Origin of the sequence: Shewanella sp. ECSMB14101 (assembly GCF_000773485.1) — a bacterium.
In the GTDB taxonomy this organism is placed as follows: domain Bacteria; phylum Pseudomonadota; class Gammaproteobacteria; order Enterobacterales; family Shewanellaceae; genus Shewanella; species Shewanella marisflavi.
The window spans coordinates 1-43,702 of the sequence record NZ_JSFF01000030.1; the positions used below are offsets into that span (position 1 = coordinate 1).

The window sequence follows — 43,702 nt, forward strand, 5'->3', positions numbered from 1 at the left end:
TCTTGGTTAATCGGTATTAGGACGCTATAGCCCTGTAGCAACCGCGCTAAGCAGCCCCTGCTGGGCTAGATAATCCACTACCTGCTCGGCGCACTGCTGCACCGATTGCTCAGCAGTGTTGACATGCACCTCTGGCGAACCGGGCGCCTCGTAGGCTGAGTCTATGCCGGTAAAGTGCTTTATCTCCCCTGCTCGGGCCTTTTTGTAGAGCCCTTTAGGATCGCGCTGCTCACAGACATCAAGCGGCGTATCGATGAAGATCTCGATAAACTGCCCCGCGCCCAGCAGGTCACGCACCATCTTGCGATCGGCGCTAAAAGGCGAGATAAAGGCGGTTGAGACCAACAAGCCAGCATCGACAAATAACTTAGCCACTTCACCGATACGGCGAATATTCTCAACCCTGTCCTCGTCAGAAAAACCCAAGTCGCCATTAAGGCCGTGACGCACATTGTCACCGTCGAGCACATAGGTCTTACAGCCTTTGTCATGCAGCAGACGATCAACCGCATTGGCGATAGTCGACTTTCCCGACCCACTCAGACCAGTAAACCAAAGCACGGCACCTTTATGACCATTGGCCTGCGTACGCTCATCATGAGACACGCTGGCCTGGTGCCACTGGACATCGCTGGATTTCACATTTACATCGACTGTCTTATAGGGGGACATCGGCTTTCCTTAAAAATCAATTTTTACTGCTAGGCAGTGAGTTAAGACTGAGCAAACCCAGGACTAAAATGGGAAAAACACAGGCACGGCTAACAAAACAATCGCGCCATAGGCCAAACTCACAGGGACACCTACTTTCACAAAGTCAATCAGGCGATAACGCCCGGCGTTATAGACCATGAGATTAGTCTGATAACCGTAAGGGCTGATGAAGCTACCGCTCGCCGCAAAGGCCACCGTCATCACGAAGGGCAGAAAATCGACTCCAAAGCCTAAGGCGATACTGTAGGCGATGGGAAACATCAAGGCCGCCGCCGCGTTATTGGTAACAAGCTCAGTCATCAGCCAGGTGGCCAGATAGACCAACAATAGCGCCAGCATCAAATGATCGCTATCTGCGCGACTCTCTACCCAGTTTGCAACTAACTCTGCCACACCGCTATTAACCAGCGCGTGAGAGAGCAAGATGGCCGAAGCCACCACCAGCCAGATATCCACAGGGAAGCGGCGCACCACCTCATTGACATTGAGGCACTGACTGAAGATCAACACGCCCAGCAGTAATAACATGCCTTGTAGCATCTCGACCACGCCAGTGGCGGCAAGGGTCAAGGTCAACACAAAGCCGCCGATGGAGATCCAGGCTTTCTTGCCATTAATGCGGGTCTCAGGCTCAACGCCGCTAATCACGATAAAGTTCTTGCTGATGTTGTGGCGGGTAAGGAAGTCCTTACCGACCGCCAGCACTAAAAAGTCACCGGCTTTAATCTGCACCTCGCCGAGCTTACCGGAGATCTCTTCGCCATCACGTCGAATGGCCACCGCAGCGGCGTCAAACAGGGCACGAAAGCCTGCCTTCTTCATGGTCTTGCCCACCAGCACACTTTCCTGTTTCACCACCACTTCGGTGAGGTTAGTGTCGAGCAGACCATTCTTCTCGGCAAACATCTCAAGGCCTGAGAACTGACTGAGCTGCATCACCTTAGTGATATCGCCGCTGAAGATTAGTCTGTCGTCGAGTTGCAGTACCTCGGTGGGCGTGACCGGACTGATAAGGCGCCCATTTCGCACCACCTCAACTAAGAACAGCGATTCGAGATGTCTCAGACCATTATCTTCTACCGAGCGGCCGATGAGCTCTGAGCCCTCGACCACCTTGGCGTCGATGAAATAGCCTTTAGAGCAGGTCTCCTGATGGGCGATATCCGGCAGCCAGCGTGACACCAAACGCAGTACCAGGCCGCAGCCCACAACCAGCAAGGCACCTATCGCAGTAAAGGAGAAGAAAGAGAGCGACTGACCTGATGCATCAATCACCATACTGTTGACGATTAAGTTGGTCGAGGTACCGACCAGGGTCAGTGTGCCCCCCAGAATTGCCGCATAAGAAAGCGGTAGTAATAACTTACTTGCCACATGATGGGGGTTATTGCGGATCGGCGACAACAAGGTGGCCACCACAGCTGTATTGTTAAGCAAGGCAGAGCTCAGCGCCGTCATGCCAAACAGACGCAGCCAGGTGGTGCGATAACCGCTCACAATCACCTTAGAGGCGATGACCCGCAATAGCCGGGTCTTCTCCAGCGCAAAAGAGCAGAGGATCAAGAGCACCAAGGTCACCAAACCAGGGTTCGACATACTGGAGAGTAGCTGCTCTTTAGTCACCAGGTTAAACGCCACCAACACCAGCAGGGTCACGCCAAATACCAGCGCCGGCCGGTTTTGAAAGCGCACCAAGCCCGCGATAGTCGCGACAAAGATGGCGATGGTGAGATAAGCGTTAAATGTCATAGTGTCCTAATGTCATAGTGTCCTATCTTAATCCGGCAACATGCTGCTGCACTAATGCGAGCAGCATCGGTTTAGATCCGCTTATGCCTTGGAGATATCCTTAACACCCCAGTGCGGGAAATGCTTACGCACTAAGGCGTTCATCTCAAGCTCGAAGGCGGAGATCTCACGTTGCTTGCCCTTACCTGCATCGATCGCCTTGCGGATCATCCCCGCGCCCACAGTCACATTGGTGAGCCTGTCGATGATGATAAAGGCGCCCGTTGCACGATTGTCGTCGTAGGCATCAAACTGCACCGGCTCGGTGACCGAGAAGTGACAGTTGCCCATCTCGTTCAGCGCCAGTTGCTGGGTGCTATGCTGGGTCAGGTGATTGATATCCACCTTGTAATTAATGGCATCGGCATAGCCGTATACCGCCTTACTACCTAGCTTAAGCGCATACTCTCGGTCGACACACAGGGGTTCTTCGGTCATCCACACCACATCGGCCTCAAAATGAGTGGTCGAATTGGGTTTATCGTGAGGACGCACCAACATGTCACCGCGGCTGATATCTATCTCGTCGGTAAGCGTAAGGGTTACCGCCTGCCCCGCCACCGCTTTTTCCAGCTCGCCATCGAAGGTCACGATAGATTTGATGCGGCTCTCTTTGCCTGATGGCAAGGCGGCAATTGTATCGCCGACACGGATCTCGCCCGACGCCACCGTGCCGCAGAAGCCTCTAAAGTCGAGGTTTGGACGATTGACATATTGCACCTGGAAACGGAATGAGTCGCTTTTGTCCTGCTCCACAGAAACTGTATTGAGCAGTTTAATCAGCGTTGAGCCCGGGTACCAGGTCATGTTCTCGCTTTCGTTCACCACATTGTCGCCCTTAAGCGCCGAGATCGGCACGAAGCGCACGTCGGTAAAGGCGAGATCTTTGGCAAACTCTCGGTAAGCCTTCTTAATCCCCTGATAGATACCTTGGTCATAGCCGACGGCGTCCATCTTATTGATGGCAATGATCACATGCTTAATGCCCAGCTGTGAACAGATATAGCTGTGACGACGGGTCTGTACCTGCACCCCGTGACGGGCGTCGATTAAAATAATCGCCAGATCAGAGGTTGAGGCACCTGTTGCCATGTTGCGGGTATACTGCTCGTGGCCTGGGGTGTCGGCAATGATGAATTTACGCTGCTCGGTGGCAAAATAGCGGTAGGCCACATCGATAGTGATCCCCTGCTCTCGCTCTGACTGCAAACCATCAACCAGCAAGGCCAAATCGAAGGCCTCATCTGTGGTGTTAAAACGCTTGGAATCTTTCTCGATGGCCGCCATCTGATCTTCGAAGATCATCTTGCTATCGAACAACAAGCGTCCGATCAGGGTCGACTTACCATCGTCCACGCTGCCACAGGTCAAGATACGCAACATATCTTTGTTTTCGTGAAGCTTTAGGTAACCTTCGATGTCAGTCTGCAATAATGTGTTTTCAGTAGTCATGGTGTTTCTCGTATTCGTTATCTGCTGCGTACCTGGCCTATGGGCCGTCGATGCTTAAAACCTCAAAGCCTTGAGTTAGAAGTAACCTTCCATCTTCTTCTTTTCCATCGAGCCGGCGGAGTCATTATCGATCACCCGTCCTTGACGCTCTGAGGTAGTACACAACAACATCTCCTGAATAATTTCCGGCAACGTGGTTGCCTGAGACTCGACGGCGCCCGTCAGCGGATAACAGCCCAAGGTTCTAAAACGCACCATCTTATGTTCTGCGGTTTCACCGGATTCAAGCTCCATGCGATCATCGTCGACCATGATTAACGTCCCATCGCGCTTCACCACAGGACGCGGCTCGGCAAGATAAAGCGATGGGATCTCAATATTTTCCAAATAGATGTATTGCCAGATGTCCAGCTCGGTCCAGTTAGACAGCGGGAATACACGGATACTCTCGCCCTTATCGACCTTACCGTTGTAGATATTCCACAACTCTGGGCGCTGGTTTTTAGGATCCCAGCGGTGCTTGCTGTCACGAAACGAGTAGACGCGCTCCTTAGCACGAGATTTCTCTTCATCGCGGCGCGCGCCACCAAAAGCGGCATCGAAACCGTGCATATCTAGTGCCTGCTTAAGCGCTTGTGTCTTCATGATATCCGTGTGTTTGGCGCTACCATGGGTAAAGGGCGAGATATTCATCTCCAGGCCACGAGGATTCTTATGCACGATAAGGTCGAAACCATGCTGCTTAGCCATGCGATCGCGAAACTCAATCATCTCCCTGAACTTCCAGTTGGTATCGACATGTAATAAAGGAAACGGAATTTTGCCAGGATAAAATGCCTTACGCGCCAGATGCAGCAACACCGAGGAGTCTTTGCCTACGGAATATAGCATCACGGGATTCTCAAACTCTGCGGCAACTTCACGCATGATCTGAATCGATTCTGCCTCGAGTTGTTTAAGGTGGGTTTGCTGTGTCGACATATGGCTTTCCGTTTTATTCCAATGTTATCAATTTGCTATTAACCGATACGCCAACCTACTCTACATTTCATTCAACATAAAATCTAAGCATGGTTAACCAAAATTCGGCATATAACAGGATAATACCAGCACGGAGCTCTTTTAGAAGTTATAAATATTAATTTATTTATACCAAAAAGAAATAACAAGTAATCGAAGGGAAGATGGAGTGTAGTGGAGGTGGTTGCTACCTGGATGTCGAAAAAGTGAGAGCTTGAGTAGTTGAGCGTGGCGCTTGGAACGTGGAGTTTCGGTCGGCAGCCTCACTTAACCTTAAGTGATAGCGCAGTTGTTCTTTTACTCATGACGAGACTATTCCTCATTAATTGAAGCATCCTCCCTTAAACAATCCCCGCGTATTCATCCAGCCCTTTATGACCTCTTGCCGTTAAGAAGTCTAGCAGCGCTTTGGGACTACGATTCAAGATCCGCTCAATCGGAAAATCAACGGCTTGAATCAACTCGATAGCTTTCTCGAAATCACCCAAACTGAAGGCCACGTGGGAGTCTGAGCCAAGAACCAAATTGCCTCCAGCCTCTTTTACTGCCTGGGCAATCGCGGTGCAGTTTTTCAAGCTACCTTTTCGTGACGTCAAAAATGAGGAGTTGTTGATCTCAAGGGCAACATTGTGGGTTGCCGCCGCTTTGGCAACAGCTTGGATATCGATGGGATAAGCAGGATTACCCGGATGGCTAATGATGTCTACATTGCCACTTTCAATGCAATTGACTAATGCTTGAGTGTGGGCAGCTTGAGTGGATGGTGGAAAAACGGGCTCATGAAACCCGGCTAGCACGATATCTAGTTCATCAAGGTAGTCACCAAAGAAATCAATATCACCATCTTCATTTTTAATATTGGCTTCAATGCCTCTCAGCACACCGATACCGTTGATAATCCGAGGCAATACACGCATGTTGACGAAATGCCAAAAGTGGGGCGCATCAGCCATATCTGGGCCATGGTCAGTGATAGCAAACAGCTTAATGCTCTTCTCTTTTGCCACAGCTAGGTAATCATGGACCGTACTATAGGCATGGGTTGAAGCAATGGTATGGGCATGAACATCAACAAGGAACTTCATCGGCGATTCCGTTAGCATGAGGCCAGGTTAGAGAAGAATGACAATAGAGAGACTAGTCTACTCATTTCAACTGCATTACTCCATAACGCAGCACTCAGAAACCGCAGCACTCAGAATGAAACCGATTGGCCTGCTCTATCTCTTCAGCGTTCAAAAGAGTTGATGAATTAAACAATCAGTTTGTCCCAATGACTAAATAGTTAGTGCCTATTGCCATTAAAAAGACGTTGTATGTTTTTATATCTAAATAAGGATAATGAAATAATCGCTAGTAATCATTATTTAATGAACTAAGAATGCAGCTTAATTTGGCTGTTCATGCGCTGCGAAATTGAATTCGCACATGGTTAGATAGGGATCCTGCGAAATGTGATGAAAATGCTAAAGCTTCTTGATTATTACTTCTGTCTTAATTTCCATCACACCGAAAAAACATTGAACGACACCACTTTGATCGCTAGCCTTTCTTCTTCGTGCTAGCGAAGTAACTCACTGCAACAATGAATAACGTGGCTAGCGTAAATGCTACTAACGAACACAATATGAATGTTTCAGGTGACATAATGCCGCTCCCCATGTTAATCCCACTATCCATTATAACAAAAGCCGCCTACTTTCGGAATCGCATAACATCTTTGACTGGCAACAAGCAAGGCCCATCCGCTGGGACGACGCTATAGTAATGCTCTTTTATCTTGTTACTCCTACACATCTATATGCTTAGGCGTAAATTCGAGTTTATCAGATCAAGCGTAAAACCCCACACTTCTAGGGCGGGGATGAAAGCGCCGCTAACTTTGCTGCTCTTCAATGTACTTACGCACGATTTCGATAGGCGCGCCGCCACAACTACCAGCGAATATAGCTCGCAGACCATAGTGCGCCATTAAAGTATCTGTTTTGGATTTCGGGATGGTGGAGTTTTAGCTTTCGGCTACCCACTCCTTTCAGGCTATTACCAACTTGGATAACGCTACTTTTGGCGGGTATTCAACAAGTAAATGGACATGATCACCATCACCATTAAACTCAACAAGCTTCGCCTCAAAATCCCGACAAACGCTACTGAAAATACCACAGAGAGTGTCGTGCATGTAAGGCTCAATGACATTGCGCCGATACTTTGTCACAAACACCAAGTGTGCGTGCAAATTTGATACACAGTAATCCATTTGTTGTTAGCTCTTCGCTCTAGTCCCCTTTCTGTCATTTCGGGTGATTACCTATCAAAATCACTGACTTTTCATCATACAACCCCCATTCAACAAAAAAACGATAAAAATTTCAGCTGTAAATCATTGTTTTATCATTATAAAAAATAGCGTGCTCATTTTAGTCATTGAACTGTGATGTGTTCTTTTTATTTGAGCGTAATGTTTCTTCACGCAGACGATCGAAAGCACAGAGTCGATCAGACATTTATTGTTTAAGTTAGAGAAGTTGAGAAACCTGATGGGAAGATTACAAGCGAACGCTAAGCAGAATAGAAAGCTAAATGCGGGTGGTGTCATGCTAGACCGACTCAGCACTAACACAGCTCTCATTAAAGTATTTCACCAAGCGAACAAACTGAGTCAATCTACAAAATCAGCCGAATTATTAGTTGTCTTTTTATATCTTTGGCTTACACAAAAGCTAGATGATTTTTTAAAGCTTGATGATGAAGAAATAGCTACAGCAGATAGCATCCCAGATTGCTATAGAGTCAGAAGCAGTGATGAATGCAAAGCACATCGATTCAAAAATCAGAAATTTGAGGATGGAAAGTCCTGGACATATTATGCACGTGAAATCACCACTAAAGATGGCAATACAATATTCGAATGGCAGCCGATCCCGAACAGTTTAATTCATATTTTTAAACCATTCGTTAGCAGTCAAAACTATGACAAAGCGTGGTTAACTGAAGTTGAAAAACAGCAGTTGTTCAATCTAATTCACCAAAAATGGCGTAAACCCGCAGAGATTGAACACTTTCCGTCAGTAAAAAAACAGCAGTTTCTTCAGTACATTACTCTCTGTATTCGTGTTGATAACGAACTGTCGAGTTTAACGAAATCGCTTTTACTCCCGGCCAATAAGCTACATCATCGACATGCTGCGGCTTACTTGCAAAAAAATAGTGAACAAGTTCGAGCAGAAATATTTCACGGGCAAGATCGTTATCTCAGCCGATTATTTACTTTCGCAAATGACCTGGGATTGAGCAAACTACTGACTTTGAGATTCTCATCGAGCGCTAAAGCAAGCAAGACTAAACTCCCCGATATTTCTCTGCTTAACGATAACGCAAGAAGAAATATTCCCGCAGATATTACAAACTCAAGGGTCGGTGTGAGTTTTCATAATAAGTTGATCGGTGAAGAACTAGAAAAACATATCGATGAGTCAATAAAATACGGTAGTGAGAGAATCTTGCCAGAAAGCGAAATTGTTGCAATATTTCGCAATCTTCACGACGAAATAATTTCATCTAAGCCAACTAGAAAAATAAATGATTCAGCATTAATCGATTATCACAATCTGTGCGCTAATCATGTCGCACTGCTATTTATATTGCTCACAGGTACACGTCCGACACATGCGGTCTCTATCAATAAACAATCACATTATGATTATTGTCGAGCAACTATTAAAGATAAAGGGGTCATACGTGAAACTACAATTTGTGATTATCTCAGACAACAAATTCTTTATTATTTGACGCTTCAGCAAAAGCTCATTTCTCAACTCAAACTATCAAGCGTACTCCCTTGGAGCTGGCATCTATACGATGAAAGCGGTCAAGCAGTAGCGATAACAGCAAAATCACTTCGACAGTTTTTACATCAGCGAGCCCCAGGTGTCGTCCCGTATGTGTTACGTCATCAGTTTGCACAAAGTGCAGCTACAAGCATCATTCCAAAGCTCACGACGCATCAAATCGACCGTCTAATGGGTCACTCAGAATACGGTGAACGGCTCGGCAGTGATCATGTATTTCCAGCGAGCAGAGAACAACAAGCCTTATTTTTAAACAGCTTGCCGACACGATATGGTCTGAAGGAGTTGAAATATGTCTAATATATTCAACCAATTAAAAGCTAACGAAATATACGAATTTCATCAACGTCATGACTCATCTGATGCAGATATAGAATCGGTCAAATGGGTGATCAAAAACTGGCCGGAAACAGCAGTCAATGCAACTGCACTTATCATTTCTGATGAAAAAGTTGCTAATATATCAGCAACTCAGAAACGTGAGTTCACGATTCAAGATTTACAAGCGATAAACAAAGTTATTCGCATTGTTCCTACAGGAAAGCAAAGACAATACAAAAATGCTTTAGAAGCAATAGTTACTTATCTTAAAGAAATATTACAATGGCAGATCCCGCAAGTAGAAAAGCTCCCGTGGCCAGATCCTGATTTAGTCTGGTATCAACGCATCACAGCTAATGCAAATGATGCATATAAACTACACACTGAATATGAAAAATACAAAGCTCAGTTCTTTAAACAACGATTTGAAATAACTGCTGAATTCGTTGCATTAGCTATTTCGCTTGAAATTGCGCCGCTATCGATTGTCCATCTTATTAACATTATTAATGATAAAGACAGCATCCAGCAGATTGAAGCTCAGATCTACTTAAATGTTAAGCATCTCGTGAAACAGCCAAATAACGAGCAACAACAATCAAGTCGTTATCACCTACCATTATTTGTTTATCAATTGCTCTCTGAGTATCAATCATACTCACATAAACAACAAACTGAAAAGCGGCTACTTAAATCACTAACAAATTTATTAACTTCATTTGAAATATCAAGTAATTCAAGCCGCCTTAATCAACATCTTTTTCAAGCAGTGTGGCACTATCGCGATCATATTGTTCCATCGCAACTCAAAGATATTAGTTACCCCGAGCGACACGTCGCAAATCCAATCATCTATGTTGACGATAAGACAAAGAAACAACTGCTGAGCAAAATCTATAACATTGATTATGACAAAAAGGCATTCACAGCAAGTACAAAACCTGCAGAAAATAACAAATGGCCCCATCGTAAGCTATTAAAAAGACCCGATAACATTCATTCGTTATATGAAGAAACACGTTGGCCGCTAGATAATATTTTGCCGACAATGCTCTATCGATACACGCTAGAGCGCATTGTGTACGGCGGAGTAAGAAAATCTAATCTAGCAGACAGCACAATCGAGAAGTATTGCAATATTCAATCGAAATTTGCTGAAAGACTTAGCTATGACCGAGCTATCGATCAGGAGCAGCTTCAACTCTGGGCCCATACCATTTATAACAGTTTAGAGACTGAAACAGAGCAACTCATCATGCTCTATTTTTTTCGCTTCATGCGCCAGCAATCAATCACAGATCATTTAAATTTAAGCGAGTTTGAGTCACCTTTATGCCCGCCAAGTGTCGATCCGTTTCGCATTTCGCTTGAACAACTGCATGAAATCGTCTCAGCATTACTCACACAAAAAAATGGGCATCTATTACAACGTCTCTTTTGTGCTGTAGCTGTTATTGTTTGTTATTTTGCAATGCTACGCCGCAGCGAGCTACTGCATCTACGTTTAAAAGATGTATTTGTTGATCCATCGAATCCAAATCTATTTCGGCTATACCTCGGCAAAACTAAAAGTGGGCATTCGCGTGTTGTATATACAGTCATCCCCGAAGAATTTGCTGTTCTCGTCAGAATTATCATTAAAAACAAAGCGCTTTGTGAACCCTATGAACCGCTGATCGGTTTCACTGATGAGCCAAACTACTCACGTCAGCTGCATTATTTACTACCGGTAACAAAGGCTATAAAGGCTATTTGCGGCTCCAGCGCGAGATTTCATCACCTTAGGCATAGCGGTATTCATCTGTTTACGTTGCAAGCTTTTCATCTTGCATATGAACAACCCGCTCGACAGACCACCAATAGTGCGCATTTACAACGCTTACTCGATGAAGAGGCGCTTACAGCTCGGTTCGAATACTGGCTAGAAGAACAACCCTTCACTCTTCGCAATGATGCCATTTTGATAGATGAAATTATTCGCCAAATAGGACATGAAAATTACGCGACAACGCGCTGGTCCTATTTACACGACATTGACTGGTTATACCCATTTTATCGAGCTGGCAACGGCGAGCTGCAGCCGAGAAAGTTCTCTCATAGCGAACTTCGTTATTTACTCGGATTAGCAAATGACTCAAATGATCTCTCACGTCAACTTGCTTTGATCAGTGAAGTTTACAAAGCAAAAGATACTCAACAGAAACGCGATGAGCAAATAATACTTACTGAATCAACATTACGACAGCATCTATTTAAAACAGCAAAAAGTAGCGCAATTCAGCACTGCGACATCAATACAAATCTATCATCATTTACACAAGATACGATCAAATATTATCAGCAATGGCTTGGCTACATTGAAAAATTTCCATTCGATTTTTTACGCTATCTCTTTCTCGAAATGCGTAAAGCTAAAGAAGTCAACTGGCCGCTCTTAAGTCAAATTTGGCATTACTCAGGTAAACATCAGTATTCAGAGATAAACAAAACACAAATCACTGCACTACGCAATTTGCCTGAGATCCAACTAAGCAATGAGACCCAAACTGCTTTGACAATTACGTTAGCGTGTAATGTTAAAAATGCACGACATTTCACGGCGGTGTTTCGACAGCAACAATGGAAATGGCTAACGCCAAGCTTTTCCCTAACTGTAAATCGAAAAACAAAAGTCGACCGTTTAGTTAGCAGTCTGAAACAGCATTTTGCTAGATCAACTGAATCAATCTCAGTGCACAGACAACCACTCGGCCAAAGTGCATTGACGATCACTCTCACACCAAAACTACGCGAAACAAAACTCAATCCACACAAACGGCATACAGGCTTAACTGATCTGCGGTTTGTTATTCAACAAACACAGCATTATCTAACACACTTTCAAAAAAAGTAGGAATACTATTATGGCAAAACTAATTATACCTTCAGATAAATCCCCTCTATTTCTCAGTATGATAAATGCGCTAGACAAGCGTCACGCTGATGCTTGTATCAGCGTATTTATTGACAAAGATAACAATCAAGTGACACTTATCGGTGGTGCGCCAGGAGAATATGCGCAAATCGATATCGAATTGGATAAAGGTCACGGTCTAAAAACCGATGAGTTTTCAATTCATCTTGATTTTTTCATGTGTATGAAAGAACAAAAACAAGAGTTTCATGCGTTATCAAGTCAACACATTTTTCAACTCAACTTTAAAAGCGGAAAATACAATAATATCGAGTATTGCTTATTACTCAAAGAAGACAAAAAATTCGATGAATCGATTCATTTTCCGATGTCGCGGTTTGATTTAGATCCTACTTATAAAAAGCATATTGAATATCGTAAAGCAAATACACAACGTGCTTATCATGAGATTAACAAGCGATCGATAGTCGGCATTATCAGCTCAGCAAATGCACTGATACCTTACGATTTCCTCGAATATACAAAAGGTTCTAAAGAGGTCCGCTATCAAAAAAACGGTGAGGTCACAACCAAGCTATTACCAGATAACATTAACTTACCATGCTCTTTACCATTAACCGAAGCTGCAGCTAAAACACTAACAAGTCTTTATAATAGTTCTGGCACTGGCAAAGTTGAATTTAGCTTAGAAGGTGAGCTACTCACGTTTAAAACGAATCAACACATTCAAAGTGTAAATCTCATAGGTCTTGAATCATTTAGAAAGAAAGCACTTAATAATGAGTCATTACTCTTTGAATTTTCATCAAATATGTTTGATTTCAAACAACTAAATCGCATGATCTTAAAAGAGACTAGCGTCAGAGCAATTAATACAGCGATGTTATTATTTACTGACAATAGACTATTCGCATGTATTCTGCCTGGCCGACGTGAGTTCATTCGAGAAGTTAACGCCAATCACTTTAAGAGTACTAATGCACTGTTATTTTCATATTCGCCAAGAGCACTCAACGATATACATATGAAAATTAATGAAAAAGGTGGGGATATCAGGATTACATTAACACAAAATAAAAGCGGTGAACTGAAGCTGAACTTTTATAATAAATCGGAGGATCGTCTCCCCTTCGACAGTCTTGGATTAAAATCAGAACAATCACAGTTAGCAGCTTACTTAAAATTGAAAAACGACTATCTCAATACTTACGACAGCCGTTACATCATTCAGCCATCCGGCCAAGTTGAGCTCGACTTGGATGTTCAGCAACCTACTGAAGATATCGACGTAATAGATGTATCGGTTAATAACGATAAATATGCAATGCCAGAAACTGTTGAGACAAAAGATGAATTAGAAAGAAATTGTGTTACTTCATCAAAAATTCAACCTCGGTTGCCGCAACAGCAGAGTAATAACCTCTCAAAAAACGTGACGAATAACTGTGACGAATTAGCGAAGCAAGATGAGTACGGATTCGGCGATGATTAAAGCGCCTTCAATGCTCCATCTTGCACATAAAAAGCCGAAATTGTTAATGATAAAATCATTAAATTAGGTTCAAAAAACGCTCATTGAGCGTTTTTTGTTTCATGCCCTACTCTATGTCAATGAAGACTACGTCATGCTTGCCAGTTTAGTTGAAGATACCGGTAGTAACCGTTTTATCCGTACTAAGCATATCGGATGTGACAAGCCCATGTTATACAGTATCAATCTAAGCCAGCTGACTAAGGTGAAGATCAAAGATATTACCAGTGCTGACCACATGAAAATCGCGGCACTTGTGAATGGTCAAGGTGATCTAAAGCTGGTTTTTTATAACAACCGAGATAATACTGCTCCGTGTCAAAGTGTCACTGATATCGAATACGCCTCCCCCCAAATGGATCTGGTACAGCAATCAAAAAACAAGTTAGAAATAAAGTTAAAACAGAAAGATGCAGCTGGCGATGAAGATAGCCAAAGTGATATGTTTGGCTTTGGGGATGTGTAACAATGTACTTTTTTAATCGCTTACCATATGAGCAGTGAGTGAAATAGTGCTGCGGCTAGTTCAGAAAGGACATGAACGTTCACAATCCCAAAAATATTCTGGCGCAAATAGATAGCAGCAGTCATTTCAACTGGAAATACTGCGCTTACCATGGAGGTATGAAAGATCACTAAGTCATGAAGTTCTCCGGCAACCATAGGGGGATCAGCAATCACCGTAGACTAGCGGCGATAGGGATATGAACGGTCACAGTGCCAATTAATACGGTAAAATCAGTGGGTAGCATCAACAACATTTCATTTCAAAAAATTACCAGCATAGGGCAATTAAACAGTGACACTTCACGTCTCATTCCGTAAGGCAAAGGCCAGTTGATGTTCTCTTAAATAACAAGAAAATGTAATTTTGGCGTAAGAATCACTTTCTTGTTATGGTGCGCACGCCAGAATAATAAACAACTGATTATTAAGTGGTTTTTATTTTCAGACAATGACAAGAAAATGATCGCAAAGCATCTGACTCTCTATCATGAATTCCAACTTAATGGCTTAATTACAATAACTTAAAAGATATCCACGCTCGTAATGGGAATGAATTGAAGACCATTTTCATGTTCAAGTATGCCAAAAAGATGATCTCTTATTACCAAATTTATGATCTGAAAGGGTAGTCAGTTGTTTGCATAGATAAAAGATACACGTCAACCACATATCTCGTTAAGGTTACAGGGGATATGAGCAATCACGGTGATATGGCTGTGTTAGCTATCGCAGCCCTAGATTAAGTCACTGGATCAGGGGAAGATTACCAAAGCTGTAGACGTTTTCTTGATTAGTAAATGCTAAATATAGTGGTACTGAGATCTAGCTTATTGCACCAAAATTAATGCTATCGAAGGCTATTCCACTTTTCTGTCATATGGTTATCAATACTCGTCAGTAATTGATTAGGGATCCCCAAATTTTTTGCTTCTTGAGCAAAACTTCTACTCTGTTGATAGATCTCTTCTAGCATCTCTCGTAATGGTTTATCACTTGAGTAGCCTGCGTGCCCAGCCAGTATATTGAGTGCTTGCTTTGGTGACCTGCCGTTGCCATTAAAAGATGTCATATGTTCTTTGTATGGTGAAGGGCTGTAAACAATGTCGTAAAACGGAGATAGTTGCCACTGATCATCATCGTCAGCTAAAAAGGCAAAATTTTTAGAGTGATCATCTTGGTTAACGGTAATAAAATTGAACAAAGCGCGTTTAACGAGCTTTCTCGCTTCTCCTACACCACAAAGCATTCGAGTGGCCTTAACGAGATCGACATAATCTAATGATGGCTCCCTAAAAGGGGCGTCCAATAAACCGCAAGCAGAGATCATGTGACGCTTGCCCTTAGGAGTACAATCAAATCTAGTTTGCTGTAGCCACATTCGTCCTTCCCCAGCTTCAATCAATTCAAATTTAGGTGTATCAATGCCCAGATCACTGGCCATCTGCATATAAGCGTATTCCACCAAGCTTTCTGAATGTTTTAAATCGAATTTTTCAGAGGTTAATTTCACAATCAGTTTTTCACCAATCGCATTATCGTGTGTCGAAAACTGTCCATCACTGGTTTTAGTGACATTGAGTTTAGGGCGAGCACCGCCGGAACCTGCCACATTCATAAGCTGCTCAATCAATCTCGATTCTGTGCCCTCAAACTCTTTAACCGCCTCTTGCCCTAACGTTATTAGCTCAACATCCCTAGAATCAGACTCCAGTAAATCTATCTCAGGTTCATAGGACAATGCGCCAAGGCATCGATCACCAATATAAGCCAACCGTTGTAATGCGGTGATAAGTTGTGGATTGTGACCATTTTGCCTGAAAACGCGATCCATAAGGTGTAAGCCCCACCCATCTGGAAGACTGTCACCGAACACACCATGAATACCGTAATGGGGTTGCTTCGGGGCTTTTTGCAGTGTTAGATCTGCTTTAATATTAAAGGGGGCAATTGAAGCAGAATGTTGAGCTAAATAATGCTCGTCAAACTGAAAGTAGGTGCCAGTTCTATTTTCAGCCAGTGTGCCCACAAGCGCTTTAGATCCGTCGGAGAATGTTCTATGTACTCTTAGCGGCGTCTCAAGCATTTTTTAGCACCTCTTCAATGCTGGTTGGCTGGGCAATAGATGGTTTTGTCAAAGCACGGACTTTGTTCAAATCGCCAATAGCTTCATAGAGCATCAAAAACTGCCTCAGTGAAATATTCCCCGTGCTTTCAAACTTTCTAATCGTTCCATAGGGTACGCCTGAGCGAGTTGATAACGCTTCAACCGATAACCTCTTTAGTTTTCGAGATTGACTTATAAAGTCGCGTAACTCCATTTGAACATCAAAAGCGGTATAGAGATTAAGCATAAGAGCCTGCTACAATAGTGACAATATAGCTTTATATTAAACAATAACTGCTACTATAGTAGCACAAACTGTGTTTCCATACTATTACCTCAAGTAAGTGAAGAGTTAAAGGTAGTACACCTCGAGTTCAAGCAAAAATCGAAGAGCAAGACTTAGGTCATGATGAATAATGGTAGTAATCCTGCTCAGAGGAACACACTCGCAAGAACAAGACAATTATCAACATCGAATACTTAAAAGCCAGCATCCGAACAAAGGTAGAACACCGATTTCGCATTATCAAATGTCAGTTCGGCTTCATCGAAGCACACTACCAGGGACTGATGAAAAATGACTCACTGTTAGCCTGCTATTTGCATAAATGAGTCATCGTGACTATACGGGATGGCTACAGAGTGACGCTCATCGCATGGCGTCTTTCTGTAACAAGCAGCACAAAAAGCCCCCCGAAGTTTCACCTCTTCTGTTACGGCCTGTAAGGCAATACTGAAACCATCGAAGGGTCTCCGCTTCAGCTTGTATAAAACAAAACCTACTTCTAGAGTGCTCTGAGAAAATCAGAAAAATAGTGCGGGAGAAAGCCCAAAGCGCCGACTCAATGCTTCAATGTGCTGGCGGGTTAACTTTTTCCCTTCGGCAGCATTAAGCTCCTTGCTAACATTGTTCTTAGAACCTAATTCAGGTAAATCGCTAAGGCCAAGCTTATATCGGTCTATCAACGCTTTAACCAACACGCTCCCTTTATCTAACTGGGCAATCGTACGGTTAAACTCAACAAATTCGTCGGCTTGATCTTCCCAATGTTCGATAGCCCCGCCAACAGGGTAATTGCCCCGGCATTGGCGTCATAAGCATCTATCTTCGTCCATGGTATTCAGGGCACGCTCGTAGTCCGCCTGGTTACGAATTTCAGCAAAGTAAGGGGCATCTATCAAAGCTTCTCTGATAAGTTCACACGTATGAGACGTCATCAGTTACTCCTTATTTCACCTGTATTGGTAGGTCAACACATCATATTCAGCATGAGGCATAATGTGCTTCACATACATTCGGTTATGACGAAATTAAATATAGGGTATCAGCCTTAGCTTGATTCCACCGATTTGATAACCCACCATTTATCCCAACACAGCGCTAGATGCGACTAATGTAACTTGGGCACGCTATTGATGAAAGGAGCTCTAACAGAGCACACCGAAAGCCCTTGGTACAATGACCTGATAACCAAAAGCCCAGGAACACCTGGGCTTTTGCAATTTAATGTCTTTATGGTGTTAGCCGATGCCTAACATAGCGATACTTAACCCTTATGGTTTGACCTCGCTTGACGGTGCACGCTCGGACTCATTGATTTTCATCAATATCTTATTTAACGGCCATAGAGCACATGTACGGGCTGAGTAAATGATACACACGCTTAGAATGGGAGCAACATGGTAGTACTACTTTGAATAGTTAATAGAGGGGATTGGATTACCCCTGACCTATCCTCCCAACCTAACGGCATAAAGGGAGCTCTACCCATTTGACTTTCCACACAGTTGCCGGATCTTGACTTGCCTCTATGATTGAAATCGCAATCTTTATCAACTTAAAAGGATCCTACCATGCTCAGTCTAGCCACAGTCTTTTTAGCGAACTCTCTCATGAACGGTGCTATACCACTCAACTATGAACACCGCGATTATAAATTGAAACAAGCAGAGATCTTTCTTAGAGATAGAAAAATATACGACCTATCCAACCTACCCGTTGGCGTGATAGCAAAAGAAAGCTGGGGTTATAAAAAAGAGGACCTACGCAGTGAAAGCCAAAAAGTGATAGACCAGCTTTATATCGAACAAATAAGACAAATGCCCATCAATAACTTCGACTTCTCAAAAAGCGGCTTATCTTCCAATGAGGCTGGCACCATGTACGGCAAACTGATGGGTAGGGCAGTATATGAAACCAAGTACTCCCTTAAAGTATTGGATGTGATTGCGGTATACGGTTTACCAGCGAGTGTACTGCACAAGCAAGAATAAAATCAGATGCTAGTTGACCAGCGTTTACCGCTCAGAAATGAAACGTCATCCCTTCGTTTCATTAAATTGCAGCAGCGATAGGGTCATGATTGAGGGTAAGTGGCGCTTGCTCGCTTCTATTAGGGTCTGCAAGACAGTACTGAAGTCATCGAAGGGCGTTTGCTTAAGCTTATTTTCAAGCGCTGAACTTTCGCCCCCTTTCGGTATTAGAAAGGTCATTATTAAGTGATTAATTCAAACAAAAAAAACCACTGGACAAAAAACCAGTGGTTGATATATTGGTAGCTGTCTTTTTAACCAATACTTGCAATGTGCGGACTATTGGGAAATGAGGCGTTTCAGGTTCAGTTGCGGGTTTTCATAACCCGGTTAACCTGATAAAGAAGCAGTTGGGACAGGATGGCGGCAACCACCCTGCCCCGTACCGGCTGCGACGGACTATTAAGCACCCCCAGCCGATGGCGAGATCTTAACGAATTCCATCGGATAGGGACAGATCTATTTGATGGAGACGATTATGGCTCATATTCGTATTCGCCCTAATGGGCGTATTCAGTTCGACCTACACCTCTACGGCCAACGCTTTCGTGAAGGCACCAAAATGATGGCCACCCCGAAAAACTTGGCCAGCGCTAAAGCCACCCTAAAGCAGATGAATGCTGAGATAGACTTAGGTAGCTTTCAGTACCGAGACTACTTCCCCAACAGTAAAAAGGTCGCTCTGTTTGAGCAGCTGCAACGAACGCGACATCCCGACCGTCAGTACCCTTTCTTTGATAACTACGCCAACCAATGGTTTGAACGCCAAAAGGCCAAGTGGAAGCAAAGTTATCAAGGCAGTGTTCGGACAGCGCTGACAAAATATCTCATCCCAGAGTTTGGCAATACCTTAGTCAATGAAGTCAGTCTGACTCAAATTGATTTCTTTCGTCAGAAATTACTGGATATAAAGAAGGAAGATGGTACCAGGCAACTCTCCAATCGCCGCGTGAATAACATTCTGTGGCCACTCATAGCCATTACCAGCCTGGCATCAGAAGAGTTTAAGTTTGATTACCCATTGAGGCGATACCGCTGCTTGAAAGAAGAAAAGGCAGAGTCTTACCCCATGACCATTGCCGAAGTACGCTGCTTTCTTTCTGTGGTCCCTAAACAGTGGAAAGACTATTTCATTATTCGGTTTTGGACTGGCATGCGAAGTTGTGAGGTGCATGGATTGGAATGGGAACATATCGATTTTGAGCACCGATTGATCCGTATTCGGCAAAACTGGGTCAATGGGGTGGTATGTGATGTGAAAACGCCGAAATCGCGTCGAGATCTGAAAATGTGTGACACTGTGTATGATGCATTTAAGCGGATCAAAGCCGCCAATCGCTCAGGCAATAATTTTGTGTTTACAGGGCCTTCTGGTACGCCACTGCAAACCCACTATGTCAGTCGAAAATTATGGTACCCGACATTGAAAAGTGCGGGGCTAAAAAAGCGCCGCCCCTATGAAACCCGTCATACTGCTGCAGTATTACATATCGCTGCCCTTGAAAATCCACTCTACATATCACAGCTGCTGGGCCACAGTGACACACGGTTACTGTTTGACGTCTATGCCCCTTATGTCGTTAATGCGTCTCGCAATGACGGCAACGCTTTTGATCAACTCATGAGCTCAGAAGCCGTCGCGTCGTAAATCCGCAATCAACTTGTTTATTCAATTGCTCACTGAAATTGAGTGGGCAATTGTTCCAGTTGGTTCCCCTCTCCCATCGAACACTAAATGAGTGGCTTGTACTTGGGTGGCGCAACCGACAAAGCTGACTGTTCAACGAGGCCTATTCAAAACACTGAAGCAAACACTGATATCCATTATCAGTAGTCTTAACCGGCCGCTTTCTCAGCTCCCTCATGGCTAATACAAACCTAGCACAGCTTTCCTTTACTAAGCCCTATGGGGTCACCAGTGAAAGTAAGTACTGACCATAGCTGTTATTCAGCATAGGCTTGGCAAGACGATGAATATCCTCATTGGTCAGCCAGCCATTACGCCAGGCAATCTCTTCAAGACAAGCAACTTTTAGACCCTGCACAGTTTCTATGGTTTGAACAAAAGATGAAGCCTGCTGCAGACTGTCGAACGTACTGTATCTAGCGGATAATAGATCATAAGCTTGTCATACACCGGCAGCAGCGGCTTAGATACGCCGCGAGTGATGGGATACAACCGCATGCCAGTAACACTGGTTAATAAAATACCTTTCAAAGTACGCTCTATTCAATAAGCTCTAAAACTGAATTGACCAAGCAAACTCCAGACCAACAGCCATGTAAAAAATGAGTTTAAAATAAAAAATGCCACTACCTTAGAGGATAGTGGCATCAATAGGTCTACAACTAGTAAAAATTAAACTTTTTAGATACTTGCGGTAGATACTGCCTTTGCAATCGCTTCAGCTTTCTGTTGACCCATTTCTAAATCAGTGGACTCGACCACAACGAGAATTAATGCTCGGTGCCCGATTTTATAAACAATCCAATAATAGAAAACCCAAAAAAAAATCCTCATGTGAGGATTTTCCTAACAGCTCAATAACCTAAGCTTTACGAAGCCAAGTTAATATTTGCCAAATGTGTGCTAACGCCCAGTTATAGGCAACAAAAATCGCGACAAAACCCAAAAACATGATCCATTCAGGCACATGCATCCATTCTCCGGAAATACCTAGTGCAGCTAGCGCTATAGAGGCAAGAGAGATCCGTACCAGCGTTTGTTTTCGACTGTAACCAGCTCTTTCAAATATATGGTGGAGGTGATCCCGGTCAGGCTTAAAAGGTGACATCCCTTTTTTAACTCGGCGGTACATGATTGCAGCCATGTCCATTAACGGAATACCAATCAGATACAGCGCAGTAACGGGGGCAAATGCTCGAACGTCAGCTTCAACACCCAATACCAGCAGCCATACTACCGTCAACCCAATCAACATGCTTCCTGCGTCGCCCATAAAGATTTTTTGAACGGTTTCAAAAGGCCATCTCAAATTGAATATCAAGTAACCAATGATTGCGCCGATGAAAAGTAGTGGAAGAATAAACCAATCATTACCAGCAGCGTAAAACAGTAATGCGAGTGAGGTAAAAGTCACGAGACTCAACATCCCGGCTAAGCCATCGATACCATCCACCATATTGAAGGCATTTATTGCACCAATAACAGCCAATATGGTGACAAAAACACCTAAATATCCGAGCTTTAACTCAAAGAAATATGTGATATGACCCAGTGATGTAAGATAAAACCCTGCTCCAAAGACCAGGATCGAAGCGGTGATCACTTGCGCCACGATTCTCACGCGGACAGACAAATCATATTTGTCGTCCAATACCCCCAAAAACAATATCAGCGCAGCAGAAATCAAGTAAAGGTTAAATACCTGATTTTGTTCAAACACAATACTGGAAACAAGCAGAACACTACAATAAATAGCCACCCCACCAATTAACGGTATGGCGCCAACATGTGTTTTCCTTTCATTTGGTAAATCTACTAAGCCGACTTTTTCCGCAATTGGGTGAAACAACTTAATCGCAGCACACGTTAAGCAAAACACCGTCACAAACGGTATAAAGTATTCCATAAACTCTCTTCCCTAAGCCAATATAGAATGACGAGGAACCATACCGATCCCTACCGCCAACAACTACCAGTCATACAGTATAACCTCTATATGACAAGGTAAAAACGGTTCAACATAAAACACTATAACTTTGTACCTGAAGACAGGTATATTTTACGATGGCTTTGTGAATTTAAACCATCGATGCATGAATGCGGTAATGCGCCAGACATAACTTATCGCGAGATAGTACAAAGCAAACACCAGCAAAAATGAGACAAACATCACAGTTTCATTAATCTCGAGATACTCAGACCAAACGCCTACAGCCGCCATCATGGACGCAATCAAACAAATCACCAATAATGATACTTTCGGCGACATCCCGACACGTTGACAGATGTGATGCAAATGCTCTCTATCGGGCTTAAACGGTGATTGACCTTTCTTGATGCGGCGCGACATGATACACACCATATCCATTAACGGCAGCCCGATAAACCACAACGCAGTAACAGGGCGAATGACCACCTCTTGCTGATCCTGACTCGCTTCAATCAACAACCAAATAACGGTAAAACCAATAAACATACTACCGGCATCGCCCATAAACACTTTAAAACGACGACCAAGAGGAAAGCCTAAATTCAGCATAATATAAGGCAACATCGCCACCATGAGCAGTAAACAAAAGTGTGCTAACTCTATCTGCCCTGCACCGTAAAACATATAACCCAATGCTGCAAAGGTCACCAAGGCTAATCCACCCAACAAACCGTCAATGCCATCAACCATATTAAAGGCGTTAATGGCCCCGATCACGGCGAAAATGGTCACGATATAACTGACAAAGGTCGGCAGGATCAACGCCTCATCACCAGCAATAAAGCCTAAGTAATATAGACTCTTATAACCGATCAAAATCATCGCCATCGAAATCGCTGCCTGAACCAACAAACGGGCTTTAAAACTAAGATCAAAACGATCATCAAGCGCACCTAGTACAATCAGTACCGTGGAGCAAACCATGTAAAGCATCACATTACTCGTCAAATCGAACACCAAACAGATGTTCAGCATGATAGCGGTAAAGATTGAAATACCACCAATCAATGGCACTTGCCCTACATGTAGCTTGCGCTCATTAGGCTTGTCGACCAAGCCAATTTTTTTAGCTAACTTACGGTATACAAACAAAAAGACAAACGAACTTAAAAATACACTGACTACGGTTAAACTGGTCGACATACTAGACTCGATGGTTTACTAAACCAAAATGATAATTAAAAGCAGGACTCATCAGGCTCCGTTAACAGTGCCTGTTCTAAACCAGTATAAAAAGCATACTGAACAAAACGTCCATGTCTTTAATTTCAATCAGTTAGTCGACACTGAGACAGCTTGACACCAAACGAAATAAGCGCTAACGCAATAACATCCCAATAGTTAGCTAGGCGATTATAACGTAAAAAGTCTAACAAAATAATCAAGTAACCGTGATTTACACAAAAAATGATACAGTCGTGAGATTGTGTCTCAAACCGTCTCATTCGTGCGGCATGCCGTTGATTAATGGTCACAAAACAGGCCAAAGCGAATAGCCTTGGCTATTTGCATCAGATAATTCTAACCAAATAGAAAGGGCTATAAATAAGTTGACTCATACATTTGATTGATAACTTTCCATGTATAACGATTTTCTGCAATCAGCTTCATGTTTTGTGAAATAGTATAAAGATCATCATCTTCAGCAAATGTAATTTGCTTGTTCAACTCTTCAGGGGAATTAAAATACAATGCCTTATCTTCGGTACTGTATCGATTAAAGTCACAGTCAAAAGCAAAGATAGGCTTGCCAAAATGCATAGCTTCTACTAAGGATGGATTTGTACCACCGGCTGAATGTCCATGCACATAACCTTTACACTCACTTCTTAGCTTAAACAATTGATTCACATCATAGATGGGATCGACGATATCTATATTCGGCTCACCTGAAAACCGATACCTTAATTCTCGTCCAAACTCGCTAGAATTCCAATTACCGATAAATTTTAATTTTTGTTCACTCTCAGCAAAAGCTTGCAAAATCATTTCAACATTGTTTTCAGGCTCTATACGGCATAATGACAGATAATAATCTTTCTCAGGCCCTGCTTCCGAGCCTTCAATGATCGCATGATCTCCACCATAGGCAATAACAACATTCTTTTTTGCATACTCTTCGTCGACATAATGACCGATGGCTTTATTATCGGTTATGATTACATCAGAATACTTAACAGCCATTGACTCTGAGAACTTCAAAAACTTCTTCGTCCACTTACTCCACTTGTCCCGTTTCCACTCTAATCCATCTATATTGGTTACCACTTTAGAGTTAGAAAACAGACGATAAATTGGTAGAAATAAGCAACCAGAAACACCTAGAATTAAAATAACATCAGGCTTTTTAAAGATACACTTGATAAGAGAAATAACGTCATAAAAAATGCTTTGAACACCATTAGCACTTAATGGTACATAAGTTAATCTTGCTCCGTTATAATGAGAACGCCTCTCAGAGTAAGACTTACTCGAACAAAAAATATCATATTGAATGTTATTACTTGAATAATTAGTTAGATTTTCAACTAAAGATTCGAATCCACCATAACACGCGGGTATACCAACAGTTCCTACCACTGCTACATTTAATTTCACTTTGAATCCTGCTTTAATTGAATACCAAAAACCCTAATAACCCTGTCTAAATATCTATCAATAGAAAAACATTCGTTAAAGGTAGCACGCTTTAACTCTTTATCATTTTGTTTAATTCCTAAAAAGTACTTTAAGCTTTTAAACAAAGATTCGGAGTCAGTGTAAATAACGCCATCACCTAAAGACGAATAAAAGCGTGCGTTACCAACATCTGTAGATAAAAAAGGCCTGTTACAATATAAAGACTCTTTATAAATCATTCCATCAGACTCATATTCTGAGCATGAAACAACTACAGAGCAAGCACAATAATACAAGTACATTTCTTCATAAGGAATACTACCACCAGTTATAATATCACATCCCATTTCATTAAAATACTTATGGTTAGAATTGTACACTTCATTAAGCAGACTAAAATTCTTTTCCTTTCTTTGGGGGTCAGCAGGAAAAAAAATATATTCCGTAGATAAACTTAAACCTAATATTTCTTTAGCCTCCTCCATTGAAACAAGAGGGAATTTTTCAAAATCCAAACCGCATGGTTGAAAAATATAATTACCATCGGGATACAGTTTCGTGTAATGTTCGGCCATATTCTTGTTTACAAAGATAGTGACATTAGAAACTCTAACAGCATTATCTTTAACTCTTTCAATTAGACTTCTTTTAAAAAATTCACCTTCATGATTAGTATAAACAATATTCTTAAAAAAAAGAATCTTACAAAGAAAAACGCAAAATGCATGATGACAATAAACTACATCGTAAGCATTAAGAATACGCTTAAAAATCAGTACAAAAAAACAATAACAATAACTTAAATAACTTCCACCAGATTTGGGAGGAACAATATTAACAAGGTCAACATGAATACCTCTTGCCTTTATGCCATCAACGATCTCTTTAACAAAAACACCAAAGTACGGACAACTTTCACTTGGATACATATTAGTAACGGTTAATATTTTCATCTTGAGCAACTAGTATTATAGATAAAATTAAAATTGGAATTGAAAAATATGAGTAATTAAAAACAGGTCCAGTGAAACCAACAATAATGTATTGAAAGAATAGAATTAATGCAACAAACCTTATTGAGGGCTCTCTAATGTTATATAATCTTCTAAACCAAAGATAAAACGCGTAAATAATTAAAACAAAGCCAAAAACTCCATACTCGCCCAATAACTGAGGCCACAAGGTATCTGTATAATAAACGCCACCTAGATCAAAATATGGAATTATTTCCATTAGTCCGTACTTCTCAAGCTCGGAATTAATTACAAATTTCTTCCCTATATTTCCGCCGAAATATCCAGAACCAACACCAAAAATTGGATTATCTATTGACGCTTTAACACTAGTGACAGCTACGGCTAATCGTATATATTTATCTGGAATAGACAAAAACTTACCGTCATGAACCTCGTTTTTAGAATTTCCTTGTCCAATAATGCTAATGGTTACAAGCATCGATAACGATACTATTGAAACTAAAAGTATCTTCATAGAGCCTTTTTTTCGAAAATATCCTGAGAAAACTAAAGATAAGAACGTTGAAACAAATAATCCGACCAAAAATTGCCGACTAAAAGTCATAAGGAAAGCTATTAAAGCGAGAGAAATCGCAAATATCATATTCCTTTTCAGAACATACGCTATAGGTATCAGTAAAAATGCAATTTTTGCAAATGCATTAACAGATGCAAAGATAGATGGTACCCTTAAAATACCATACCTATATAACTCTTTAAACTCAACTGCTGATGGGAAAATATATATCAAAGAGCTATTAAACTGTTGAATACAGGAAAAAAAAACTGAAAAAACTATAATGAAATATACAAGAGTAAGAATCACATTGTTGACATGATCTAAACGAAAAAAATGTGCAGGCAGACTAACAACAATCAACAAAACTAATAAAAATTTTAAATTATCTATAGTTCCAAGTAACAAAACAAATGCTTCTTTACCCTCGTAGAAATTACTGACACAAGACAACAAGATAAAAAAACAAAAGAAAGAAATAAAAATAGCATTTTTACTTATAAACCCTCTTTTAAAAATTACTATTATAGAAAATACAATAGAAATTGGAATAAACAATTGACTAAACAAAGAAATTATAGGGTTATCAGTATAAAAAGATACACCGGCCTGGTATAAAATAGATATAAAGATCCAAAAAACAAAAAAGTTAGATAGTGATAATGACTTCATATTACCTTAACTTCTCAACCAAAAAAAAATATTGGCTAAGCTTTTTACCGGATGAATCGTACTTTTATTACCATCATTCTCTTCCAAGGTTTGTTTATAAGCGTAATAGCAAGCTAATACTTCTTCTACGTTATTACGATCGACGACTATAAACGTCTCAATATAGCCACTCTTACTACAAATAAATCGCGAATAAAACTTTGAAATCTCATTAAACGCTGAAAAACAGAAATGATATTGAGATAAAAAGAATCCAAATGCTTTCATTTTAACTTCAGTTTCTTTTTTTGATAAGCTATATATTTGAATAGGAAAATTAAAATTAATAGGATGATTTGTATGGTACATTATGACTTTATCGATGTCCCCTTGCTTTAATAAATTTAAAGCAATCAAGGCTGATAGTCGGTGATCTGGGTGAAAATCAAAAACAGAACAAACAAATATTATATCAATCTCTCTAGAAATTAATATTTTTTCTAGATCACTTTCAATAAGATCACCGTACCGAGACAATTCACCATCTTGATAATCTAAGCTATAAATTGAATCATAAACTGGACATATGCTATCTAAACTATTTTTATACTCTAGAAATCTACGCTCAGATAAATTTGAATCTACAAAATTTTTAGATAACAAAATAAAGTTTTTATTGACATTCAATTTCTGTAAGGATTGGAGAAGACCACCAACCCCGATTGTTTCATCATCAGAATGGGGGCTAATAATTAACAATGACCTGTCATTTAAACAATTCAAATCTAATTTCTTATAAGTAATTTTTTTATTCAGTAATGGTGCTAAGAAACGTATAAAAAAGCTTGTGGGAATAAAAATAAAATAAAACAGAACCTTTTTGTATAAACTTCTCACTATTATCTTCCCGATCATATAAAATCAGTGTCAGCCAAAGAAACACTGAGAGGTTCAAACTCAACCCCTCTAGTAACAAAGTTAAAGCCTTTGTTACCGTTTTTCAATATCATTGGTGACATAATTTTAACCATTTCTACTACTCCCAAATCAGAGCTTATTGCCCTGGTAATAAAAATTTTATTTTTAGATAAGAAGAAGTTTAATGACTTTATATCTCTATCATCAAAATCACAGTAAACTACTTGATAATATGTAAGTATTTTCTTAACTTTTTTAAAAACTATGACTGAATATTCTCCAAAAAACACTTCATACTGATAACTCGGATTTTTACAAAATCTCCATTCAATAAAGTCAAGACTAGTTTTGCATTTCGAATTTACGGATGAACCACTGTAACTCAACATGCTCTTCGGTATAATAGCTTGCCAAAAGATAGAAAAAAACCAATTTATTGAAGTTGAATCCTTCCAACCGTATTTTAGATACTGATTATAACTATTTTTATTTGGGAAGTTAAAGACCTTTATTTTATTATCATCTATATATTTCAAGCTTTCCTTTATCAATAACGCAAAAATACCCTTTCTTTGGTGTTCAGGAAGAGTAGCAGTATCGACTGCCTGTAAATAGGATTCGGCTTGACCAAAACTATGCCACTTACTGTACAAACGTATACCAACTAAATGATCATTATAAAATGCTCCCCAAGCTAAAGATTGGCCATAATAGGAATCAATATGTTTCCATCTAAACCATTCTGCTGTAAAGTTGAAGTCACCTATAAATGATGTGTTAAGTACAGACAAAACATCTGCAATCATATCTTCATCAAAAACATCAATTTTTTTTACAATATATGTCATGATTGTCCTATCTTCAATTTTAAACTAATCATAGCCTTTCTGCTTTCGAAATAATATAAAGAAAGCAGTACAAGTTCTGAAAAAACAACACATAAACAAGCAAGAAAAAAGGAGCCAATGATATAAGATATAATAATAAATAGAACACAAAGACTAAAAGATATAAGTTGCAATCTATTTTTCCGCCTTATATTCTCTTGCCTAGTTAATATCATTCCCAAAAAAGAACTAATAGGCCTTAAAACAATAACCAGGCTTAGTAAATAAATAAAAGAATGTCCTGGCTCAAATTTTTCTTCGAATAAAATGCGTTCAAAAAAAGTAAAGAACAACATTAAGCCTATAGCGCTGAGTACTACTAAGAATAATGAAATATATCTTGCCTCAGTATACTTTTTGAAAAAATTCACTTCGCTAATGATAAATTTCAAGTAATAATTATTATAAAATGAATTATATAATACGCTGGCAGCAGATAATAGCATTAAATAAAAATTAAAAAATGCACTATTTTCAGCCCCAAAAAGAAAAAGGACAAGTGGACTCAAAGCTGATGTATAACCTAGCGTTAGAACCGTTGAATAACAATAATTCTTTGCATTTTTCAATAATTTAAAATCATAGTTATAGGTAATATTATCAGCAAACCATAACAAAAGTATAAGAAAAATTGTAAATGCTAAAATAGAAGATAATACAAAAGCCAAATTAAAATAGTGCAAATTAATTCCAATTGGAATAATTAATAATAACGCTATAATTCTCACTAATTGAGAAGCGCCGTTAGAAAGTGCTACTAAAAAATATTTTTCTTTAACTTGGAATAATACCGCACTCAAGCGAAAAATACCTATAGTTAATGTCCCAAATCCGACATATAACCAACTTATTAATAGAATTGCATCTACCTTAAATAAAAACATTGTGAAATAGACAAGGACATAAAGTAAAAATGAAACAATTACAGTAGTCGATATTCCAGTAAAAACAATCCTATTATATATTTTCGAATTTGCTAATAAGTATTGACTTAGCCCCATATTTGAAATTGAACCGAGAAAAACGGAAAGTGAAAAAAAAGAAAGGATTACTCCATATTCATTAAGGCTTAATTGTCTAGCCATTATCACACCAAATATTAAAGACATAAATGATATTGATAATAATATTGCTGACATTTTCAATGGGGATTTAACCATTACTTTCCAATCATTTTTTTAATAAAGGACTTTACTTCTTTTTTAAAACTACGGTTTAGTTTATAATAGTCATTTACATGCTCATCCATTCTACTATAAAAAACAGAAATATCTCCAGCTAACTTAGCTGCAACAAATGCACTATGACTAGCGTCTGTTATTATTTCACGCTTCAAATAAAGTTGATGTCGACTTTTATTTAACTTGAAATTTGAATATAAGGACTTTCTTGGCTTAGGATACCACATATTTTCCTTTTCTTTATGTTCAACTCTAGATAATAGACCTTCTTTTCGGTGTCTAAAGTTACCTCCTTGTGCTTGAAGCACTTCAGCCTCCCCCTTTTCATCAAATTTAATCTCACCACTTAACAACCCAGTCTCAAATATATTTTCGATTTCTGTGTTTCTGGTTATCACTATGTTTGTCCCTAGAGGATCTGAAGCATAAGGTTTAATCCACGCATCTCCAAAAATAACATCTGCGACTTCCCCCGCTACGTCATCACAATAATCACAAGCTTTGGGCTTAAATAGCCCCAGCCCCCAATCTGTCCATCGTATTTCTTTAGCCCTTTTTGATAATCTTTCGCCATTATTTAATCCAACTTCAATTAAATATTGGTCTGCATTGGCATCAAGGTCTTTAACACGGAAATCAATAGAATCAATTTTTTCAATATTATTAATCCCACAGATTTGAGATGCCAAATATTCAGAATAAGCAACAGATTTTTGGTGCCCACAAAATAGCGCTATGTGATATTTAATCTTTTCTTTTAGAATGGTGTTTTCTTCGCTAAGCAGTCTAATAGACTTTATAAAACACGGAACACCAATAAAAGCTAGACGTCCATTAAAACTCATTATTACATCTATAATGTTTGAGTAAGTAACTACATGATATCTTGACTTCTTAGTATTATTAAGTCCACTTAAAGAATCTGTTATAGTGTACTCAAAAAATCCATCACTATTTCTCGTTGATGGACTAACATTAATTACGCCATCAACCATTCCATTTGCTAGTAACTTTTCAACTAAATAAGTAGTAAGTCCACCAGAACTGCTAGCGATTCTCTTCTGTTTATTGGATACCCCGCCCACGAGAACTTTATTGTATCGACCTAATAAATTCGAATAATGTAAATTTTCATTGTAAAGTTCATCCGAATATTCATCTTCACTCTTAGAACCTCCAGAAAATGGACAAACCTTAATAAAGCTCTCATTTTCTTTTCTATTAAAAGAAGAGTTTAGCTTAGGTTTATATAATCCCATTTCGTTTAGCTTTATATCTACTTTCATAGGGCTAACCGCCTTACAGTTACCACACCCTATGCAAAAACCTTCGCCTACAACCTTACTAAACTCATCCATTATTTATGCTCCAACAACTCAATAGTTTTGTAGAATAAAAATTCAGCGTACGGGAAATTAAAATATTTTGGAAAAATCTTCCAAAAACGGTTTCATTTTCAGCTTCATTTTTTTATTCATCTCTAATAATTTTTGCTTATAACTATTATTACCATCAACTTCAAGAGTTCTTGATATCATATTAGACAGTTTACTAGAAATCTCATCATACTCTATAACAAAATTTTCAGATTCAATATTTTTCATATAACCTTTTATTTTATGCTGTGTATTTATCATAATAGTTGGAACACCAGCTGTTGTTGCAAGAATACCAACATGCATTCTAGTTGATATAAATAGTGCTAATGACTTTTGTATTGCTTGATATTCATCTTCAAATATCACTTCATTTTTTAGTATCGATACCGTAAAACCTTCGCTATTTAAACTTTCCATTACTCTTAAACATATCTCGTAATCTCCACTAATTCCATTTTTCACATAGTTTGATGGCATTAACAATATATTATATTCATCTAAGTTTATAGAAGACTTAAGTGCATTAACTATTTCAGATTCATAATCAACATTACATTGAATTTCTTTTGGGACTAGAGACAAGGTCAATCCAATAACTGATTTCTTGTTATTAAAGTATCTCTCAGCAGCATCGACAAATCCTGACTCTTGCAACACTCCTACATCTGGTGAATATTGAACTTTAGCTTGACACCCATCCCATACTTTCTTAGCTACCTCATAAGATTTCTCATCTCGAGCAACTATTAAATCTGCTTTTCCTAATGTTAATCTTAAAATTCCTTTAGTAACTCGTCTAAAAATTGGACCTATACTTTGAGGAAAAACAACTAACCTCTTCTTTTTAAGAATGGCTAACCAAAAAATAAGACATCTCTGGTACAATCTAGGATAAAAATTATCGTTAATAGTTTCACCGGCAATACTTAGGCACATGTCACAACTGTCAATTTCAGACATTAATCGCTTTTGAGTTTTGTTAAAGCAAAAACGTTGGGATGAAAAGCCAAAAAACTTAGCATTAAGTAGTTGGAGAGATATAAACAAAAAGAAATTTAATATCCAAAGAATTTTTTTTATGGCCCCCTTATTTCTAGGAAAGTCATAGAATATGTCATCGTGTACATCACGATATTTTTTTTGACTAGTATCTTTATCTAGAGAAAGTATTACAACTTCACTATCCGGATAAACATCTTTACAAACCCTCAGTGAATTATCCAAAAGAACACCATTCCCAACATGTATTGCACTAAATGCATCTAATACTAATATTTTCTTCATTAATTCATCTAACCTATCTATAAATATATTGCATTTTTAAATTGAACGCCTAGTTTATCCTTTTCCGATAAAAAAGGTATAATATCTACTGGCCATGATATGGCCAATTTTTGATCATCCCATATAATCGTATTCTCATATTTAGGACTATAATAGTTTGTACATTTGTAGACAAACTCAGCACTTTCCGTCGTAACATAGAAACCATGTGCAAATCCTTCAGGGATCCACAATTGACGCTTATTCTCAGCAGATAGATACTCACCAACCCACAGTCCGAAAGTTGGTGAATCTTTTCGAATGTCCACCGCAACATCGAATACCTCACCAGAAACCACTCGAACTAACTTACCTTGGGTATTCTCTGTTTGGTAATGCAAACCACGCAAAATACCTTTCTTTGATTTTGAATGATTATCTTGTACAAACTGCGTTGGTTTACCTGTTACTAACTCTTCAAATTGCTTTTGGTTCCAAGTTTCCATAAAAAAACCACGTTCATCACCAAATACTGTCGGCTCAATGATTTTTACATCTGGAATTTTAGTATCGATTACTTTCATGCTTGATATTCTTCAATTTTAGTTAATGCTTTTTGCCAGTCACTTGGTTTAATGCCAAAGATACTTTTAATCTTGTTGCAATCAAGCTTTGAATTAGTCGGTCTTTTCGCTGGTGTAGGATATTGATGAGTAGCTATAGAGGTTAAAGTTGGTGCTTTTCCCAATACATTTTGCTCAACAGCTTGAATAAAAATTTGGTCTGCAAATTGATACCAATTTACATAAGGCATACCTGAGAAATGATAAACTCCCCAAGCATTTTTGCCTGCATGCGACTGTAGTGCGATACAGATTAACGCAGCTGCTATATCAGCGGCATAGGTTGGGCCACCGAACTGATCTCCGACAATACTTAATGAATCGCGTTCTTGCCCTAAGCGAAGCATAGTTTTAACAAAATTATTTCCGTGCTGACCAAATACCCAAGCAGTTCGAAGAATGATGTGCTTATCACAGGCTTGTATAACAGCCTGCTCTCCTGCTAATTTACTTGTGCCATATACACCTTGAGGATTTGTTACATCATCTTCGTTATACAAGCCATCTTTATTGCCTTCAAATACATAATCGGTTGATATATGTAAAATTGATGCTCCTATGGATTGTGCTGCTTGAGCTAAATACTTCGGCCCATCACAATTCACTTTATATGATAGTTCTTGCTCAGTTTCAGCTCTATCTACAGCCGTATGGGCAGCTGCATTGATAATCACATCAGGATTAAAACCATTAACGATATCATTAACCATTTGCTGTTGAGTAATATCTAACTCTTGAGAATCAACAGCTAATACTTCAGCCTTACCTTGTAATTGTTCAACTAAGCAATGACCAACTTGTCCATTGCATCCTGTTACTAATACTTTCATAAAAACTCTTTACTTAGCAGATTTTGAGGCTAATTTATGTAGATACTGACCATAATCGTTTTTCATCATTGGCTCAGCAATGCGCAATAAATCCTGTTTGTTTAACCAACCCTGTTGAAATGCAATTTCTTCTAAACAGGCAACCTTTAAACCTTGCACATGCTCCAAAGTTTGAACAAATGAGGCTGCTTCATGCAAACTTTCATGAGTGCCTGTGTCTAACCAAGCAAAACCTCGGCCTAATAGTTCAACATTCAAAGAGCCATCATTAAGGTACATTTCATTAAGCGTGGTAATTTCTAACTCTCCGCGTTCAGAAGGTTTTACCTGTTTTGCCAATTTGACTACACGGTTATCGTAGAAATACAACCCTGTTACTGCGTAATCTGATTTTGGATTCTGTGGTTTTTCCTCTATAGAAACTGCACGCATATTTTCATCAAACGCCACAACGCCAAAACGTTCGGGATCTTTCACTTGATAACCAAAGACGGTAGCACCCTGCTCGCGATTAGCAGCATGTTGCAATGTTTTAGTAAAGGATTGACCATAAAAAATATTGTCACCTAATACCAAACAACAACTATGATCTCCAATAAAATCCTCGCCAATGATAAAGGCTTGCGCTAAACCATCAGGACTTTCTTGAATGGCATACTCCAGATTTATCCCATAATCACCACCATCACCTAGCAGCCGTTTAAAACTTGTATTATCTTCAGGGGTAGTAATGATTAGAATGTCGCGAATACCCGCCAACATCAGCGTAGATAACGGATAATAAATCATTGGTTTATCATAAACGGGCAACAATTGCTTAGATACGCCCCTAGTCAAAGGATATAATCGAGTTCCTGAGCCACCGGCTAAAACAATCCCTTTCATTACTTATCCCCTTCCTGTGAGCTACTAATTACGCCTAAACGTTCTCTTTGATAAGAACCGTCTTGCACACGTTGACTCCACACCTGATTATCAAGATACCACTGTACCGTTTTGCGAAGTCCCGTTTCAAAGGTCTCTTCAGGCAACCAGTTCAGCTCTTTACTCATTTTGCTTGAATCAATAGCATAGCGACGGTCATGACCTGGACGATCTGTCACATAAGTAATTTGTTCTGAGTAAGGAGCACCCTTAGGCATTAGCTCATCTAAAATGGCGCAGATAGTTTGTACTACTTCCAAATTTTGTTTTTCATTGTGACCGCCTATGTTATAGGTTTCACCAATCACACCTTCAGTAACCACCTTATATAGAGCGCGTGCATGATCTTCTACGTATAGCCAATCACGGATCTGGTCACCTTTGCCATAAACTGGCAAAGACTTACCTTCTAATGCATTCAAAATCACTAGAGGGATAAGTTTTTCAGGGAAGTGGTAAGGACCATAATTATTTGAGCAATTGGTCACAATTGTTGGCAAACCATACGTGCGTAACCAAGCGCGAACAAGGTGATCACTAGATGCTTTAGATGCCGAATACGGACTACTAGGAGCATAAGGAGTGGTTTCAGTGAATAGCGTTAACTCATCTGAATTTTGTACTTCATCAGGATGAGGCAAGTCGCCATAAACCTCATCGGTAGAAATATGATGAAAACGAAAGGCTGTCTTTTTATCTGCAGATAGCTCGTTCCAATATGCACGAGTCGCTTCAAGAAGGGTGTAAGTACCAACGATGTTGGTTTGAATAAAGTCAGCTGGACCTGTAATTGAACGGTCTACATGAGACTCAGCAGCCAGGTGCATTACAGCATCTGGCTTGTGTTCATCGAAGACTCTATCTAGTTCAGCTCGGTCACAGATATCAACTTGCTCAAAAGCGTATCTTTCATCTTTCTCTACGCAAACAAGCGACTCAAGATTGCCAGCATAAGTTAACTTGTCGACATTGATTACGCTATCTTGAGTATTGTTGATAATATGGCGAATGACAGCAGAGCCGATGAATCCGGCTCCACCTGTGACTAGAATCTTCATTTTTTACTACCAAATTTGATGAGTTTAGCCATGCTAAATGGCTATTTAAGAATGATAAATTTCACTTAAGGATCTCAACTTTTCAAACACTGCTGAGACTATTTTTTTGAATTTGAGACAATCGAATTTTCGTAGTCTCATAAAAAGTCTAGGTTTTTCGGAATTTTAGGAAAATGTCCCAATAGGCCTATAAAATTTTTAATCTAACTTTCTTTTCTTACAAAATGTCTTATAAGAACCAGCATTACAGCTAACATACCGCCTAGGATGGTACCTAGTACGCAAATGAGTGCACGTTTCGGCTTAGCCTTTTCTTCAGGCACTAAAGCTGGATCGATTGTTTTAAAAACGTATTCGTCACGCACTTCAGCGAACATGATGGTTTTAGCTTGCTCTTCGATCAGTTTGTATAAGATAGTCCGGATATCTGCTACGTTAGTTTGTGCAATTTGCTTGTTTAAAAAGTCACTACTTCTGATAGCCTCTGCAACATCACGCTCTTTCATGACTTTGTTGATATCTTCAACTAGCCAATTGACCCATTTCTGAGCTACCGCTGGCGACAAATGCTCAACAGATACGGTTACCATTCCCGTGTCCTTTGCAGAATTGACACTAACTATCTTACTAAACTCTTTATAGGCTTCCTGCATCGATGGTTCAGGCTTAAAAGGGGCTTTAACTTCTCTCACCCATTTTTTTGATGCTGCATCATATAGTTCAGCGTCATATACAATGCTGTTATCGCCCATGTTCCATTTTTCTGCGGCCATCAAATCAGGCAACAGATTGTGCTTTTTAATAAAATCACTCGCAAATTGGCGTGATTTCATGACCTCAATAGCCATCTGAGTCTTATCAACACCACCGCCACTGCCTAAGTTAATGCCAGCCATACTCGCTAAGCCGCCAAACTGAGAAGCTAAAGCACTTAAACCTCCTCCTTGCTCCTCACTTGCTGGTGCTAAAAGCGCTTCAGACTTATAGATATTGGGCTGCATAATGGCAAAAATAACTGAGCCAATGGCAAATATGGCCGTTATCGCAATTATTAGCCATTTGCCTTGCCAGATAACGGAAAACAACTCTCGTAGGTCGATTTCATCATCTGCTTGTTGTACTTGGGCGCGCATATCGGAAAATTGGGCATCGCCGTAGTTTTTTATCTCGGTGGACATAGATTTTGTGTCTCGGAGTCTCATTATCCTAAAAAGAAACTAAGCACTTTAATGAGAGGCTCATCAAAGTGCTCATATATAAGGTTATAAATTGGCAATAGTCGCTAACGCAACGGCGCTGTTATAAATAATGCCTGTCACTTGCGTCCACAGTGTCAGGTTATCTTTATACTCTAAGTCCAGTGGCACAATAATGGTGTCACCAGGATTAAGCTCTGTCTTATTGCTAAACCACATTGAGCGATTAGGGATCTGCACAGAGCCGTTTGCCTTGACGATGTAAGTTCTATCTTCATCAGCTCGTTCTCTGGCGCCACCTGACATTTCAAGGTACTGATCTAACGTTAGACCTTCCTTAAACCTGTGGGTAGCAGCGTGTTGCACTTCGCCCATTACGGCAATCGTCTGCTTTACTGACGGCACATAAAGAATATCTTGATCTTCAAGTTGAAGATCTGCCTGTTCGATGCCAATTGATATAGCGGATAAATCAACAACCAAGCGGCCTACTGCTTTGATGTTTTCAAGGTCATCTAGCATCATCTTAGCATCGCTATAGTTCACCACTGTGCCATCTTTAGAGACGCCACGGGTGGCTATATCACGTCTAAGTTGATCGGCGAGCTTTTTAATTTCTAACTGCTCTTGCTGACGTACTGACTCACGTACAAACACAGAGGAAGGCAGATAGGCATACTGAGTAAAGCCACCCGCACGGTCGATAACATCTGCCAGCGTCTCACCTCGGCGAATACTATAAACACCCGGGAATTTAACTTCACCGCGAATCTCTACGGCTTTGCTTTCCTGCCAGTCAGGCGTTGTCATCACTGTAAGGATATCTCTCGGACTAAGAAGCAAGTTAGCATCAGCACTTTCAGATAAAGCTTCATCCAAATTGATACTCGAATGGCTAACAGTAGATTCCTCATTACCCAATACAGTTGAGGTCAACTCTGCTCGCGCTGTATAGGCACCTTCCACCAGTCCGCCGGCTGCAGCTACTAAATCCTTAACCTTGGCGCCTTGCGTAAGCGGATACACACCTGGATGGCGCACCTTGCCGCTTATCGCAACAACTTGCGTGCCGTTATCTGAATTTCCTTGTGAAGCCAACTGAGCAACAACCGGATACAACAGTTCACTGCGGTTCATAGCGCCACTGAGCTTAATAAGCTCCTTGTCGTCGAACAAGTTGGCCAACATCTTGTTGACTTCACCTTTGATTAATTGCTCTTTATCATCAGGTGCTTCTCTAGCAATCACCACACCGCCAAGTTGGCTTCGCTGTGATAACTGCATCTTGTCTAACTGTGAAAATCCCGCTTTAAACAGATCGTTACCCACCAGACTGTCACCTGTAAGCGAGGTGACTTTTTTAACTCTCTGTTTTACTAACTTATTTAACTCATAACGGTTTTGGGTGTCATCGCTATAGTTAAATAGCATCACCTTATCACGAGGCGCTAATCGCAAATCTTGAGTTACGTCTTTCTCAGCAATAGCGCGACTTGGCGAAAACTGTAATACCTTAACCTTGCCGTAGCGATTGACCTCTCGCACGATAATGGCGTAGTTAAGATCGGCCGACATTGAAAGATCACCCCAAAGAGAAGGTAAAAGATCACTGATTTTTTGGCCGTCAAACCATTGGTACTTTCCAGGACGAACTACGGCGCCAACAACGGTAATAGCTTCTTCAAACTGACCCGAGGCGTTTTTAACACGAATGAAATCGCCAGCCTGCGCCTTAGTTGATTTTCCTTTTGAGGAAGTCAGGTCAACATTGACTATGCTACGAAGACCATTGCTATTGTAGCGCTCAATGCTGCTGCTCTTTGGATAGGCACCGGGTTTTACGCCCGCGGCCATAGCGACAATATCGGCAACCGTTTCATTGCGTTTTAACTCATAAATGGCTGGGCGGCGCACTTCACCCGTAATGCTAACCAATCCACCTACTGGAGGAACAAACACCACATCGCCAGAACGCAGACGAATATCACCCGACGCGTCACCGCGCATCAAGAGATCATAAAGATCCATGCTGCCGACTAACTGACCGTTGCGCTTGACCTGAATGTTACGTAGTGAACCAATTTCATTAACGCCACCGGCAACAAATAACGCTTGAGTAATAGTAGACAAACTAGAAACGGTATAAGAACCAGGCTTATAAGCATCACCAGCAATAAAGATACGAATAGAACGCAGCTCACCCATAGTGATATTTGACTCGATACCAATCATCTGCTGCGAAATGCGATAACTGAGTGTCTCTCTCAGCTCAGCAAAGCTTAAACCGGCAACTGAAATTGGACCCAGCTCAGGAAATTGAATAACCCCTTCACGATTAATGACTAGGTCATACTCTTTATTCTCTTTACCAAAAAGCTGCACCTTAATGCCGTCACCTGGACCCACTAGGTACTCACTAGGCACGGGGACATCGGAAACTGGCGCAAAGGTGGTGGGTTCACCTTGAAAAAGCTCATAGCCGAAGCGCTTTAACTCACTTTTCTGTTTATCTTGTGAAAAGTTGAATGCACTCTCGGCCTCAGCAGAGTGGTCAACCACGTCATTGGTCGCTCGTGGCTGCACTACTTGAGGGTTATCAAGCTTTTGCTGCGAAGCGTTAGCTCCTCCTAAAATAGAAGGCTCAATGCCATACTGACGCGCTAATCGTTGCTGCTCAGAAGCAGGCAGATTTTTAAACTGCTCTATCATTTGCGGCGAAGGAGTGATCGCCTGCGCCTGCGTCCCCATCAAAAATAGGGCTGCAACCGCCGTTATTATGATTTTTTTGGTTCGTTGTAACACCGATAATCTCCGTTGATAAAGGCAAGGTTTAAATATTGATTCGAGTTTTAAATTTTTTGATCTGTACGTATGAAGCGATAAGTTTTAAGACTCAGGGCTCAATTCAAGAATTCAAGGCAACGCTGGCGATCAGTCAATGTGCCAGCCCGATACTTCCAAGCAATTGCTTTTAGGCTCGCTCGCGTGGCGGCGACCTGACTCAGTACATCCTGTACTTCGCTCTTCGAGCCAGCTAAAGCTGTTAAAGATTGTTCCCGATAATCATTTTCGGCTATCGCTTAACGAATACCCTCTCAAAATGCTAAGTGTTCATTCGATGCCCTGCGGGCACGCTACCGACCCACGTGGCGGTCGACCTGACTCAGTACATCCTGTACTTCGCTCTTTGAGCCAGCTAAAGCTGTTAATGATTGTTCCTGACAATCATTAACAGCTTCCACTAAAAGACAGAAACTGTTCTGTCTTTCTGTCTTTTGCCTTTCAGGCACGCTACCGACCCGCGTGGCGGCCAGAGGCCTTCGGCTATCGCTTAACGAATGAAACTTTTCATTCGATGCCCTGCGGGCACGCTACCGCCCATAGGTTGCGGCTCCCAACATGCCCTTCGCTCTCGCGAAACATCAGATTTTAACTTCGTCTTGTCTAAAACACTTTGGTTAAGATGTCCTGCTAATCAAAATATTTTGTACTACCTTGTAGCAAAGCGACATATTGTAATGGAACAAAGAGACAAATACTGCTTATATATGCACCAATCGACGCTAAAAAGTGATTGCGACGAATTTATCAATACAAAAGCTGTACAACATTTCCACTCAGTCCTACTCTTGCGTTACTTTTCAGAGCAAGATGTCAACAAATCCCACAAATAAAAATGCATTTTGCATAGTCTTATGGCAGATCTCTTACAAACATTAGCGTCAACAACCTACTTCTTACTGCTAAATGAAGCTTGATTTGCCTAAATTAGATCAAATCCCCTTAATACTGGCTCTGGGTACTGACACCCTTTTTTGTTGCCCCATTATTTCAAACAAAATATGACAACGCTTATCGCCGTTCTGCTCCTCGAAAATCCCTTCCAGATCTACAAACGGTCCTTCGACAAACTTCACCTTGTCACCAACTGCTAACTTAGGTTCAGCATTTTCATCAAGCAGATAATCACTGGGCAGTTGTAAGGCGTTAAGCATCTTAGCCTCACGCATCTTAATCGAATGAATGATGGCATCGTCGATCGCTGTCATCTCTTCTCGGCAGCCAATGATGCGCGAAACACCACGAGTAGAGTGGATTTTGCTCACGCTAACCTCAAGTGGATCAAAATAGATAAACAGGTAACAGGGAAATAGGGGCAAACGCTTAACGCTGGTTTTGCCGGCCTTGGTGATCTGTTGGGGAAGCGTAGGTAAGTAAGTCTCTATCTGTTGCATTGCAAGATTTTGCTGCGCGCGGGATTCGCCGCGAGGTTTGCAATATACAAGATACCAAGACTTCATAATTTCCTTAAGGACCTAGTTTTATCGTTAGCTAACAGGTTAGTTTCCGCTGTGGCAGGATCCACAGTGGTCTTACTTTACACTCTGAGAGTGTTTTGCAAGACGCATCAGATTAACGCGCAATGCAAAGATAACGAGATAATTCAGGTGACATCCAATTCACGGCCGAAATCATAGCAAATACTCTAGTGCAAAGAAAAGAGCAAATACACTCTTTTTGGTGTACCCATTTTGTAATCAGTTCAAGATGCAAATTTTCACTATAGACTGATATCGATTTAGACAGACTGGCTTTCAACGAGTAGTAATTCCAGTGGCGATTTGTTAGTCACTTAGGCCAGCTAAATTGACTTTTAGGCGATTAAAAGGGTATATAAGGTGGGTTTGATAAAATTTAATACGCTAAATATTAAAAAATAATAAATTCTCGCAACACATATAGAACACTGTTAATCATATTGATCAGCATTATCATATGGTTAAGCCAAACCAGGCAGTTCTATCTATAAAGCGATGAATATTAGCAACAACCATTTTTCTACATAGTTTTTGTTATGTAGGCAATCACAAGCTGAAGGTGGAAGACTTACATGAGCGCAGCAAAACCCCAAGGTACGATGCTCGGGCATCCTAAGGGACTGTTCCTGTTATTTACAACAGAGTTATGGGAACGTTTCAGTTACTATGCGATGCGAGCCATTTTGGTACTTTATCTCGTCGACGCAGTACAATCCCAAGGGGGCCATGGTCTAGGTTGGACCCAGGCCGACGCCCTTAACCTCTACGGAACATTCACAGGTCTTGTTTATTTAACCCCTCTCATCGGTGGCTGGCTAGCCGATGCTTTCCTCGGTCAACGTAAAGCCATCATAATTGGTGGTGCGCTTATGGCCGCTGGTCAATTTATCCTAGGTACACCCCATGCTTGGGTGCAGGGCATGGAAACCGAAGTCTTTTATGTAGGTTTAGGTGTGCTTATCTTAGGTAACGGCCTATTCAAGCCAAACATCTCTACCATGGTAGGTGACCTGTATGAAGAAGGCGATCATCGCCGTGACGGTGCATTCACCATCTTCTACATGGGTATCAACGTAGGTGCTTTCCTGTCGGGTATCATAGTGGGTTCAGTCGTAGCCTACTTCGATGGTAACTTCCAAGCAGGTTTCATCTGTGCCGGTATCGGTATGGTCATCTCGCTAATCATTCAGTTTATGTTTGCCCAAAAGCTACTTGGCGATATCGGTCGTACGCCGGCAGCCCAGCTTGAAAAGCAAAGAGCGGCTGAAAAAGGTGAAATCCGTAAAGAGCCACTGACAAAAGTTGAGCGTGATCGCATCAAGGTGATCATGATAATGGGTCTTTTCACCATCATCTTCTGGGCAGGCTTTGAGCAGGCCGGCGGCCTGATGAACCTATTCACCAACGACTTCACCGACCGTATGATAGGCGGCTGGGAAGTGCCAACTACTTGGTTCCAATCTTTGAACGCCATGTTCATCGTGATCTTCGCCCCAGTCGTGGCCTCTATTTGGGTACGTTTAGGCGCTAGAGAGCCAAACTCTCCGGTTAAGTTCGCCTTAGGTCTGGTATTACTGGGCATTGGCTTCCTATTCATGATCGGTGCCGTACTTGAAATGGGTGGCGACGCCAATGCTAAATCAAGCATGTGGTGGTTGGTTGGTGCTTATTTCTTCCACACCATGGGTGAGCTATGTCTGTCTCCTATCGGTCTGTCTATGGTGACCAAGCTGGCTCCACTTCGCATTGCATCACTTATGATGGGTGCTTGGTTCCTGTTTGTTGCCGCAGCTAACAAGATTGGTGGCATCATCGGTTCTTTCATCGGCCATGGCGGCGCTAAAGAAGAGCAGCTAGCTAACGCTATGTCTATCTTCGCAGGTATCGCGGTCACTGCTGCGCTATCAGGTATCATCCTTTACTTCATGGCTGACAAGCTGGTTGACTGGATGCACGGTGCTGAAGATAGCCATCATCACAGCGAAGAAGAAGCATTAGAAGAAGAGATCGCTGTGACTGCTGAACATGAAGCAATTAAGCGATAAGTAACGACATTACTAAAAAAGCCTGGCAATGATTTGCCAGGCTTTTTTATTTTTGATGTCTCGTCCTGAAATGTGTTTACACATTGA

Annotated in this window: 33 protein-coding genes and 5 pseudogenes; 8 read left to right on the forward strand and 30 right to left on the reverse strand. The window is 40.8% G+C overall.

The features are described 5' to 3' along the window. Positions 1 to 24: 24 nt before the first annotated feature. From cysC to tnpA, 6 genes and pseudogenes are all read right to left on the reverse strand, one after another. Positions 25 to 672: an adenylyl-sulfate kinase gene (cysC, locus tag NY07_RS17095; RefSeq protein ID WP_033540577.1), complete on the reverse strand. Its 648-nt coding sequence runs from the start codon at positions 670 to 672 to the stop codon at positions 25 to 27. Between the two features lie 63 nt (positions 673 to 735). Further along, entirely contained in the window at positions 736 to 2,463 is a 1,728-nt protein-coding gene (locus NY07_RS17100; RefSeq protein WP_033540578.1) for an SLC13 family permease, read from the reverse strand. Positions 2,464 to 2,544: 81 nt separating this feature from the next. Next, positions 2,545 to 3,954: a sulfate adenylyltransferase subunit CysN gene (cysN, locus tag NY07_RS17105; protein WP_033540579.1), complete on the reverse strand. Its 1,410-nt coding sequence runs from the start codon at positions 3,952 to 3,954 to the stop codon at positions 2,545 to 2,547. Positions 3,955 to 4,029: 75 nt separating this feature from the next. Then, the gene (cysD, locus tag NY07_RS17110) at positions 4,030 to 4,935 is read right to left on the reverse strand and encodes a sulfate adenylyltransferase subunit CysD (RefSeq protein ID WP_033540580.1); all 906 of its coding nucleotides are present in this window, start codon (positions 4,933 to 4,935) and stop codon (positions 4,030 to 4,032) included. A 380-nt stretch (positions 4,936 to 5,315) separates the two neighbouring features. Continuing rightward, positions 5,316 to 6,059, reverse strand: coding sequence for a phosphatase (locus tag NY07_RS17115; RefSeq protein WP_033540581.1), 744 nt, complete (start codon positions 6,057 to 6,059; stop codon positions 5,316 to 5,318). A gap of 791 nt (positions 6,060 to 6,850) precedes the next feature. After that, positions 6,851 to 7,231, reverse strand: a pseudogene (tnpA, locus tag NY07_RS18955) (IS200/IS605 family transposase). 280 nt (positions 7,232 to 7,511) lie between these two features. Between tnpA and NY07_RS17125 the strand changes: the two are divergent. The 4 genes from NY07_RS17125 to NY07_RS17140 all read left to right on the forward strand — a co-directional run bounded on the left by NY07_RS17125 (position 7,512) and on the right by NY07_RS17140 (position 14,054). Beyond that, positions 7,512 to 9,122: a hypothetical protein gene (locus NY07_RS17125; protein WP_033540582.1), complete on the forward strand. Its 1,611-nt coding sequence runs from the start codon at positions 7,512 to 7,514 to the stop codon at positions 9,120 to 9,122. Then, positions 9,115 to 12,036, forward strand: coding sequence for a hypothetical protein (locus NY07_RS17130; RefSeq protein ID WP_033540583.1), 2,922 nt, complete (start codon positions 9,115 to 9,117; stop codon positions 12,034 to 12,036). Before NY07_RS17125 ends, NY07_RS17130 begins: the two co-directional genes overlap by 8 nt. A 10-nt stretch (positions 12,037 to 12,046) precedes the next feature. Next, positions 12,047 to 13,549 (forward strand): hypothetical protein, encoded by a 1,503-nt coding sequence (locus NY07_RS17135; RefSeq protein WP_033540584.1) that lies wholly within the window; start codon positions 12,047 to 12,049, stop codon positions 13,547 to 13,549. A 94-nt stretch (positions 13,550 to 13,643) separates the two neighbouring features. Continuing rightward, positions 13,644 to 14,054, forward strand: coding sequence for a hypothetical protein (locus NY07_RS17140; RefSeq protein WP_033540585.1), 411 nt, complete (start codon positions 13,644 to 13,646; stop codon positions 14,052 to 14,054). 888 nt (positions 14,055 to 14,942) lie between these two features. On the opposite strand, the gene NY07_RS17145 is transcribed toward NY07_RS17140, so the two are convergent. Continuing rightward, entirely contained in the window at positions 14,943 to 16,178 is a 1,236-nt protein-coding gene (locus NY07_RS17145; RefSeq protein WP_033540586.1) for a type II toxin-antitoxin system HipA family toxin, read from the reverse strand. After that, complete coding sequence (locus NY07_RS17150; RefSeq protein ID WP_033540587.1) at positions 16,171 to 16,446, reverse strand: hypothetical protein; 276 nt, start codon at positions 16,444 to 16,446, stop codon at positions 16,171 to 16,173. The genes NY07_RS17145 and NY07_RS17150 overlap by 8 nt, the downstream gene beginning before the upstream one ends. Before the next feature lie 188 nt (positions 16,447 to 16,634). Here NY07_RS17150 and NY07_RS19475 point away from each other — a divergent pair. Beyond that, positions 16,635 to 16,793 (forward strand): annotated as a pseudogene (locus NY07_RS19475) (IS5/IS1182 family transposase); the annotation flags it as partial. A gap of 210 nt (positions 16,794 to 17,003) precedes the next feature. Here the strand turns inward: NY07_RS19475 and NY07_RS19765 are convergent. Further along, a complete protein-coding gene (locus tag NY07_RS19765) occupies positions 17,004 to 17,177 on the reverse strand; it encodes a hypothetical protein (protein ID WP_235363960.1) in 174 nt (57 codons plus the stop codon). 114 nt (positions 17,178 to 17,291) lie between these two features. Then, positions 17,292 to 17,417 (reverse strand): hypothetical protein, encoded by a 126-nt coding sequence (locus NY07_RS19830; protein WP_258311721.1) that lies wholly within the window; start codon positions 17,415 to 17,417, stop codon positions 17,292 to 17,294. Positions 17,418 to 18,053: 636 nt separating this feature from the next. On the opposite strand from NY07_RS19830, the gene NY07_RS17160 reads away from it, so the two are divergent. Continuing rightward, positions 18,054 to 18,473 (forward strand): hypothetical protein, encoded by a 420-nt coding sequence (locus NY07_RS17160; RefSeq protein ID WP_033540588.1) that lies wholly within the window; start codon positions 18,054 to 18,056, stop codon positions 18,471 to 18,473. Between the two features lie 517 nt (positions 18,474 to 18,990). Continuing rightward, positions 18,991 to 20,160, forward strand: a complete 1,170-nt coding sequence (locus NY07_RS17165) for a site-specific integrase (protein ID WP_033540589.1) — start codon at positions 18,991 to 18,993, stop codon at positions 20,158 to 20,160. A gap of 256 nt (positions 20,161 to 20,416) precedes the next feature. Here the strand turns inward: NY07_RS17165 and NY07_RS19255 are convergent. The 20 genes and pseudogenes from NY07_RS19255 to rfaH form a co-directional block, all read right to left on the reverse strand. Beyond that, positions 20,417 to 20,608 (reverse strand): annotated as a pseudogene (locus NY07_RS19255) (glucose-1-phosphate thymidylyltransferase); the annotation flags it as partial. After that, a complete protein-coding gene (locus NY07_RS19885; RefSeq protein ID WP_373681779.1) occupies positions 20,563 to 20,697 on the reverse strand; it encodes a sugar phosphate nucleotidyltransferase in 135 nt (44 codons plus the stop codon). The gene NY07_RS19885 and the pseudogene NY07_RS19255, both read right to left, overlap by 46 nt. 364 nt (positions 20,698 to 21,061) lie before the next feature. Continuing rightward, positions 21,062 to 22,105 (reverse strand): UDP-N-acetylglucosamine--undecaprenyl-phosphate N-acetylglucosaminephosphotransferase, encoded by a 1,044-nt coding sequence (gene wecA, locus NY07_RS17170; RefSeq protein ID WP_033540590.1) that lies wholly within the window; start codon positions 22,103 to 22,105, stop codon positions 21,062 to 21,064. 153 nt (positions 22,106 to 22,258) lie between these two features. Continuing rightward, positions 22,259 to 23,332, reverse strand: coding sequence for a UDP-N-acetylglucosamine--undecaprenyl-phosphate N-acetylglucosaminephosphotransferase (gene wecA / locus NY07_RS17175; RefSeq protein ID WP_033540591.1), 1,074 nt, complete (start codon positions 23,330 to 23,332; stop codon positions 22,259 to 22,261). A gap of 396 nt (positions 23,333 to 23,728) precedes the next feature. After that, positions 23,729 to 24,787 (reverse strand): DUF1972 domain-containing protein, encoded by a 1,059-nt coding sequence (locus tag NY07_RS17180; RefSeq protein ID WP_033540592.1) that lies wholly within the window; start codon positions 24,785 to 24,787, stop codon positions 23,729 to 23,731. Next, positions 24,784 to 25,761, reverse strand: coding sequence for a glycosyltransferase family 4 protein (locus tag NY07_RS17185; protein ID WP_140946912.1), 978 nt, complete (start codon positions 25,759 to 25,761; stop codon positions 24,784 to 24,786). Before NY07_RS17185 ends, NY07_RS17180 begins: the two co-directional genes overlap by 4 nt. After that, complete coding sequence (locus NY07_RS17190) at positions 25,739 to 27,013, reverse strand: O-antigen ligase family protein (RefSeq protein ID WP_033540594.1); 1,275 nt, start codon at positions 27,011 to 27,013, stop codon at positions 25,739 to 25,741. Before NY07_RS17190 ends, NY07_RS17185 begins: the two co-directional genes overlap by 23 nt. Positions 27,014 to 27,019: 6 nt before the next feature. Next, the gene (locus tag NY07_RS17195) at positions 27,020 to 27,889 is read right to left on the reverse strand and encodes a PIG-L deacetylase family protein (protein WP_161783171.1); all 870 of its coding nucleotides are present in this window, start codon (positions 27,887 to 27,889) and stop codon (positions 27,020 to 27,022) included. Positions 27,890 to 27,903: 14 nt separating this feature from the next. After that, a complete protein-coding gene (locus tag NY07_RS17200; RefSeq protein WP_033540596.1) occupies positions 27,904 to 28,758 on the reverse strand; it encodes a GNAT family N-acetyltransferase in 855 nt (284 codons plus the stop codon). Next, on the reverse strand, positions 28,755 to 29,882 hold the full coding sequence (locus NY07_RS17205) for a hypothetical protein (protein WP_140946913.1): 1,128 nt from the start codon (positions 29,880 to 29,882) through the stop codon (positions 28,755 to 28,757). Before NY07_RS17205 ends, NY07_RS17200 begins: the two co-directional genes overlap by 4 nt. A 74-nt stretch (positions 29,883 to 29,956) precedes the next feature. Continuing rightward, entirely contained in the window at positions 29,957 to 31,336 is a 1,380-nt protein-coding gene (locus NY07_RS17210) for a Coenzyme F420 hydrogenase/dehydrogenase, beta subunit C-terminal domain (protein ID WP_033540598.1), read from the reverse strand. A gap of 57 nt (positions 31,337 to 31,393) precedes the next feature. Next, positions 31,394 to 32,641, reverse strand: a complete 1,248-nt coding sequence (locus tag NY07_RS17215) for a polysaccharide pyruvyl transferase family protein (protein ID WP_052125880.1) — start codon at positions 32,639 to 32,641, stop codon at positions 31,394 to 31,396. A 17-nt stretch (positions 32,642 to 32,658) separates the two neighbouring features. Continuing rightward, complete coding sequence (rfbC, locus tag NY07_RS17220) at positions 32,659 to 33,204, reverse strand: dTDP-4-dehydrorhamnose 3,5-epimerase (RefSeq protein ID WP_033540599.1); 546 nt, start codon at positions 33,202 to 33,204, stop codon at positions 32,659 to 32,661. Then, positions 33,201 to 34,073 carry a dTDP-4-dehydrorhamnose reductase gene (gene rfbD, locus NY07_RS17225; protein ID WP_033540600.1) on the reverse strand — a complete coding sequence of 291 codons (873 nt, stop codon included), beginning with the start codon at positions 34,071 to 34,073 and terminating at the stop codon, positions 33,201 to 33,203. Before rfbD ends, rfbC begins: the two co-directional genes overlap by 4 nt. Before the next feature lie 9 nt (positions 34,074 to 34,082). Beyond that, the gene (gene rfbA / locus NY07_RS17230; protein ID WP_033540601.1) at positions 34,083 to 34,958 is read right to left on the reverse strand and encodes a glucose-1-phosphate thymidylyltransferase RfbA; all 876 of its coding nucleotides are present in this window, start codon (positions 34,956 to 34,958) and stop codon (positions 34,083 to 34,085) included. Beyond that, the gene (gene rfbB, locus NY07_RS17235) at positions 34,958 to 36,055 is read right to left on the reverse strand and encodes a dTDP-glucose 4,6-dehydratase (protein ID WP_033540602.1); all 1,098 of its coding nucleotides are present in this window, start codon (positions 36,053 to 36,055) and stop codon (positions 34,958 to 34,960) included. The genes rfbA and rfbB overlap by 1 nt, the downstream gene beginning before the upstream one ends. Before the next feature lie 203 nt (positions 36,056 to 36,258). Continuing rightward, the gene (locus NY07_RS17240) at positions 36,259 to 37,233 is read right to left on the reverse strand and encodes a Wzz/FepE/Etk N-terminal domain-containing protein (RefSeq protein WP_033540603.1); all 975 of its coding nucleotides are present in this window, start codon (positions 37,231 to 37,233) and stop codon (positions 36,259 to 36,261) included. Positions 37,234 to 37,317: 84 nt separating this feature from the next. Next, positions 37,318 to 39,738: pseudogene (locus tag NY07_RS17245) on the reverse strand (SLBB domain-containing protein); the annotation flags it as partial. 84 nt (positions 39,739 to 39,822) lie between these two features. Then, a pseudogene (locus NY07_RS19890) lies at positions 39,823 to 40,053 on the reverse strand (hypothetical protein); the annotation flags it as partial. A 971-nt stretch (positions 40,054 to 41,024) separates the two neighbouring features. Continuing rightward, complete coding sequence (gene rfaH, locus NY07_RS17250; RefSeq protein ID WP_033540605.1) at positions 41,025 to 41,552, reverse strand: transcription/translation regulatory transformer protein RfaH; 528 nt, start codon at positions 41,550 to 41,552, stop codon at positions 41,025 to 41,027. Between the two features lie 590 nt (positions 41,553 to 42,142). Between rfaH and NY07_RS17255 the strand changes: the two genes are divergently transcribed. After that, positions 42,143 to 43,615, forward strand: coding sequence for a peptide MFS transporter (locus tag NY07_RS17255; RefSeq protein ID WP_033540606.1), 1,473 nt, complete (start codon positions 42,143 to 42,145; stop codon positions 43,613 to 43,615). The last annotated feature ends 87 nt before the right edge of the window (positions 43,616 to 43,702 follow it).

What these genes read in the sequence shown, in the direction of transcription:
- NY07_RS17255 (WP_033540606.1), top strand. Translation starts at nt 42,143, where the DNA reads ATGAGCGCAGCAAAACCCCAAGGTACGATGCTCGGGCATCCTAAGGGA.
- cysN (WP_033540579.1), bottom strand. Translation starts at nt 3,954, where the DNA reads ATGACTACTGAAAACACATTATTGCAGACTGACATCGAAGGTTACCTA.
- rfaH (WP_033540605.1), bottom strand. Translation starts at nt 41,552, where the DNA reads ATGAAGTCTTGGTATCTTGTATATTGCAAACCTCGCGGCGAATCCCGC.
- NY07_RS17240 (WP_033540603.1), bottom strand. Translation starts at nt 37,233, where the DNA reads ATGTCCACCGAGATAAAAAACTACGGCGATGCCCAATTTTCCGATATG.
- NY07_RS19830 (WP_258311721.1), bottom strand. Translation starts at nt 17,417, where the DNA reads ATGACGTCTCATACGTGTGAACTTATCAGAGAAGCTTTGATAGATGCC.
- NY07_RS17150 (WP_033540587.1), bottom strand. Translation starts at nt 16,446, where the DNA reads ATGCTTAATCTCTATACCGCTTTTGATGTTCAAATGGAGTTACGCGAC.
- cysC (WP_033540577.1), bottom strand. Translation starts at nt 672, where the DNA reads ATGTCCCCCTATAAGACAGTCGATGTAAATGTGAAATCCAGCGATGTC.
- NY07_RS17190 (WP_033540594.1), bottom strand. Translation starts at nt 27,013, where the DNA reads ATGAAGTCATTATCACTATCTAACTTTTTTGTTTTTTGGATCTTTATA.
- NY07_RS17165 (WP_033540589.1), top strand. Translation starts at nt 18,991, where the DNA reads ATGGCTCATATTCGTATTCGCCCTAATGGGCGTATTCAGTTCGACCTA.
- NY07_RS17125 (WP_033540582.1), top strand. Translation starts at nt 7,512, where the DNA reads ATGGGAAGATTACAAGCGAACGCTAAGCAGAATAGAAAGCTAAATGCG.
- NY07_RS17205 (WP_140946913.1), bottom strand. Translation starts at nt 29,882, where the DNA reads ATGGCTAGACAATTAAGCCTTAATGAATATGGAGTAATCCTTTCTTTT.
- NY07_RS19885 (WP_373681779.1), bottom strand. Translation starts at nt 20,697, where the DNA reads ATGCGGTTGTATCCCATCACTCGCGGCGTATCTAAGCCGCTGCTGCCG.
- rfbC (WP_033540599.1), bottom strand. Translation starts at nt 33,204, where the DNA reads ATGAAAGTAATCGATACTAAAATTCCAGATGTAAAAATCATTGAGCCG.
- rfbB (WP_033540602.1), bottom strand. Translation starts at nt 36,055, where the DNA reads ATGAAGATTCTAGTCACAGGTGGAGCCGGATTCATCGGCTCTGCTGTC.
- NY07_RS17200 (WP_033540596.1), bottom strand. Translation starts at nt 28,758, where the DNA reads ATGACATATATTGTAAAAAAAATTGATGTTTTTGATGAAGATATGATT.
- rfbA (WP_033540601.1), bottom strand. Translation starts at nt 34,958, where the DNA reads ATGAAAGGGATTGTTTTAGCCGGTGGCTCAGGAACTCGATTATATCCT.
- cysD (WP_033540580.1), bottom strand. Translation starts at nt 4,935, where the DNA reads ATGTCGACACAGCAAACCCACCTTAAACAACTCGAGGCAGAATCGATT.
- NY07_RS17145 (WP_033540586.1), bottom strand. Translation starts at nt 16,178, where the DNA reads ATGCTTGAGACGCCGCTAAGAGTACATAGAACATTCTCCGACGGATCT.
- NY07_RS17160 (WP_033540588.1), top strand. Translation starts at nt 18,054, where the DNA reads ATGCTCAGTCTAGCCACAGTCTTTTTAGCGAACTCTCTCATGAACGGT.
- wecA (WP_033540590.1), bottom strand. Translation starts at nt 22,105, where the DNA reads ATGGAATACTTTATACCGTTTGTGACGGTGTTTTGCTTAACGTGTGCT.
- NY07_RS17215 (WP_052125880.1), bottom strand. Translation starts at nt 32,641, where the DNA reads ATGAAGAAAATATTAGTATTAGATGCATTTAGTGCAATACATGTTGGG.
- NY07_RS17100 (WP_033540578.1), bottom strand. Translation starts at nt 2,463, where the DNA reads ATGACATTTAACGCTTATCTCACCATCGCCATCTTTGTCGCGACTATC.
- NY07_RS17135 (WP_033540584.1), top strand. Translation starts at nt 12,047, where the DNA reads ATGGCAAAACTAATTATACCTTCAGATAAATCCCCTCTATTTCTCAGT.
- rfbD (WP_033540600.1), bottom strand. Translation starts at nt 34,073, where the DNA reads ATGAAAGTATTAGTAACAGGATGCAATGGACAAGTTGGTCATTGCTTA.
- NY07_RS17210 (WP_033540598.1), bottom strand. Translation starts at nt 31,336, where the DNA reads ATGGATGAGTTTAGTAAGGTTGTAGGCGAAGGTTTTTGCATAGGGTGT.
- wecA (WP_033540591.1), bottom strand. Translation starts at nt 23,332, where the DNA reads ATGTCGACCAGTTTAACCGTAGTCAGTGTATTTTTAAGTTCGTTTGTC.
- NY07_RS17115 (WP_033540581.1), bottom strand. Translation starts at nt 6,059, where the DNA reads ATGAAGTTCCTTGTTGATGTTCATGCCCATACCATTGCTTCAACCCAT.
- NY07_RS17130 (WP_033540583.1), top strand. Translation starts at nt 9,115, where the DNA reads ATGTCTAATATATTCAACCAATTAAAAGCTAACGAAATATACGAATTT.
- NY07_RS17185 (WP_140946912.1), bottom strand. Translation starts at nt 25,761, where the DNA reads ATGAAAATATTAACCGTTACTAATATGTATCCAAGTGAAAGTTGTCCG.